Source organism: Arcobacter suis CECT 7833, from assembly GCF_003544815.1.
Taxonomy (GTDB): Bacteria; Campylobacterota; Campylobacteria; order Campylobacterales; family Arcobacteraceae; genus Aliarcobacter; species Aliarcobacter suis.
Window position 1 is genome coordinate 1 of record NZ_CP032100.1, and the last position, 57,671, is coordinate 57,671.

Consider the following 57,671-nt stretch of genomic DNA (forward strand, 5'->3'; position numbering starts at 1 on the left):
ATGACAACCAAAGATTTTCAAACAATAATTCAAAAAGAAGCTTCAAAAACAGATTTTGAAAGATACTTAAAACAATTAGTTTATAAAAAAGTATCTTCTGACGAAAAAATCGCTATTTTTGAAGTAAATAACAAGTACATTGCCTCTTGGATAAAGAGTAAATTTACTGGTTTAATTCAACACTGCTTTGAAATTTTTGATGGTTCAAAACCTTCTATTGAAATAAAACTTGCTGGTGAAAAAAAATCTAAAAAAGAGATTTTAAAAGAGCAAGTTCAAAATGAAACTGCCGAAAGTACCATATTAAATCCGTCATATACATTTGATTCTTTTGTTGTTGGACCTTCTAATCAAATGGCATACAATGCTTCACTTGCCGTTTCAAATAAACCTGGAATTCAATATAATCCTTTGTTTATTTATGGAGGAACTGGACTTGGAAAAACTCACCTTTTACAAGCAGTTGGAAATTATGCTATTGAAAAGGGAAATACTGTTATTTATGTAACTATTGAACAGTTTATGAACGATTTTACTTTCTCTTTAAAAAATAAAAGCATGGAACATTTTAGAAATAAATATAGAAAATGTGATGTACTTTTAATTGATGATATTCAGTTTTTAAGTGGAAAAGAGCAAACTCAAGAAGAGTTTTTTCACACTTTCAACGAATTACACAATGCAAAAAAACAAATAGTAATGACATCAGATAGACTTCCTTCACAAATTGCCGGTCTTGTTGATAGATTAAAATCAAGATTTGAATGGGGTTTAACAGCAGATGTTCAAATTCCAGGACTTGAGACAAAAATAGCAATTATTGAAAAGAAATCAGATTTAAATGGAATTTCTCTAAGTAGAGAAATCATTAATTTCATTGCAACTACGCTTGATAACTCAATTAGAGAGATTGAGGGTGTTTTAATTAGAATTAATGCGAGTGCATCTTTACTAAATCAAGAAATCACTCTTCCAATGGTTCAAAATTTATTAAAAGATCAAATAAAAGAGACAAAAGAGAATATCAAACTTCCTGATGTTATAAATATTGTTGCAAATCAATTAAATATTAAGCCAAGTGATATAAAATCTAAAAAAAGAACTGCAACTGTTGCAAATGCTAGAAGAATAGTAATTTATCTAACAAGAGAATTAACTCATAACTCTATGCCAGATATTGCAAAGTTTTTAGGAATGAAAGATCACAGTTCAATTTCGCACAATATTAAAAAAGCAAATGAGTTAATTGAAAAAGATGAAAACTTTAAATTAATTATTGAAAATTTAAAGAATAAAATCATCAACAAGGAGTGGTAAAACTTTAGAACAAAATAAGTTTTAAAGACTTATGTGAAAAGATGTGAATACAAAGACAATTTTAATCACTGGGGTAAAGTTCGTCTCAGCAGTGTTTTAAAAGGTATTTTCATCTTTTCACATGAACTACTACTTCCACTAAATTAAATAAAAATATAGGAGATAAAATGAGATTTGTAATTACAAAGAATATTCTTGAAAATGTAATAGCTTCAATGCAACCTTTTTTAGAAAAAAAAGATTCTAGTGCAATCACATCACATATATATTTAGAAATAAATAATGCGAAATTAATTATAAAAGCAACAGACTATGAAATTGGTTTAGAATCATACATTGATAATATTACTGATACAGTAGATGGAAAAGCAACAGTTAATGGTTCTAATCTTTTAGGAATTATAAAAAGATTAAAAAATGAAGAAATTACTGTAGAAGTTACAAATAATAATCTAGTAATAAGACAGAATAAATCAACTTTTAAATTACCAACTTATGATGCTGATGAATTTCCATCATTAAATAAATCAGAAAATTTAAAAGAATTATCAATTTCAACTATAAATTTTATAAATTCAATCAGAAAAATAACACCTGCAATTGATAACAACAATCCAAAATTTGAATTAAATGGTGCATTATTAGATATAAAAAGTCAAAAAATAAATTTTGTATCAACTGATACAAGAAGACTAGCAGTTTCATATTTACAAAATATTACAAATCAAGAAGCACAATTTATTATTCCTAAAAAAGCAATTATTGAAATTCAAAAACTATTTTTAGATGAAGCAAAAATTTCTTATGATGATACATATTTAGTAATTTCAAATGATAATACTAAATTCTCTACAAAACTAATAAATGGAAAATTTCCTGATTATGAAAGAATTATTCCAAATACTTTAAAATATAATTTTCCATTACCAAAAAGTATGTTAGTTGAATCTATAAAACTTGTAACTTCATTATTTTCAAATATTAAAATCACATTTAACTCAACATCAATTCTTTTTGAATCACTTGATGAAGATAGTGAATCAAAAACTCAAATTGATATTGATTTAAATATTGAAAAAGAGTTTTATTTAGCTGTTAATGCCAAATATTTATTAGATTTTTTAAGTATGTCGCATAATGAAAAAATCAAAATAGGCTTTAATGAATCAAATTTACCATTTTATTTAGAAGATGATAAATTTTTTACTATTGTAATGCCAATAGTTTTAGAAAAATAAAAAATTAAACAAAAATAAGGAAATCTATAATGAGTCAACAAGAATACGGCGCTAGTAACATTAAAGTTTTAAAAGGTCTTGAAGCTGTAAGAAAAAGACCAGGTATGTATATTGGTGATACAAATACAAATGGTCTTCATCACTTAGTATATGAAGTAGTAGATAACTCTATTGATGAAGCAATGGCTGGTTATTGTAAAAATATTAAAGTTACTATGACAAAAGATCATTGGATTAAAGTTGAAGATGATGGAAGAGGAATTCCTACAGCTATTCATGAAGGTGAAGGTATAAGTGCAGCAACTGTTGTTTTAACTGTACTACATGCTGGTGGAAAATTTGATAAAGATACTTATAAAGTTTCTGGTGGACTTCATGGAGTTGGGGTTTCTGTTGTAAATGCATTATCAAAACATTTAAAAATGACTATTTATAGAGAAGGGAAAATCCATTATCAAGAATTCAAATGTGGTATTCCGCAAGGAGTTTTAGAAGTTATTGGTGAAAGTCCAAGAAAAACTGGAACTACTATTGAGTTTTTAGCAGATGATTCTATTTTTGAAGTAAGTAAATATGAATTTGCAATTTTGGCAAAAAGATTTAGAGAAGTTGCATATTTAAATTCATTTATATCAATTACTTTAGATAATGAAATTACAAAAACAAAAGAAGTTTATCATTTTGAAGGTGGTCTAAAACAATTTGTTGAAGATATGAATAAAGATACTGCGGTTTGTGATGCTGTTGCTTTTAATGACAATATTGAAGGTGTTGAAGTTGATATTGCTGTTATGTATAACGATACTTATGTTGAAAAAACTTTATCATTTGTAAATAATATTAGAACAATTGATGGTGGAACTCATGAAGCTGGTTTTAAAGCAGGACTTACAAGAAGTATTGTTAAATATTTAAATGAAAATGCAGCAGCTAGGGAAAAAGATACAAAAATTACTGGTGATGATGTAAGAGAAGGTTTAATTGCTGTTATTTCTGTAAAAGTTCCAGAACCACAATTCGAGGGACAAACAAAAAGTAAATTGGGTTCATCTTATGTAAAAGCAATTACACAAAAATTAACTGGTGATGCGTTAGATAAATACTTTGAAGAAAATCCACAACAAGCAAAAGCTATTATGGAAAAATCTTTAATGGCAGCTCGTGGTAGAGAAGCAGCTAAAAAAGCAAGAGATTTAACTAGAAAAAAAGATGCAATGACAGTTGGAACACTTCCAGGTAAACTAGCTGAATGTCAATCAAAAGATCCAGCAATTAGAGAATTATATCTAGTAGAAGGGGATTCTGCTGGAGGTTCTGCAAAACAAGGAAGAGATAGAGTTTTCCAAGCGATTTTACCACTAAAAGGTAAGATTTTAAATGTTGAAAAATCAAGACTTGATAAAATTTTAAAATCAGATGAGATTAGAAATATCATCACTGCACTTGGTTGTGGAATTGGTGAAGATTTTGATGGTGAAAAAGTTAGATATCATAAAATCATCATTATGACCGATGCCGATGTTGATGGAAGCCATATTCAAACGCTTTTATTAACTTTCTTCTTTAGATTTTTAAGACCAGTTATTGAAAGAGGTTATTTATATATTGCTCAACCACCACTTTATAGATATAAAAAAGGTAAAAATGAAATATATCTAAAAGATGATTCAGCATTATCTGCATTTTTAATTGAAAATGGTTTAGAATCATTTAGTTTTGAAGGTTTAGGATACAACGATTTATTAGATTTATTTAAAATAGTTTCAAGATATAGAAGTATGTTAGGACAACTAGGGAAAAGATATTCTTTACTTGAAGTGTTAAAATATATAATCGAAAACAGTGATTTTGTAAATCTTGATTTTACATCTTTATATGAAAAAATAAAAGATTTTTTAGATGCTAAAGGTTATAACATTCTTTCTAAAAGTGTTACGGATAATAAAATTCAATTATTTGTTCAAACAAATGAAGGTTTAGAAGAGTTAATTATTGATGAAGAATTATTTGCATCACCATATTTTAGTGAAGCAACATATATTTATAATAAACTTGTTGAAAGAGATTTAACAGTATTTGAAGGAAGAGATTTATTAGATATTTTAGATGATATTGAAACTCTAGCTAAAAAAGGTGCTTATATTCAAAGATATAAAGGTCTTGGAGAGATGAATCCTGAGCAATTATGGGAAACTACTATGATTCCTGATAATAGAAGGCTTTTAAGGGTTAAAATAGAAGATGCAGAGGTTGCAAGTGATACATTTACTCTATTTATGGGTGATGAAGTTGAACCTAGAAGAAATTATATTGAAGAACATGCAAGAGATGTTGAACATCTTGATGTTTAAAAACTAATCATTGAAAGATAACAATAATAATTTACTATTGTTATCTTTTATACAACTTCTCCTCAAATTAAATATAAAATTTAGCTATAATAACAATATAAATTATAGCTTTGGAGGAAAAATGAATTTATTAATTAAAAACATTAGTGAACTTTTAGATATTGCTTTAAAAACTACTTCTTTTGATGAAATGTTACTCTTAAAAAATCATTCATCAATGGCTATTAGAAGAAATTTAGCTAGAAACTCAAATTTAAATCAAGAAATCATTGATTCTTTATTATATGATCCTGTACAAAATGTTTCTTATATTGCTTCTATAAATCCTAATAACAAAAATTTTGAACGAACTTTTGGAAAGTTAAGACCTTGTGTTTTATGTAATAAGAATCAAAGTGATTGTAATTTTTGTCAGGAAACAATTAGCCATAGTTTTTAAATTGTAACTCTTATAAGTCTTTTTTGGGTAAAATAGGCAAAAATTATATTTATAAAAGGGTACAAAAATTATGGAAATGAAATATGGTGAAAGAGAAATATTAGAATTTGATATTAATAAAGAAGAAAATTTTTGGCCAAATATACATGAAAAGAATTATATTATAGATATTGAATTACCTGAATTTATGGCAAAATGTCCACGAAGTGGATACCCAGATTTTGCAACTATAAAAATACAATACTCTCCAAATAAAAGAGTTATTGAGTTAAAAGCATTAAAAATTTATATTAATTCATTTATGTTTAGAGAAGTTTCTCATGAGAATTCAATAAATGAAATTTTTGATACTTTATATGCTAAATTAGAACCTAAATGGATGAAAGTAATTGGTGATTTTAAACCAAGAGGAAATGTACATACAGTTATTGAAATAGATAGCTCAAAGTTTTAGGACTTAAATCTTGGAAAGATTAGTTACAACTTCACAAGCAGCTGAAATATTGGGCTTGTCTTTACAAGGTATACATTATCGAATTAAAAAAGATCAATTAAAATCTATAAAAAAAGATGGTAAAACTTTTGTTTATATACCTAATGAAACAAAAGTCGATACTGCTCAAAATAAACCTAAAGTTGAATCTTCTAGTAAAACATCTAATTTTGACTCTATAAAAGCTGTTATTGATGTTAAAAATGAACAAATTGAGCTTTTAAAAAAATCAATGAAATGGATGAAAAAACAATATATTTCAGAAATTTTTAGATTAGAAAAAAACCAAAAAAGAATTATAGAAGTTTTTAATTCAGAAATAAAACTTTTACAAAGTGCTTTTAATGAAATGCGTTCTATTTATAAACCACAATTAGAGTCTAATTTAAAAAATAAAATAGATGAAAATAAAGCTGATTTTATTAGTGTAAAAGATTTTTTTGTTTTAATGAAAAGATATAATAAAACAGAACAAGAAATAAAATCAATGATTTTTAATGGAATAAAAATAGGTGATAAAAGATTTATTTATAATAAAGTAGAAAAAAAGTTGTTGATTTTGAATTCAGATTTTTTGGATTTGATATAAAAAAAGAGTACAAAAGTACTCTTCTCCAGATACCCAAACACACCATTAAATAAAGTGCCTTGCTATGTTCCCATCCTGGGGCTTTGCCTTAAATAACAATTGTAAGGGTCTAAAGAAGAGCATTCAAAATATTTTAAATATTCTCAATGTTCTTCTTTTAAAGATGGGAATTATATCTTAAATATCTTTATATTTTGCTTTGAAAGGTAAACATGGTTTATTTTATACTTTTTATAACAGCACTTATTTCAGCAACGTTATTTCCTCTTGGAAGTGAAGCTTTACTTGTTTATGATATTAAACAAGGATACAACATATATTTTTTACTTTTATTTGCAACTTTAGGAAATAGTTTGGGCTCAGTTATAAACTATTTTTTAGGTTTAAAAGGAGAAGAATATCTTCTAAAAAAATCTTTATTAAAAGAAGAATATATAATTAAAAGTAAGAATTATTTTGATAAATATGGTGCTTTTTCTATTCTTTTTTCTTGGTTACCAATAGTTGGTGATCCAATCACTTTTGTAGCGGGTATTTTAAAATATGATTTTAAGAAATTCCTAATTTTAGTTATTGTGGCAAAATTTTCTAGATATTTATTTTTGGTTTTAATAATTTAAGAAGAGGTAAATACACAAAAGTATATTTACCTAGGAGAGTGTTAAAAATCAGATACGTTAGCGTGAGCTTCTCTAACGCTCATTGATATATCAGATCTAAATTTTTGTTCTTTAACTTCAGGAAGCATTAATCCCTTAGCTTTATGTTCTCTTATTTTATAAGTTCCATCTTCATGTCCAGATAAATAATATGAACTAAAATCAACCGTATAAGGCATATCCCAAACAATTGCACCAGCTGTTGGACAGGCTTCTGCACATCTTGGTGCATCAGCGTGATCAACACACTCAACACATGATTCAGGTTTTACATATAAAATCCCATCTTGTGGATTTTTTTCATTTCCGTCTGGTAATATTGCTGCAACTGGACATTCTGATGCACATGCTTCGCAACTTATACATTCTTCAGTAATTTTAACTGCCATTTTCTATCCTTTTTTATAAAAATATAAAAAGTAGATGCAAATATTATTCCACTATGAGTTTTAATTAGCTAATTTTCTAAATAAAATCTCTTTTGTTGGTTCTTGGGTTGAATTTTCATTATATTTTAATTCAACATCTTCTTCTTTATCAATGTATTTTCTTGTTATTCTACATTTTTCAAGATTGTTTTCTGATGGAATTATGTATTGTAAAGGAAGCATTATATTTTCAATAATTCCTCTTAATCCCCTTGCTCCAACATCTTTTTCAACTGCTATTTCTGCAATTCTTTCTAATGCTTCATCTGTAAATTCTAATTCAACTCCATCAAGTTCAAACAAAATTTCATATTGTTTGATAATTGCATTTTTAGGCTCTTTTAGAACTCTAATTAAATCTTCTTTTGAAAGTTTATTTAGTTCAGCAATTACTGGAATTCTTCCTATAAATTCTGGAATTAACCCAAAAGAAATAAGTTCTTTTGCTTCAATAGGTTTTCTTTCAGATAATTCATCTTCTTTTTTTAAGAATCCCATTTTAGGAGCTTTTTTACTTTTTTTAACGCTATCATCTTCTCTTAATCCAACAAATGCTCCACCACAAATAAATAAAACATGTGTTGTATCAAAAAGAATTGTTTCAGCAGATGAGTTTTTTCTACTTCCTTTTACAGGAACGTAAACTTCTGCACCCTCAAGAATTTTTAATAGTCCTTGTTGAACACCCTCTCCACTTACATCTCTTCCACTTGTTGAGCTTTCGCTTTTATTTGCAATTTTGTCGATTTCGTCAATATAAACGATTCCTCTTTTTGCTTTTTCTAAATCATAATCTGCACTTGCTAATAATCTTGAAAGAATTGATTCAACATCTTCTCCAACATAACCAGCTTCAGTTAATGCAGTGGCATCAGCAACCGCAAATGGAACATCCATGATTCTAGCAAGGGATTTTGCAAGAAGAGTTTTACCACTTCCTGTAGGACCAATAAGCATAATGTTTGATTTTTCTATTTCAACATTTTTAACCACTGGTTTATCAATTCTTTTATAGTGATTATATAAAGCAACTGCTAAAACTTTTTTAGCTTCAACTTGACCAATTACATAATCATCTAAATGTTCTTTTATTTTAATAGGAACACTAAGTCCCTTTTGGAACTCTTTTTTGCTATCTTTGATAAGTTCTTTTTCAAGAACTTTTGAACACATTGTCACACATTCATCACAAATGTGTGAAACTTCACTTGAGAATATTTTTTTTACTTCTGTAATCTCTTTACCACAGAAATCGCAATTAAATTTTTCACTCATGGCTTTTTATAAATTCATTAATACTCACATCTAAATTAGTTAAATTGTGAGTTTTAATAAATTTATCCTCTTTTTTTGTTAATTCTTTTTTGTCAAGTACAGTTGTACCACCTTTTAAATCAACAGTTATTTCATTAGCAACCATTCTAAAAGTGTCTTTTGAGAAATCAACACCTATAAATAAATATTCTTTATTTTTTCTGTGTTCTTTTAAAATAGGAGGTATTGCATAACCACCCATAGCTTCAGTTAACCAATCAACAAAATCAGCATCTGATATAATAAAATTCATTTCAGGTTTAGTTGAACCCATTGGTTTAAATAAAATTGGTAAGTCTAAAGTTAAATTTTCTTTTTCGATTCGAGTGTAAGTTTTAGTAGTTACATCAAAAGAATAAATTAAATATCTATCCCAATCAGCTGTAATTCTTGAAACACCTGTAATTAAAAAGTGTTTACAGTCACTGTAGATTTTTTGTAAGCTATCATCCATATTTGTATCGATGATATATTTGGGTTTAATTGTTTGTAACCATTTATAAACAGCAGGAAGTTCATACTCTTTTGAAGAGAAAATATGATTTGTCATTTGAATAATGAACTCTCTACCTTTTCTTTGTTCTAAACTCATTGCAGCTCTTGAGTATTCATACATAAGTCTTGGACTCATAGCTCTTCCATTATTAAGGCTTAAAATCATTGAATCACTATCAAATGGAAGTTGAGCTCCATCGCTATTTTTTGTATCTTTAAATATACCCATTCCTAAAAAGGGTATAAGTTCTCCATCTTGTATTTTCTTTAGTATATTATCATCCATGACATCCAGCTCCTGTGTATGACTGATATACCTTGTTTAACTCTACTCTAATTCGATCTAAATTTAGTGGAGAATCTAAGTTACTTGGCATATCAATATGATAGATGGCACCGTCTTTACCGATTAAAAAAAGTGCTTTTGTCAATCTATTTTCTAAGCTACCACTTACAATTTTTGTTCCGTACATATTTGCAAACTCTTCATTCACATCAAATACAGGAATAATTTTCTTAAATTCGTATGGAAACACAATGTTCTCATTAAAGATAATATATGTGAATATATCGACCTTTGCATCATTTATAAACTCATCAAAAGCTATAATTTCTTCGCTAAAATCATCAAAATTTGGAAATGACAAAAATACTTGAATATTTCTATTTGGGCTTGCTTTTTTGATGTTTACTTCTTCATTATTTAGATTAATTACATCAAAATTTTCTGCCATATAACCAATATCTATAAAATCATCTGTTAGTTGCATTTCTTCATTTTTGTATAGTATTTTAGATTTCATATTTTTTTATTTTATACCCCATTTGTCTAAGAGTTATTCCTAACTCTGATGCTGCATTTGACTGATTGTAATCGTTATTTTCAAGTGCTTCAATAATCGCTTCTTTTTCTAGTTCTTCTAAAGTTAAAATCTTTTTAGAAATAGGTTTATAATCGCTTTTTAGTTTTTGATCATTAAGTGCTGGCAGTAGTAGTAACATATCATATTTATTAATTCCATCTTCATTTCCCATTAGTACAATTCTTTCAATTGTATTTTCTAACTCTCTTACGTTGCCCGGCCACGGGTAACTACAGAGTGCATCCATTGCTTCATCTGTAATGGTTACTCTTTTTTTATGATTTTTTATTGATCTTTCAAGGAAGAAATTAACTAATTGTTTAATATCCTCACCTCGTTCTCTAAGTGGTGGTAAATCAATAGGGATTACATTTAATCTATAATATAAATCTTCTCTAAATTTGCCATCTTTTACCATTTGTTCAAGGTTTCTATTGGTAGCAGCCACAAGTCTTACATTTACTTTTATTGTTTTACTTCCACCAACTCTTTCAAATTCTCTTTCTTGTAGAACTCTAAGAAGTTTTACTTGTGCAGATGAGCTAATATCGCCTATTTCATCTAAAAACAGAGTTCCCCCATCAGCTAGTTCAAATCTTCCTTTTCTTGTCTCTCTTGCATCTGTAAAGGCACCTTTTTCATGACCAAAAAGTTCACTTTCAAGTAAAGTATCTGTAATTGCAGCACAGTTTAATTTGATAAATGGTTCATCTTTTCTATTACTTCTTTTATGAATAGCAGCAGCAACAAGCTCTTTTCCAGTTCCTGTTTCACCTCGAACTAATACTGTAACATCAGATTGGGCAATTCGTTGGATAACTTTGAAAACTTGCTCCATTTTTGGGCTATCTCCAATGATATCGCCAAAATTATGAACTTTAGAATCCCACTCCATTTTGTAATAAAGTTTTAGTTCTTGAAGTCTTTCTTTTTCTTTTTGATTTAATTGGAAAGAGTGTATAGTTTGAGCAAAAATAGAACTTACAATACTTAGAATTCTAACTGTATCATCAAGTTGTATTTCAGCAGTTTTTGTAATTACTGCACCTAAAACACCAATAGCAACATTATCAATTATCATCGGAACTGCAACATAAGATTTACCATTAAAATCTCTTTTTCCTGATTTATTTAGAAAAAGTGAATTGTTATGAATATTTTCAACAACAACAGGTTCTTTTGATTCTGCTACCATTCCAGTAACTCCCTCACCTACTTTATAAGATGCAAGAGTTTTTTGAAATTTTGATAACTCAATAGATGCAAAAACATTTAAGACATCATCTTCTAAAATATGTACTACGCAATTCTCAAGATTTAATGAATTTTTTAATATTTTCATTGACTTTTCTAGTGAAGTTTGTAGGTCATAATGATTAGAAATTACTGAAGATATCTCATAAAGAGTTGTTAATTCTCTTATTGTAAGACAGCTCATACAAGCAGATTTATCAAACATTTTTGCCTCCTATTTTTTTGAATACTTTTATTATAACGATTTTATAAATCATAATGAATATCCATTTATATAAAAAACATACAGTATTCTAATCTGCAATTTTTTTACATACTTCTTCTTTAGGAAGTTTTTTAATACCAGGTTGTATCCACCAAATTTCACCATTTGAAAGTGTTGCATTTCCACCCCATTTTTCTTCTGTATCAAACTCTATTTCTTCAATAGTTTCTTCCATATCTTTTTTTGCAAAATAAAATGATACAACACCATCAACTTCTCTTAACATAACTTTTGCCATTTATTACTCCTTGTTTATAAATAAATTTCTGAATTTTCTTAATAACTCATTTTCTTTAAATGAGATTCTAAAGAAACCTTTTTTTAACTCTTTAACTACAAAACTTCTATCAAAATGTTTAGAAATAAAAGGGAAATCTTCCCTAAAATGAGCTCCTCTACTTTCATCTCTTTTTTGTGCACATAATATTATTGCTTCTGATATTTCAAGGGCATTTCTCAGTTCTAAAATTGCAGATAACTCTACATTGTTATTTTTTTCTTTGTTTATACAATGTAAGCTATAAGATATTTGTCTTAAATATTTTACATAATCAAAAGCTTCTGTTAGGCTTTTTTCATTTTTGATAATCCCAACTTTTTCAAATAAACATTTTCCTAAACTTATTCTAATTGCATTAAAGTTTTTAGTTGTATCTCCTTGAAAAATGTATTCAATCATTTCAATATCTTTTACAACAGTGTTATAATTTATTGGTGAAAATTCATTTGTATTTGCATACTCTTTTGCGGTAATTCCTGCAAGATTTCCAAAAACACAACCTTCAAGTAAAGAGTTTCCTCCTAGTCTATTTGCTCCATGAACTCCATTTGAAGCCATTTCTCCACAAACATAAAGACCTTTTATATCACAGCTAGTCATATTTACATCAACTCCACCCATTGTGTAGTGGGCAACTGGTTTTATTTCTAATAACTCTTCCGCAATATTTATTCCACTTTGATTTAGTGCAGCATTATAAAGAGAAGGAAGTTTTTGTTGGATTTTTTCAATTCCAAGATGTCTTAAATCAATAAAAACTTTTTTACCTTCTAGTTGTTCTTTTAAAATCGCTCGTGCTACTTCATCTCTGGTTCCCAATTCATTTATAAATCTTAAACCTTCACTATTTACCAAGTAACCACCCTCTCCTCGTGCTGCTTCTGTTACTAAATAGTTTGTTTTTACAAAACCAGTTGGATGAAACTGAACAAATTCCATATCTTTTAAATCAAGCCCAGCTCTTAATGCAACCGCTAATAAATCTCCTGTATAATCAGGTGCATTTGTAGAATAACCTCTATAAATTCCAGCATATCCACCACCTGCAAGAACTACAGCTTTTGAGGCATATATTGTTACTTGCGAGTTCTCTTTATTTAAAGCGATTACTCCACTTACTCTATCTTGATATTTTGCAAGATTTAAAATAAAAGTGTTTGGTAAAAATGTAATTCCTTTACTTTTTGCTTTTTTAATAAGTGCCATTGTAATTGCACTTCCTGTTTTATCTCCAACATAACAAGTTCTATTTGAATTTCCACCACCAAATGGTCGTTGTAGAATCTTTTTATTTTCATCTCTATCAAACTCAACACCATAATCGACTAATTTATCAATAATCGATGAAGCTTGTTTACACATATAAGTAATTGCTTTTTTATTTCCAATACCTTTTGCAGAATTAAAAGTATCGTTAATATGTTGATTTATCTCTTTTGAATTATTTATGTCAAGAACAGCATTTATTCCGCCACTTGCCATTGATGAATTTGATTTAAATAGATTTCCCTTTGTGATAAGTGCAACTCTATTTTGTTCATCTTTTGCTTCAATTGCTGCCATTAAACCAGCAATTCCACCACCAACTACAATTACATCATAAATCATTTATACTCGATACATTAAATCGTATTTAGCTCTTGAAGTTGCAGCTACTTTTGTGATTTCTAGATTTTTTTTGATATGAATAGGAACTTTTGAAGCAAAAAGTGATGAAATTAACCCAGGAGTTGAACGAACAAATTGAAGTGCAAGTTGAATATCATTTTCCAATACCATTTTTGAATCAAGTAAATAACCAGTTTCTGGTTTAAATGATTTTTTAAATAGATTCATTTGAAGAAGTGATGAACTAGAAATTACTCCAATTTTTAATCTGTGAGCAGCTTGCAGTAAAGTACAATCTTCTCCTTTTACTTTTTGAGTAGGCATTGTATATATAGATGTTTTTCCCATATTAAATGGAGTTTGGATATATTTGAAATTGTGATTATCTCCACCTACTTTGATGGCAATATCTACTAAATCTTCTAAATTTATATGTTCGTTTGTGCTTTCATCAATAAAACCATTCCAAACGGCAATTCCGTAATATTTTATCATTCCCATTTCTACCATTTTTTCAAATCTTCTAAAAATAGTTTCGATTTTTTTTAGGAATTTTTTATACCCTAGTTTTGAAACTTGAATTTCTGGATTATGTAAAAAATAAATATCAATAGTTTTTACACCCAAATTTTCAAGGGATTTTTTACATGACCATTCCAAATAATCAGGAGTCATACAGTGTTGGTCTAGTTCTATATCATCTTTTGTAGCTAATGAATTATTAATTATATTCTCTTCAATCCATTTATAAGGATTCTCTGGAAATGGATATTCTAACTGAATAAACCCACCCTTTGAACATATAATTAATTCTTCTCTTTTTGTAACACCTTCTTCAAATAACTCTTCTAAAGCAATACCAATCTCTTTTTCACTTTGTCCATATCTGTAGTTACTTGCTGTATCTATTAGATTAATTCCACTTTTTACAGCTTCTTTAACGCCTTCGATATAATGAAACAGATAATTTTCTTCTTTATATGGTTCTTTGTTGAATGTACCTAACCCTAATTTTGAAAATATTAAATCGTTGTGTTTGATATAAAAATCTTTGTAATGTGAGAATTTTTTTGCAAAATTGTAAGTGTCATCAAATGTTGCTATCATGATTTTTTTCTTCTTTTTCTAAAATTACATAATAACAAGGGAATAAACGAGGTTTATCCCCTTATCAATATTTAAAGGTGTACTTAACACTATGCAAGAAGTGTTCCATAAATCAGATTTTTCTCTTTTAATCTTTTTGACTTAATAATTATTATAAAGCAATAAGTTTAGAAAAATAATTTTTTAGACTTTTGAAATATTTCTTGTGTGAACAAAAATAAATAAATTATATTTTCACTCTCTTTGTTTTTAGAATACCGATGTATATGTATTTATATAGAGAACGGTATATAATTTTTATACAGCAAATTCAAAAATATAACCTTAAAATTAAGCTTAATTTTATAATCACAAGCCTATGATTCTTTAATAAAATAACTAAAAATAAAAAGGACAAATTATGAAAACAAGTGCAAGAAATGAATTAACTGGGAAAATCACAAACATTATTGATGGAGCTGTGATGAGTGAAGTAAAAATTACAGTTTCTTCTGAGGTAACTATTAGTGCAACAGTTACAAAAGAGGGAATTCACTCTTTAGGAGCTAAATTAAATGATAATGTTACTGCAATCATTAAAGCTTCTTCTATTATTATTACAAAAGATGCAGTAAAAACAACTGCTAGAAATGTATTAAAAGGAAAAGTTGTTGAAGTTATAAAAGGTGCTATTAATAGTGAAGTAAAACTTTCTTTAGGAAATAGCATAATTTCTGCAGTTGTAACAAATGATGCTATCGAAGATTTATCAATCAAAGCTTCTGAAGATGCTTATGCAATATTCAAAGCTTCAAGTGTAATTTTAATCGCTTAATAATATAGGGTTTTCCCTATATTTATATAATCTTTAATCTACTACTAATATTTGCCATTCCGCAGTTATAAACAGAACTTGTAACCACTCCATCAATTTTATATGAAGCGTATTTTTCTATATTTGTTAGGTTTATTCCACCTGCTACTAAGATTTTTACATTTGGGAAGTTTTCATTTTTGAAGGTGATGATTTTTTCTAACTCTTCAAAATCTATTTTATCAAGTTGAATTACATCAACTCCAACTTTCATTAGATTTATGCTATCTTTTAAACTTTCACTTTCTACATTTAGTTTTTTTTCTGGGATTTTTGTTTTTATTCTTTTTAAATCTTCGTAAAACTCTTCGTTGTTTTTATACAATATTCTATGTCCTTCAAAATATAGAACAGTTTCTGAAAGGTTCAGTCTATGAGGCATTGCTCCACCACAAAAGGCTGCTTTTATACAAAATCTTTTTGAAAAGGGAAAGGTTTTTCTAGTTGTTAGAAGTTCACAAAAAGGATTGATTTTTTCTATTTTTTCTTTCATTTGGTAGGCATAAGTGCTTATTTTACAACTATATTCTAAAAGTATTTGGGTTAATCTCCAAGCTTTGTGAATATCTTCATAAAGACCTGAAAATCTCAAAATTGTGCCATCTTTTTCTATTTTGTTTTTACTTTTTTCAAAAAAATCAACTTTACAATTTAGAAGTTCAGCTATTTTTGAAGCTTCTTCACTACAAGAAACGATAATATCTTCCCTTGTGTAAACTTCAATTTGAGCAATTGCATTGTTACAATTTTGTAAACTTGTTGTCAAATCAAAATATGGTAAATCATCTTGGATATATTTTTCTAACTCAGAAGTTGTTAAATTAAACATTTTTTCTCTTTTCCCAAGAAATAAACGCCCAATTTAGATAATCTGGAGTTTCTTTATATTTATAGGTATTATTGAAATACTCTTTTAATGTATTCTTTTCTTCATTTGAGAGCTGACCTAAACTCCAGCTGATTTTTTCTATAAATTCTTCAGCTGTACTACTTCCAAATTTTGTATTTTCACTTAAAATAAAATCTACTTTGGCATAAATTCCCATACTATGAAGTATATTTAATAAATAGATGTAATCAGGTCTTGGAAAAACTTTCCTTGAAAGTTGGTTTAATATTTCAGCATCTATAAAAGTTCCACCAACTTTTGTTGTTAAATAAACTCTTTTATTCGCTTTTGAATTTAGTTTTAAAATGGCATCTTTAACATCTTTTACTTCCATTGAGCGAGAAGCCACAACAATATCAGCATTTGGAACTTCATCCCAGTTATCTTCCCATGATTTATGAATAGTGTTGACATGGTTTAGATTTTTTTCTTTACAATTGTTTTTTACACAATCTAACATTCCTAAAGAGTAATCAAGGGCATAAACTTTTTGAATTTTAGAAGCAATCGCTAAACAAATAGTTCCAGGACCACAACCTACATCCAAAAGTGAAGAAGCATCAGTAAAATCAATTTTGTCTATAAAATCTTTTGTGTAGATACTTTTTTGAACATTTGTATTCATACTATTTGCTCGTTTGTCCCAATCTTGACTACTTTTACCTTTAAAAGTTGAGCTTTTCATTTGCTCTTTAAAAAGTTTTGCAAAATCTAAATTGTCTAAATTTGTTTGAATTAATCCCATAATTTATAATCCTTGAATTGTAGGACTGAATGCTTTTGTACTAAGGCTTACTTTTTGTCCAATTTTAAGATTTTTTACTTCTTCTTTACTTACAACAACTTCAACTAATTGTTGACCAATTGATACAATTGCAATGTGAATTACATCGACTTTTACTATGTCTAAAAGTTCTCCCTCAAATGAGAATTTCTGACTACCTTTTGTTTTTAACAAAATATCTTTTGGTGTACCATCGTTTATAATTTTCCCAAAATTTAGAATAACAACGCGATTTGCTAGACGATAAATTTCACTTGGGTCATGGCTTACCATAATAGTTGTTGTATTAAATTCTTTATGTAAAGTAAGAATTTCATTTTGAAGTTTAGTTCTCATGTTTGAGTCAAGTGCTGATAAAGGTTCATCCATAAGTAGGATTTTTGGTCTATTCATCAGCGCTCTACATAAACTTACTCTTTGTTTTTGACCGCCACTTAATGTTTGTGGGAATCGGTTTTTTAGTTCTTCTAATTCTGTCATTTTTAGCAAATAGTTTGCTAATTCTTTATCTTTATTTACATATAAAAGGTTATCTAAAACTGAAAAATTGGGAAATAAAGCATAATCTTGAAATACAAAACCTATTTCTCTTTTTTGGCTAGCTAAACAAAACTTTTCATTTAGCCAAATATTATTATCAATTTCAAGGGTTCCTTTTGCATCTTCAAGACCTGCTAGAATTCGCAAAAGTGTAGTTTTCCCACTTCCACTAAGACCTGCAAGAGCTACAAAATCACCTTGTTTTATTTCTAGATTTATATTTAAATCCATTTCTCCATTTGCACCATGAAGTTTTTTTGATATATCAATTTTTATCATTTATTTCTTTCCTAGTAACATATTTTTTTGTTTTCCATTAAATATGTAAACACCTAAAAGTGTAAGAAAACTAAGAGTTATCATAATTGCACTATAAATATGTGCATTAGTATAATCCATAATTTCAGTAAATTCATAAATAGCAATTGAGGCTACTTTTGTTTCACCAGGAATACTTCCACCAATCATTAAAACAACGCCAAACTCTCCAACAGTATGGGAAAATGTAATTATGATTGCTGTAATTAAAGCAGGTTTTATATTTGGTATGGCAACTCTAAAAAGAGTTTCAAATTTACTTTTTCCACTTATATAACTAGCTTCAAGCATATTTTTATTTAGGCTTTCTAAACCTCCTTGTAAAGGTTGAACCATAAAAGGTAAAGAATAAAAACAACTAGCAATAATTAAACCTGTAAAATTAAATACCAATTTTATGCCAAAATATTCTTGAAAAAAAGCTCCAATTGGAGAATTAAATGATAAAGACCAAAGTATATAAAATCCTAAAACAGAAGGTGGTAAAACTATAGGTAAAGCAGTAATTGCTTCTAATATAGGTTTAAATCTTGATTTAGTTTGTGATAAGTACCACGCGATTGGTAAACTAATAAAAAATAGAATTAGCGTTGTAATTCCCGCAAGTTTGAAAGATAATAAAAAAGGTTCAAACTCTATATTTTTTAAAATCTCAATCATTTAACACTTCTCCAATAGATAAATTACTTGCTTTTATCAAAATTGTAACAACTTCTCCAATTTGTAAATTCATTCTTTTCGATGAATCTACGGTTATAATACTTTCAAGAAGAGTGTCATTTATTTTTAAAATAACACTAGTTAATAATTGTCCATTTTCTAAACTTTGAATTGTTGCAACAATTTGGTTTGATAAACTTATTTCACCTATTAAATTTTTAGCAATTGAGATGTTAGAAGGTTTTACAGATAATTCTACTTTTTTACCTATTTTCACATCATCATTTAAATCTAAACTCATCATTTTTAAAGTTAATCCATTAAAATCAAACTCTACAATATTTAAATTATCAACAGAATTTATTTTTTTTATTGTTGCAACTAATTGACTCATTTTACTAAATAACCAAAATCTTCAAATATTTTTTTTGCTTCTTTTCCTAAGATAAAGTCATAAAAAGCTTTTATTTCTTCATTTTTCATTTTATCACTTATTATTCCAACAAGACTATTTGAATGGTCTATTATTACAATTCCTTGATCAATTGGAGTGTAAAGTTTTGGATCAACACTTACCCAATTAACATTTTCTTTATATTGAACCATTTTTTCATCGTACATTGATGATTTTGCAATAAATCCTATATCTGCTGCTGTCGTTGCATAAGTTACAGCTTGAGAAATTGATTCAGCATATACAAATTTATCTTTTGTAGCTTCTTCTAATCCGGCATTCTTAATAGCTTCCATAGCAGCAGTTCCATAAGGTGCAGTTTTTGGGTTTGCAACAGCTATTTTAGATATTGATGAATCTTTAATTACATTGATTCCTTTAGAAAAATCAAGTTTTTTAGAACTTAACATTGCAAGGCTTCCTTGAGCATAAATAACTGGTACATTTTTAGCTAACCTTTTTTCATATAATGATTGAGGAAACTTCATATCTGCTGACATAAAGATATCAAATGGCGCTCCATTTTCAATTTGAGTAACAAATTTTCCACTGCTTCCAAGAGTTACTTGAATTTTTGTATCAGGGTTTGTTTTATTAAACTCTTTTACTAATTCATCTATTGCATAACTAACATTTGCAGCAACTGCAATATTTACTTGACCTGCAAATATTGTTGAACATAAAACCATTAATCCAAAAATTATCTTTTTCATTTTTTATTCCTTATTTTCCAATTATTACGTCAGAGGCTTTTATAATAGCACTCACCTGTGTACCTTTTTCTATTTTTAACCTTTCAAATGAACTTGATGTTATTACTGAGGCAATTTTGTCATTATTACCAATATCAATTACCAATTCTGTATTAATTTCATCTTGATTTATAGAATCAACAGTTCCTTGAAATTTATTTCTAGCACTAATATTTAGTGTAATATCAGTTGTTATTAATACAGTACTTGATTTAAAAATAGCAACAACTTCATCGCCTATTTCTAAATTCAGATTATTTGCTGCTGTATTTGTAATAACTGAAACAAGTGTGTAACCACTTTTTAGTTTAATAAATATTTCTGCATTTATTTTTCCATGTTCAATTAATTCAACAGTTCCGCTTATCTGATTTCTTGCACTTATTTGCATTGATAATCTCCTTATAGTTTTTAATGTCCCAGTATTTATATCTGTTATTTGACTTAAATTTTTAAGAAATTTTTTTTGCTCATTTCTTAAAATTTCAAAGGTTTCTATAAGATTTTCCCCATAAGGTGTAAGTGTCGTTCCTCCGCCCCCAACTCCGCCTGTCTCTCTTTGTACAATTGGTGTTGTTGACAGATTATTCATCGATTCAATAGCTTCCCAAGCAGCCTTATAACTCATAGGAACTTCTTTAGCCGCTTTACTAATAGAACCTGTTCTTTTAACTGCAATTAATAACTCAATTCTTTTTTCTAATAAAAATGGTTGGTTAAAAATCTCTAAAGTTAAATTTGATAATATCTCCACATAAATCCTTTTTGTTATATCATATAGTATATAACGATAAATAAAAAAATATTATCATTATGTAGCTTAATACATAACGATAATTTAAAAAAAACTAGAAGAAAATCTTCTAGTTTTTTAATTATCTTACTGCATCAAAGAAATAATCTGTTTGTGCAATTTGTTTTGTTTCTTCATCTAATTGATCTAAGATAGAATTTGTAATCCAAGTTAATAGATTTAATCCACCTTCATAACCACTAATAGAATATCTATGTAAGTGATGTCTATCAAAAATTGGGAAACCAATTCTAATTAAAGGTATTTTTGTATCTCTATATAATTCTTTTCCGTAAACATTTCCAATCATGAAATCAACTGGTTCTGTGAATAATAAACTTCTTAAATGCCATAAATCTTTTCCACCCCAAATATTACATTCAGCAGCTCTAGAAGATTTAGCTAAGATAGCTTTCATATCATCTTCCCAACCTTTTCTTGGTGCATTGTTACACACAATATGAGTTGGAATTGAACCCATTTCAACTAAGAATGAAACCATTCCTAATAAGAAGTCAGGATCTCCCCAGATTGCAATTTTTTTACCATGCATATATGGATATGAATCTTGCATTGCATCAACAAATCTAGCTCTTTGTTGTTTCAATTCTTCTGGAACTTCTTTTCCTGTTAATTCTGCTAATTTCATTACAAACGCATCTGTTCCACTTAAACCAATTGGATTACAAGCTTCATAAGTTTGTTTCCATTTGTTTTTAATAGTTTTAGCTGTAAGAATAGTAGAATATTTTTGTAAACTTATAGTCGCTTTTGCGTTAATTGCTGTTTTTGCATCAGCTATTTTTGTTCCACCAGCATATAATTTATATTCACCAGCTCCTGTGTCCCATTGCTCTTCATGGTCACCAATCATGATGATTTTATCACCAAACATTTTAGAGATTTTTTTAATTTCTTTTAATGATCCCAAATATGGTTCAAATCCAGGAATTATATTGATTCTTTCTTCGTCAACTTCTCTTGCAACACCTTCTGATAATTGCTCTAAAGTTGATTTCATCATATTGTCATAACCCGTAATATGAGATCCAACAAATGAAGGAGTATGTGCATGAGTAATTAGAGTATTATCAAGTTCACCCTCAGCATCATCTCTAGCACCAATTACGAATGCATTTAAGTCATCACCGATAACTTCTGCCATACAAGTTGTACTTACAGAAATCATTTCTGGTTTATAAAGTGCATTACAATTTCTTAAACCATCTTTCATATTTGCAAGTCCCCCAAATACCGCTGCTGATTCTGACATTGAATCAGAAACACAAGGAGTTGGTTCTTTAAAGTGTCTTGTAAAGTATGATCTAAAGTATGCAACACAACCATGTGAACCATGTACATATGGCATTGTGTTTTCAAAACCTAAACCAACCATAATAGCACCCAATGGTTGACAAGCTTTTGCAGGGTTAACTGTAATAGCTTCTCTTGCTAGATTTTTTTCTCTATAATCCCAAGATTTTGTCCACTCAGCAATTTCTGCAACTTTTTCAGGTGCAACAGCACCAGCAGCACTTTCGAATTCTTTTTTATTTTTTAAAACTTCTTGGTATTCAGGCTTTAAAAAAAGTTTTTGTCCGTTTACTATATTATCTAAATCTTGCATAGCCTTCTCCTTACGCTTCTTTTTCCCATGGAGCTTTTGTGTGGTTCCATACTGGTGAGTTAATCGCTAAATCCATATCTTTTGCGAAAATTGCAAAAGCGTCATATCCATGATAAGGACCACTGTAATCCCAAGAGTGCATTTGTCTAAATGGTAATCCCATTTTTTGGAATACATACTTCTCTTTTACCCCAGCTGCAACTAAGTCTGGTCTTAATTTTTTAACGAAAGCTTCTAATTCATACTCATTTGCATCATCGTAAATAAGTGTTGATCTTTCGATTTCGTCTTTAGTTCTTTTATAGTCATCTCCGTGTCCGAACTCATATCCAGTTCCGATTACTTCCATTCCTAAATCTTCATAAGCTCCAATAACGTGTCTTGGTCTTAATCCACCAACATAAAGCATAACTTTTTTACCCTCTAACATTGGTCTATATTTAGCAATTACAGCGTCAGTCATTGCAGTATATTTTGCAATTACAGCTTCAGTTTTTGCTTGAATTGTTTCATCAAAGAATGAAGCAATTTTTCTTAAAGACTCAGTTGTTTTTGTAGGTCCAAAGAAGTTATATTCCATCCAAGGTACATTGAACTCTTGTTCCATGTGTCTAGCAATATAGTTCATAGATCTATAGCAATGTAATAAGTTTAATTTTGATTGAGGAGCAATAGCTAACTCTTTATAAGAAGCATCTCCCGACCATTGAGCAATAACTCTTAAACCCATTTCTTCTAAAATTAATCTTGTTGACCAAGCATCTCCACCGATGTTGTAATCCCCAATAATTGATACATCATAAGGAGTTGATTCGAAATCTTTTCTATAAGAAGTATCTGGCATGATATAATCTCTAATCATGTCGTTCGCAATGTGGTGACCAAGTGATTGAGAAACCCCTCTAAAACCTTCACATGAAACAGCTATTGTTTGATGTCCAGTCTCTTTTTTATGCATTTTAGCAACTGCATGAATATCATCTCCAATTAATCCAATTGGACATTCTGATTGAACAGAAATTCCATTATTTAATGGGAATAATTCATCAATTTCTTGAAGTGCTTTTTTAAGTTTTTTATCTCCACCAAATACAATATCTTTCTCATTAAAATCAGTAGAAAAGTTCATAGTAACAAAAGAGTCAATACCAGTTGTTCCTATATAATAATTTCTTCTTCCACCTCTTGAATATTGTCCACATCCAATTGGTCCATGAGAGATATGAATCATATCTTTAATTGGTCCCCAAACAACCCCTTTTGAACCTGCATATGCACATCCTCTTTGAGACATTACACCTGGTACTGTTTGTTTGTTACTTCTTGTTGTATCACAAGAACCTTTTCCTGTTTCAGGCGAATCTACACCTAAGTGTTTAGCTCTACTTTTTTTAGCCTTGTCTGGATATGCTTCTAGTACTTCAGCTATCGCTTCTTTTTGAAGACTTTCTAATGTTTCTGGTCCCATAATTTCTCCTTTTAAAGAAAAAGTAGCTTACGCTACTTTAACTCTGTATAGATTCATGTCATCTAATTTTCTACAAACTGCTTTAGTTGCATCACCATCTACGCTTTTTGAAATTTCAGAAATTTGGTATTTATTTGTGTAATAAACCATTTTAAAACCATCAATTTCTTTACATTCAGTATTTGTATAATAATCTACAAGTGCAGTGTGTAAAAAAGAACCCTCAGGAACAGAAATAGTTTCTAATTTAGCGCCTTCTCTTGTTTCACTTGTTAAAGTTACAGTTTTCCCTGAAGCATCAATACCTTCCTGTACTTTTTCAATAACTTTCTCAAAACTTACATTATTTCCTTCACTCGCTGGGAAGTGGTATCCACATACAAACATAATTTTCTCCTTACTACTATTTTTATTTTAATTTTTTGTTTTTTTAAGCTTAATTATTAAGCTTCTTCTGCTTTTTTACCAACATTTTCTAAGTCAGCTTCTTCTTCTAATCCAAATTCCATTAATAGGTTTTCTAAATCATCCATTTCTAATGGAGTTGGAATAACTTTTAAATCATTTGCAATGATTTTTCTTGCTAATTCTTTATATTCCATAGCTTGATCATGATTTGGTGAATATTCAACAACTGTCATTCTTCTTAACTCAGCTCTTTGAACGTGGTTAGATCTTGGAACGAAGTGAATTAATTGAGTACCAATTTGCATTGCTAAGTGTTTTGATAAGTCATATTCTTTATCAGTCATTCTCGCGTTACAAATAAGACCTGCAAGTCTAACTCCACCAGTATTTGCATATTTTAGAATACCTTTTGAAATGTTATTAGCAGCATACATTGCCATCATTTCTCCAGACATTACGATATAAATTTCTTGAGCTTTACCTTCTCTAATAGGCATAGCAAATCCACCACAAACAACATCTCCAAGAACGTCATAAGAAACGAAATCTAAATCGTCATCATAAGCACCTTCTTCTTCTAAGAAGTTGATAGCTGTAATAACTCCTCTACCTGCACAACCAACACCTGGCTCAGGACCACCAGACTCAGTACAATTGATATAACCTTCAGTTATTTCATTGTTATCGTAGTGGAATTCTCCAGCACCTGGTTTACATACATCTTCTAATTCTAAATCTTCAACAGTTCCCGCTTCAGAAGCTAATTGCATAATTGTTGATTGAGCTTTTTCATGTAAAATTAATCTTGTTGAATCCGCTTTTGGATCACAACCTACGATTAATATTTTTTGACCATAATAGTGACACATTGCAGCCAATGTATTTTGAGATGTAGTAGATTTACCAATCCCACCTTTTCCGTAAAACGCGATTTGTCTTAATGCTGACATTTTAACTCCTTTGATATATATGTTTACGAAATAGATAATTGCACTTTGTGTTCCACAGAAAAGATTTTTTATAAATTTTTATAATTTCTTTTAGAAAACCCTAAAATAGGAGATTAGATGCTAAGAAAAAATTAAAAATTTATTTTTAGGACATTTATTATCCGATTTTATTAGTGTAAATTATTTATATTATGTAGGTTTAAAATGAAAAAAAGAGTACAAAAAAGAGTTATATGATTTACAAGTTTGTATTATTTTTGAAGGTTGAAATTCAGCTGGTAAAGATGGTATTATAAAAAGATTCTTTTTTTACTTCCACTTTTAATATGGAAGTTGCTAAAACAATTTTGTTACCATTTTTGTTTTTCATTGTCTTAATGGGAATTATCAATTATATTTATTATAAAAAAGCATCAAAAGTTATAGGTTTGAGCTAGAAGATTCAAAATAGGAACAGCAGTTACCTTTTTTAACAGGTAAATATACAATCGAATCTGCAATTATCATATCAGCAGGAAGTAGCAATATATTAAAATCTATTTATACTTTTAGTATATGGTGTTTTACAATCTTAGTAAGATTTTTTCTTTAAGTTTTCTTACTAAAATGTGATACTTACACTTAACCCTTTATAATTCTTATTTTCAAATATAGTTTGACAATTATCAAAAGATAATAAGTATTTATGCATTTCAACAATAGTTTTATATGTGTTAGTTAGTCCTAATCCTGTACCTTGACTTTGATGTTTTGTTGTGAAATATGGCTCAAATATTTTAGGAAGTATTTTTTCGTCAATTCCTCCTGCATTATCTTGGATTTTTAGGTTAAGATGATTATTTGTATTAACTATTTTTATAATTATGACCCTATTCTCAACATTAGTTTCAATAAATGCTTCAATTGAATTATTTAGAATATTTTTAATTGCTTCAGAAAACTTAAATTTATCTATATAAATTTTATTATCAACTTTATAGTCAGTTATAATTTTTATATGATTTTTGTTTATAACTTTTTTCATATCATGTAAGATATCACTCATTATTTGACAAATACTATAAGATTTTTCAAGATTCTCAAAAGCAATATCATCAAAATTATTAATTATATTTGATAAATAATTTGTAATTTCTACAATTTTGCTCATATCATTATCTAAATTTGAAATATCATATAAATTTAGTTCTTTTTGTAGTTTAATTCCACTTGCAATAATAGAAATTGTACTTAATGGTTGTTTCCATTGATGTGATATATTTTGAATTAATTCATTTAGTGATTTAAACTTTTTTTCTAATTCTATGAGTTTTAAAAGAGTAAAATTTTTAATAATTAATAAAATCTCTTTTTGATTTGGCATCAAATTCATTGTAATATAAATAATCATTAATTTTTCATTTTTGGTAATAAAAGTAGTTTCAAAATTTTCTATATATTTTTCTTTAATTATAAGGTCCATTAACTCTTGGATTTTTTCTTTATTTTCCTTAGTAAATAAATCAAAAACAGAAATGTTAATAAGTTCATTGTAACTATATTCACTTAATTGTTTAAAAGAGTCATTAAATTTTATAAAATTTCCATCTAAATTTATTGTTGCAATTCCATCTTTTGAACTATAAAATATTGTTTCAAACTCTTGTTCTATTTTTTGTTCTTTTCCTAAATTAATAATTGTTATGTATAAAAGAGGAGAATCAGGTATTAGTTCAATTCTTTTACTTTTTATTAAAACATCTAAGGCTTTCGCATCTTTTGTTTTATGTTTTGTTGTAAATTTATCCCAACCTTTCTCTAAAATATTTTTTTGTCTTTTTTTCATCTCCTCATCTGTTATAAATTCTAAAGTCAAATCTTTGGGAGTAATTTGTCTCATTTCTTCTTCTGTGTAGTTATATAATTCTAAAGCTTTTTGATTGAATAAGATAAATTTTTGTGTTTTTAAATCAAGAATTAAGATAGCATCGAGTGATTCGTCAAATAAAGTAGATAATAGATTGATTTGTTGAGTATTCATAGAAATCCTTTCTATATAATTGTAATTATATAAAAATAAGATATTAATTATCTTATTAATCTCTTATTTTCTTATAAATTTCTATATTTTAATCATTTTATTCTATTTAAAAAAGGAAAGTTTTAAACTTTCCTTTTTATTTAATCTTTATATTTTTAGCTTTAACTTCGTTTTTACCAATAAACTCTTTTTCATTTGCATTTGAAACTATAAGTTTTGCTATTGTATCTGTATTCATGGCAACATCATGCGTTTGTGATGCAACAGCTGCATTTTGTTGAGTTTGTTGATCTAACTGATTTACAGCATCATTAATTTGTTCTATTCCTGTAAGTTGTTCTTTACTTGACATCTCTATATCTTGAATTAGATTTATAGTATTTGTTATATTTTGATTTAACTCTTTATATCCACTTATCATATGATTTGCTATTTCTTTACCTTGATTGGCCTTAGAAGTTGCATTTCCTACTATGTTTTTTATCTCTTTTGCTGCTTCTGCACTTCTACTTGCAAGATTTCTAACTTCTGCTGCAACAACTGCAAATCCTTTCCCTGCTTCACCAGCAGTTGCTGCTTCAACAGCTGCATTTAGTGAAAGAATATTTGTTTGAAATGCTATTTGGTCAATTACTGTTATTGCTTCATTTATTGAATTTACTTGAACATTTATCTCTTCCATAGCAACTGTTGTTTGGTTTGCTAAATTCTCTCCATCTTTTGCAGATTTTGTAACACTACTTGAATATGTAGCCATTTTTTGGATATTTTGCGTATTATTTCTGATATTTGATGTTATCTCTTCTAATGCTGCTGCTGTTTCTTCTAGGCTTGCTGCTGCTTCATTTGAACTGATATTTAATTTATCAACATTTACAAGAAGGATATTTGAGCTTTCATCTAATGTTAATCCATTTGATTTATTCTCAACTAACATATCATTTACAACATTTGCAAGACTATTTAATCCAACAGATACTTCTCCTAAATTATTTCCTGTAATTCTGTGTCTAAAGTCTAATTTCTGAAAAGCTATTAAAGCATCTGATATTTTATTTAAATCCCCATCAACTTTTGCAGATACAATTTCAAATAAGTCATTAACACCATTTTTAAGTTCTTCTATGCCTTCATTTTTAGTTGATTCAGTTATAGTTTGTTTCATAATTCCTATTTTTGCTAACTCAATAGCTTTTTTTACAGCATCAATTACTTTTTTAGCTTCAGTAATATCTTGAGCAAATTTAACAACTCTTGTTACTTTTCCACTTTTATTTTTTACAGGAGTATATGAAGCTTGAATCCAAACAGAGCTACCATTTTTATGAATTCTTTCAAACTCATTTATTTGAGATATTCCTTTATCTAAATTATTCCAAAATTCTGTATATTCTGTTGTAGTTGTATATGTTTTATTACAGAACATTCGGTGATGATTACCTACCACTTCATTTAATTTATAACCAAGAACATTTAAAAAATTATCATTTGCATGTATTATTGTCCCATCTGGTTTAAATGAAATAATTGCAAAATTTTCATCCATTGCAATTAATCGTCCTTTTTCTTCTTCTGTTTTTCCAATGTTTAGCATTATAATCTCCTTAAATTATTTTTATTAAAATGAAATGTTATCTTAATGATAATGTTATTTTAAAATAATAGTAATAAAGTGTATTAAAATAGTATCATTTTTTATTTTTTAGTAAAAAAATAATTTAGGATTTTATATTTTAATAAAAATATTATTTCTAAGAGTATTTTAGCGCATATTGAGTGAAGAATTTATAGATTTTCTACCTTGTAGAGTTTTTTTCTCTCTTTTGAAGAGGGAATATCTAATATTTTTCTATATTTTGTAATAGTTCTTCTAACCATTTTAAGACCAAACTTTGTTTCTATAAATTCTAAAATAGCTTCATCTGTTAAAGGAATCTCTTTATCTTCATAATCAACTAAACTTTTAATATAACTTTTTATTTGTGATGATGATAAATCTTTATCAACAGCATTTGTAAAAAAGAATTTTAATGGAAAAATTCCCAAATTACACTCTATATATTTATTTGATACAGCTCTACTTATTGTTGATTCTGCAAATCCTAATTCAGCTGCAATCTCTTGCATAGAAAAAGGTCGTAATTCTCCTCCAACAAAAAAAGATATTTGTTTTTCTACAATTATTAAAACAATTTTGTAAAGTGTTGATTTTCGTAAGTTTAGTAAATTTACTAAATCTTTTGCTTCTTTTAGTTTTTCTTTTATATTTTCATTTTTTGTAATAAATGGATTTTTAACTTTTATATCTGGGTAATAAGCATTGTTTATTTTTATCTCTATATCTTCATTGATTTCAACAAAGAAATCAGGGATAACTTGCACATTGTCATTTATATAATCAATGGCAGGAGGATTATTGAAATATTTTATAATATCTTTTGCATCATTAAATCTATGATGTGCTGCATATTTGTCAACATGAGCTATATCTTTTATGATTTTTTTAGTGAAATTATATAATTCATCGTCAATTTTTCTATCAATAGAATCTAACTGAAACAAAAATGATTCTTGCAAATCTAATGCCCCAACTCCACTTGGTTCTAGTCTTGCAAATCTTTGTCTTATTGATTCAACATACTCTTTATATACATTACAAGTAGTTGCTATTTTTTCCATATCTCCATCAAAGTATCCATTTTCATCTATATCACACAAAATTTCAAGTGCAACTTTTTTTGAATTTGGTGTTGGAAAAAGTGATTCATTTTCTATTTGATCGCTTAGTTTATCATTCAAAGAGTTTGAATAAAAAGCTAATGACTCAACAAATTCTCCACTTGTACCATTTGAAGTAAAGTTACTATAAAAATCTTTTGATTTTGTTACTTCCAAAAAAGGGTTTTCGTAAGACAAGTTTGTTAGGTACGATTCTAAATCTTGGATAGATGTTTGAAGCATTGGTAGCCACAACTTTAATGATAGGTTTAAGTTCTGCTTTTGCGCAGTTGATATTGAAAGTGAATTTGCCATAGAGTTATTTTGCCCAAATTCAAAAAGAATTTGGACGTCCTTTAGTATATTTTTTAATACTTTATTCTAATTACACCGTTTGGTTTAACTATTTTCATTTGGCACGATAATCTTGATTTCTCAGTATTTGTACCAGCACCAGCTTCTGCAATTACTTTTTTCTCTTTTTCATTGATTTCAGAGATAAATTCCATACCTTGCTCAATTGAAACTAAACATGTTCCACACTCACCGTCTCTACAACCAAATGGTAAAGCTGAACCAGATGCTTCAACTACATCTTGAATTGTACTTCCTGGTTTTACATTAATTGCTAAAAAGTCGTTTACGATTTCTACTCTTGTTGTCATTTTTTTTCCCTTATTTTAATTTGAATGGTTTTACTAAAATATCACCTTTAACTAACATCATTGGTGCTATTCTGATTTTTGGACTAATTGTAAATTGTTGACATTGTTCAGCTTCACTTGCAGTAATTGCTCCAAGTTTAACTAAAATATCTAACTCCTCATCTTCCATATAACTTGTTGGTTCTTCATCACTTAAGTTTTCAACCGAAATTAAACACTTAGAATAATCACCATTAGCCGCAAATGGAATTGGTACATTTTTTTCTTTAGCTAACCTAACAATAGGTTCACCAATTTTTGCATCATATACCCCATCAGTTACCGTGTCAAAATGCATAAAAATCACTTTTGCCATACTTTTCCTCCTTACTACTATTTAATAGACTTGTTTACTAAAATAAGATCACCAAGCCAAGTAAAAAAGTTTTCTTAAGCTCTTTTACTTGGCTTGAGCAAAAATTATTTTGAGTAATGTTTTTCCCTATGTTGTCTCATAAACTCAAGTTCTTCCTCAACTTCATCTCTATAATTTTCCATTGCTAGTAGTTCGTGTTCCCTACAACCTACTACTTCAATCAAAGCATTTAAATCTAAGAAATGAACTTCATAAACTCTGATTACTTGTAAAAATTCCCCTATTGATTTTATATATCCAATTGCACCTGCTTGAACCATAATTGTTCCAATAGGAGCATGTGGATATGTTCCATCATTTTTTATATCTTCAAGAAGTTTTACTTTTTGACCTATTCCAAATTTTGGTTTATCTTCATCTCTACCTGATCTTGATGCAGTTACGCTATCGTGTAAAATAGTATTTGCATCAACTATTTCTTTATGATTAACACCCACAACTTCCTCCTTGAGTTCCTGTTGTTCCAGTTCCACAAGATGAACAACCATCTAGTTTTCCTGTTTCATACATATTCCAAACATCAGCGGCACTTGGAGCATGACCAGTTTTGTAATCACCATAAACTCTAAGTAGTGAGAATTTTAAAAATTCCAATAGTTTGTTTTCATCTGCAATTGAATCAAGACCTTTTTTTATTAAAGTCCCGTACTCTTTCATCATATGAAATCTTTTAATATTAATTAGTTTTTGGTCAAACTCTAAACCAAAAAAATTAAAAAAATCTTCAGTATCTCTTAGTTTATAAAAATCATTTACAGTTTGCATTTTATATCCTTTATTACAAGTCTAATTCGTCTTTTAAAGTTTCAATCCAATCTTTGATTCTAGCTTTTGTTAAACTTTTTTCATTGTGGTTATCAATAGCTAAACCACAAAGTTTATCATCTATTTGAGCTAGTGAAAATTCAAATTTATATCCCTCAACAGGAACAAATCCAACAACAGTAGCACCTGCTTTTGTAAATGTTTTATGAAGTTTCCCTAACGCTGAACAGAAATGTTCACCATGTTTTACACAATCCCCTGCTCCAAAAAATGCAACAGTTTTTCCTGAGAAATCAATATTATCAGACTCTATTTCTAAAATCGGATCAACCCAAGAGTGGTGAACATCACCTTGTCCCCAAGTAGAACTTCCTAAAAATAAAATGTCATATTCAAGAAGTTGATCTACATTATCGAAGTCTTCTTCCATATTTATGATTTCATCAACATCAAACTCTTTTGCTAATGCTTTTGCAATAGCCATTGATGTACCACCAGCTGTTCCACAAAAAATTCCAATGTTTGCCATGTCTAATCCTTAAATGTTTTTATATTTATCATAAGTTTCTTGCGCATTTAAAAGAAACTTTTCACCCTCTTCTTCTAGTTTTTCATATTCTCTAAAAGAGTATCTATGGGCATCTTTGAAAAATTTTTCACAAAGAACAATTTTCCCTGCGAAAACTACAACTCTTCCAAATCCTTCATGACTCATTTCCATTACAACAGAAGCCATAACCCCAGTCATTTTTTCAAATGCAAGTGCAACTGCTTGGAAAATAAGTCTTATATCTTTAATTTGCATTTCGTCAATATCAGCGATAATAGGAATATTTTTTAAATCTTCTTTTGTTCTGATATATTTTTCAACTATTAGTTCTTCATTGCTTTTACCAGTCCAAGTTCCAAACTGGTCTAAAGCTCTTACTTGTCCAACTAAAGTTTCAATAAATAGTTTTTTAGCATCCATATTAGGCAGCCTTTTTTTCAATAATTTTTTTAATAAATGGAGGTGGATTTGTATTTAACATTGTTGTTAATTTTTTGATTTCTTCTTCGATAGAAACTACTTCTTTATATTTAATTGGAAATATTCCATTGTTTATGATTTTAGCAGCAGCAATTGCTCCAATATTTGTAAAATAAACAATATCTATACCTTTTAATAATTCAACAGTTTTATCTGTATCTTTATCTTCAATTTTTATGATTTCACAAACAGTTGTTGACTCTTTTCCTACTTCATAAACGGCAAATTGCTTTGCGCTTCCAAAATGAGAGTCTATATTTTCTAAATCACTTGTAGCAAAAGCGATTCTAACAGTTCCACTTGTTGGTTCGTTTGTTTGTATTTTTATACTTTTCATCTTACTATCCTAAAAGTTTGTATCTTGTGAAATATATGCAATTAGTGTTCCACAACTTAAATTTATTTACCTATGGCAAAAAGATAAAAAATATTGTTTTTTGTATTCAAAAATTCTTTACTAATATCATCAAAATAAGCTCCTATTCCACTGCAAGACAAGTTTAGAGAAGTACTTCTTAGATATAAAATTTGAGCAATAAATCCTGTTAAAATATAAGAATAAAAGTAATTGTGTCCTGCTTTACATGTAAAAAATATAGTAAATGCACTTTGTCCAGAAAGTTTTTGATTAAGAGCTAAAGTTGTCAATTTCTCAGTAAAATCAGCTTCATTTTCTAAGTTGGCATTTTTGTATAAACCTTTTTTTATTCCCTCAATATGATTATTTACAAAATAAATTTCTATACCAAAAGTATTTGCAAATTCAAAAATATCTTTTGTAATAAATAAAAAATCATCTTTTGAAATAGTTTCATTATTAAAAGCTCGAATTGAGCGTCTATTATTTATGGCATTTTGGAGATTTTCTTTTGATAAATCATTTAATAAATCAATTGCGAATATTCTTTCTAGTTCATCTTTTTGGCAATCATGATAAAAATCTTCTACAAATTTTTCTTTTAATTGATAATCACAAGCACAAACATTTATTATTGGAGTTCGTAACTTTTTTGGTTCAATAGTTTTTTGTGATTTAACAGTAATACTTGTATAAAATGATTCAAAATTATCAAAAGAAAACTCTTCATTTAAAGCACTTTTATCAAAATTAAAATCAATTTCACATTCGATATTTTTAAGTTTTAAAGCTGAAAATATTGAACCTAAAAAATGTCCAGTATCAAGTAAAAGATACCTAATTGCTCTTTTTTCATATTTCCAAACAGTCCTAAAATAGGCATTTGAGATTAAAAACATAAATTTCTTTTGTTCTTTTTCTTTAAAATAAAACTCAACTCCGTCATTACTTAATTCATGGATTAAAGTAAGATTATTTTCAAGTGGTTCATAATGATAAATTCCACTAATAAATCCTTTAATTGCACGAATTTGAATATATAATTCACAAGGATACAATCCACCAGCACTAGGATTTGCTCTTAAATCAACTTTTTCTTTCCCGTAAGTTTTTGTAGCTGTGATTTTTCCAATATTTTTTATAAATTTTAACTCCTCATAATCATCAAGATTAAATCTTTGATAAAAATGAGGATATTTTTTATAAGCTCTTGGTTGAGTTCTATAATCTATAAAATTAGCTTGATTAAAATATTTTTTATAATTTATATCAGTTTGATCATGATATATTTGCATTTTTCAGTAGTTTTACAATTTTTGGAGTTACTGCTAAATCGATTGCTTTGAATCCATCTAAGCTTTCAAAATCAGTACGTGCATTATGTTTTAAAAGTAATTCTACAAAATCTTCTTTTCCTGCACTTGCACAATACATTAGTGAAGTTACATTATTTACATTTTGTGAATTTATATCAATTCCAGCTTTTACTAAAGCTTCAAAACACTCATAAGAGTTCCCAAAACAGGCATTCCACAAAGCAGAATTTCCATCTATATTTTTAATATTTAAATCAGCATTCAATGATAATAATTCATCTACAACAATTATATTAGCTTCTCTACATGCTTTCATAAGTGCAGAATTTCCATATTTCCCAACAGTATTTAAATCTTCCTGAGAATATTCATTTTTAATTAACCACTCTTTTAATAAAGTAGTCATTTTAAACACCCATCCAATTTTCGTGAGTATGACCTTTTGGTTTGAAGTTTACAACTTCATTTAAAGTAATAGAAAAATCTTCAATTTTAAAATCTTCTTCTAAATCAGTCGGAATCTCTTTATATTTTATAACTCCCTCTTTATCAATTATAAAAATAGAATTTGCAATCATAGAATCATCAATATTAACTCCAAATTTAAGTGAAAAATCTTTAAAGTCATTTGAAATAAATCCTTTATCTAAAGCAAATTTTTCTGCAATATCTTCAACTTGTTCTTGTTCACTTGGAGTTATTAAATAAGCATAAACTTTTCTTTTTGTTGAGTTTATTACTTCATGTATTTCACTTGTGTATTTATTTATGTCATTTAAACTAATCATAACTTGAACAGATGGTGCCATTAAACCAATTACTTTTGTTTCATCATTTGCCATTTTTACTCTTACTGCTGGTGCTTCACCCTCAATCTTTCTATCTTTTTTACCTAAAGTGTAGGCTTTGTTTTTGTATGTAACTTCCATTTATAAAATTTCCTTGTGTATTATTTGACAATCTTTATTTATCATTATTAATGATTTTATTAATTTATTTTCTTTATCATCTAGATTAAATGTTTTTGCAATTGATCTAAAATCATTTGACATTATTGATTCATTTAAATCAAACTCTTTTATGATATTTTCTATCTCATTTTTTGAACTAGTTGTTATGATAAAACACTCAATTTCATTTTTTGAGCAATGAATACTATTTTTTAGTTGTTCATTAAATTCATTTATATTTGGTAATGTAATAATAATTTGTGCATTTAGTTTAGGCATTCCTATTAATTTTATAGTTTCATTTAACATTTTCACACTTGTAAATGGAACTAATTGCATATTTGGATTAATGCTCATGTCCTACTCCTAATTTATGATGATTTATTAAATTTGCTAATTCAAAAAGTAAATATGAACTTCCCTCATATAAAACATCATTTTTAAGTTGGTTTCCTAAACTTTCAAAATCAGGAAAACCTCGAACTAATAAAGCTTTTTTATGTTTTATAGCAAGTCTTTCTGCATGGAAATTTGATATTACTAAGTCACCCTCTTGCAAAAATGATTCCACATCTTCAAAATCCCCAATTAAAAGGTTTTCACATGGAATTTCATCTAATAAATCATTTCTATGTGTGGTTACTATGGCTTTTATATGAGCTCCTGCTTCAATAATTGTATTTGCAACACTCAAAGCTTGGTCAGGCTCAAGGGCAATTATTACTTTAGAACTTCCAATAACAAAATGTGTATCTAAAAGTGCATCTTGATGTCTTTTTCTCCATCTTACAATTGAAGGGTGTGGTTGAGAGATATTTTTTACTTTACACAAAACTTTAAAGAATTTATCACTTGCTTCTAGTCCACCTAAAGAATCAAAATGAAAGACTTTAATATTTGGATTTTTTTCAAGAATTTTACTTCCACATTTTTCTACACTTTGTCCTATTGTAAAAACAAGTGAAGAATTTGCAAGTTTTTTAATATCTTCTACAGATATTCCACCACTTGTTAATGCCCCTTGTTTTAATCCTAGGTGACCATCAAGTGATTCACTCAAATCTGGAAGTGAAAAAACTTCATAACCAAATAAAGAGATAGTGTCTTTGATTTTTTCTACTTCTATTGGTTTTAAATTTACATTTGGGATTATTAAGGCTTTGTTTGTATCTATTTCAGTTGTAGATTGAACTAATTGTTGAATTATTGCTTCAATTGATTTTGAAAATCCACTTTCGAGTGAACCCTCAAAATCAGGAGTATTTACATAAACCATTTGTTGAATATCTTCAACTAATTTACTAGCTCCTTTTATATCATCACCTTTTGTTTCAGTAAGCCCTGTTGTAAAAAGTCCTACTAAATCAGGTTTTACTTTTTTTGTGATGTTTTTAATACTTTCACTTATTGCATAATCTCCACCATCAATAACAGCTGTAATATCATTTACAGCAGTTGTTTGAACTGCAATTGGATCATTAAAATGTCTTGTGAAAAATACTTTTGAGAAAGATGCACAGCCTTGCGCTCCATGCATTAAAGGCATACAGTTTTTAATACCTAAAAAGCATAACATTGCGCCCATAGGTTGTGATAATTTTATTGGATTTAATTGTAAAGGTTTGGCTGATATTGCTTCCATAATAATTCCTTATAAGGATAATTATGGAAATAATGCAAGAACTATTCCTAAGTTTAGATAAGTTTTTTTATTTTTACATCATCTCGTCCCATAAATTGTTTTGTATTTACGCTTTGAACAATTAGTTTTGAAATTTTATCTGTAATAAGTGCCACATTGTGAGATTCAGCAGCCACATTTGCATTTAATTGAGTTTGTCTATCTAATAGATTTATTGCATCATTTATTTGTACAATACCATCTAATTGTTCTTTTGAAGCTAGTTGAATATCATTAATAATATTTGTTGTATGTGAGATATTTTCACTTAAGCTTTTGTATCCTTCAATCATTGTATTTGCAATCTTTTTCCCATCATTAGCTTTTATTGTTGCATTTTCAACTATTATTTTTATCTCTTTTGCAGCTTCTGCACTTTTATTTGCTAGATTTCTTACCTCAGCTGCTACAACCGCAAATCCTCGTCCTGCTTCACCTGCGGTTGCTGCTTCTACGGCTGCATTTAAAGAAAGAATATTTGTTTGAAAAGCTATTTGGTCAATTATACTTATGGCACAATTAATTGAATTTACTTGTGAGTTTATCTCTTCCATAGCAATTGTTGTTTGATTTGCTAAAATTTCACCATTATTAGTTGCAATAATTAATTCATTTGATAAATTTGCCATTTTAGAAATGTTTTCTGTATTATTTCTAATATTGCTGGTCATTTGTTCTAAAGATGCTGCTGATTCTTCTAAACTAACAGCCGCCGAATTGGAACTTAGATTTAATTTATCTACATTTATCAACAAAATATCTGATGTTTTATCTAGTGTTAAACCATTTTCTTTATTTTCAATCAGCATTGAAGTTATAGTTTCTCTAAGAGTATTAACTCCATCAACTAACATTTTAAATTCACCTTGAATAGTTGGAATCTCAACTTTTTTTATATAATCATGTTTTGAATAACTATCTAATACATCTAAAATAGAAGTTATTGTAAATTTTAGATTATCAACTAAAGAGTTAAATGTATTGGCAATGTAATTTAATTTTTCATTTGAAGTATTTGTATGATAAATCTTATCATTAATATTTCCATCTGCTAATTTTTCAGAAACTAACATTATTTCACCATAAACTTGAAGTTCTTCTTCATTTTTTATTTTTAAAGATAAAGATATTTTTTCTAACTTCTCTTTTAACTTTTTGTTAAAACCACTACTTGAAATATTTATATCTGGAATTTTATTTATTTTATTATTTATAAACGAATCAATATCATCTAAAGCTTTTAAAATAGCTTCATCACTTTTATTTGAAAATAACATTATAAAATCCCTTATTTCATAGTTGTATAAAGTATTTTAGCTTGTTCAATTTCTTGATTTGTAGGACAGACTCTAATTGAAATGTATCGTAACTTCCCATCTTTTGTTTTTGATGGATAAGCTGTTGCATTCACCCAATAGAAATTACCATTTTTTGTTTTATTTTTAACAATTCCATTCCAAATTCTACCATTTTGAATAGTTTTCCATAAATCTTCAAAAGCAGCTTTTGGCATATCTTCATGTCTAACCATACTATGCGCTTTACCTATAAGTTCGTTTTTTGAAAAACCAGCAATATCGCAAAAATCATTATTTGCATATACAATTACACCTTTTTCATCAGTCTCTGAAACTATCATTGTGTTTTTATGTAGCTTTATTTCTTTATTCATTTTACTTATGTTCTTCTATTATATTTAATTATTTTTCTTGAAAAATTAAAATTATTGTAAGTTTATAAACTTAATAAAAGGTTAAATTAATAAATATGATATTTATATGATAAATTTAATAATTAATTAATGAAAATATTAATTTGCTATTTAATGGTCTTATTATAAGTTTAAATTAAAATTAATAGAAACATTAATATAAAAATAATGTTTCTATGGGAGTAGAATAATCTATTATTTAGTTTATATTTCTTTTATAATAAAAACATTATTATTTATTCTTCCCAAGGAGCTTTTGTACCTACAACTTTAAATACTCTATTATTAACTGCATTTGCTACATCAATTGCTAAATTTATAAGTCCAGAATAAGCTCCATAAGATACTTTTTTCTCTTGGTTTACATCTACAAAGGCTACTTTTTTCTTAATAGCTGTATATAAACTTCTTCCACCTGCAAGTAAAATATCAATTTTATGTTCATCTATTAATTGAGCTTGTTGTGTTCCTGGGTCTGTTATTAGAATTTTTACATATTGAGCGCAAATTTCTTTATCTTCTAAAGTTGCTTTTTGAACACTTGTTGCCACAACATCAATTCCTATATCTTGTAAAGCACTTGCTATTGACCAAGTTTTATTTCCACCTGTATTTAAAATAGCTTTTTTGCCTTCAAGTATTTTTTTATATGGAATTAATGCCTCTTCAAGTTTTGCTTCTTCTTCTGCTATTAAAGCTTCAGCTTTTGCAGTTAAGGCTTCATCTCCAAAGGCATTTACAATACTTCTTATTGCATTTGATGTATCTCTTTTCCCATAAAATGAGATAGAAATATATGGAATTTGATATTGCTCTTGCATTTTTCTTGTTAATGAAATTAAAGATTTTGCACAAACAATTACATTTAATTTTGCAGTGTGAGCCATTTGAATATTTTCAATTCTTCCATCACCTGCTAGTGTTGAGATTACTTTTATCCCTATTTTTTCTAAAAGTGGTGTGTATTGCCACATATCACCTGTTACATTGTATTCACCAATTAAATTTATTCCAAAAGGATGAATAACTTCAGGTTCTCGTGTACCAATCAGTTGATGTAAAACTGATTCTCCACCAAGTCTTGAACCCAGATTTTTACCACCAACAAATCCCGGAGAGTGAATAACAACAATTGGAATGCCATGTTTTTTTTCCATTCTTCCACAAACATTGTCCATATCATCACCAATCATTGCTGTTACACATGTTTCATATACAAAAATACCTTTTGGATTTTTATGTTCAACTATGTAGTTTATAGATTCTTCAAGTTTTTTATCCCCACCAAAAATAATATCATTTGTATTAACATCAGTTGTGTAACCCATAACTGTATTATTAACCCCCTCATGAGAAGTTAGAGTCTGTCTAGTTTCCCAAGAAGCTCCAATACAAGTAGCTGGTGAATGAACTAAATGAATTACATCTGCAAATGGGAAAAGTGAAATTTGAGCTCCCTCAAATGCACAACCACCACTTGTTGCCCCTGGTTTTGGTTTATCACATGAAGATTTTTTTGTTTTATTATGTGAGCAATCACTTTCACTTAAAAGTTCTCTAATTAATTTTTTATTTACCATAACAGACTCTTTGTATTGGATTTTATTTATATTATCCTTGCAAATCTTATTCCCTATGATAATGGAATACAACTTGCATAGATAAACATATCAAATAAAAGGAGTTAATATGATTGCAATACCACTAGATAAAAAAGAATCAACAACGATTTCTAAACTTTATGGGAATACACCATATTTTGCTTTTTTAAATGAAGAGACAGGAACTTTTAAAGTTGTTGAAAATACAGCCTGTGGAGATGGTATGAATACCGCAGAGTTTATCTCTAAACAAAATATTAATAGTACTATTTTTTATTATATGGGCGAAAAAGTTTTTGATAATCTAAAAGAAAAAGGCTTAAAAGTTTATAGTTGCTTACAAACTCACTTAAGCATAGATGAGATTTATCAAAGTTTACTTACTAATAACTGTAAAGAAGTAACAAAAGAGAATAGTTCAACACTTTTAGATTCTGGAAATAGTGCTTGTACTTGCAAAGCAAAATAAAAAATAGGTTTTAATAAATGAAAAAAGATTTGGATTATTATCTTAGTTTAGATTACCCTATTGAGAGTTATTTTGGGGAAAATGAAATTGGTGATGCTTATTTGGTTCAATATATTGATTTTGATATAAAGGCTTCAAGTGAAGATTATGATGAAGCAATATTATTGGCAAAAGAGTATCTAAAAATACATCTAGAAAGAGAATTAAAATTAAATAATCCAATCCCAAATCCAAATGAAGGAACAAGATTTATGGAACATAGAGTTGCACTTGAGGCATATAAAAATAAAGATTTTCAAAAAGCACATGATATTTGGGTAGAAGAAGCCAAGTTAAAAAATGACCAAGCAATGACAAATTTAGGGCTAATGTATTTAAAAGGTGAAGGTGTTGAAAAAGATTATGCAAAAGCAAAAGGATGGTTTGAACAAGCTAGTGCTTATGATAATGATTCTGCTAATTTTAATTTAGCACTAATGTACCAAACAAAGATTGGTGTTGAAGAAGATATTCCAAAAGCTGCTGATTATTTCAGACGAGCAGTTGCTAAAAATCATGTACAAGCTGCATTTAGACTGGCTTTAATTCAATTAAAAGATAGAACAAATTTAAGTGGAATAAAAGAAGGTTTTGATTGTATGCTTAAAGCTGCAAAGGCTGGTCATGTAATGGCAACAGTTCAATTAACAGGTGTTGATAAACCTTTAGAAGATGGGGAATTAAATAGAAATTTTAGAGGTAAAAGTTTAGAAGACCAACTTGAAATTTTAAATGATGCCCTAGAGAGATTTATTAGACCAATTTTGAAAAAAGATGGTGGAAATATAATTCTAATCGATTATTTAAATGAGCCAGAAATAGAGTTAAGACTGGCATATCAAGGGGCTTGTGTTGGCTGTTCAATTGCTTCAACTGGAACTTATGAGATGATAAAAAGTACAATAGAGCAAGTAATAGATAAAAGAGTAAGGATTTATGTATTATGAAAATCGCATTTGCATCAACGAATAATATTCATGTTAACCAACATTTTGGTTGGTGCAAAGAGTTTTATATATATGAAATTCTAGAAGATAGTTTCAATTTTATAAAAAGCATAGATTCCTCTATTGAAATTTCAGATGAAATAGAAAAGCTAACTTACAAAATAGAGTGTTTGGAAGATAGTGACATTTTATATGTACAACAAATTGGACCAAAAGCTTCACGAATGGTTCAATCTTGTAAGATTTTCCCTATGCAATCTGCTAAGGAAAATGAAAAAATAGAAGATATTCTAAATTTACTTATAAAAATGAGATCTAATCCTCCAATATGGATGAGAAGGTTAATTGAAAATGAATCATAATAAACCAATAGAAATAGCAAATAATATTTATTTTATCGGGGCTTTTGACCCTGATATTAGAACCTTTGACATTATCATGAAAACTGCAAATGGTTCTTCATATAATGCTTATTTGATAAAAACAAGTGAAGGTGTTATTATTGTTGATACTGTAAAGTTGGGATTTGAAAAAGAGTTTTTTTCAAAAATAGAACAACTTTGCTCTTATGATGAAATAAAATATGTGATTTGTCATCATTTAGAACCAGACCATGCAGGAGCAATTCCTGAATTAATCAAAAGAGTTCCAAATGCAAAGGTTTTAATTTCACCACAAGCAACACCAATGTTAAAAGCAATCACAAACAATGAAAATATTAATTTTGAAACAGTTTGGACAAATAAAAGTTTAACTCTAGGTGATAAAACAATAAATTTTTTAACAACACCTTATTTACATTGGCCAGAGACAATGAGTTCTTATGTTGTTGAAGACTCTTTACTTTTTAGTGGAGATGTTTTTGGAAGTCACTACTATGATAAAAGATTATTTGATGATTTGGTTGGAGATTTTTCTTACGCCTTTAAATATTATTATGATCATATAATGAGACCTTTTAAATCTTATGTTTTAAGCGCTTTAAAGTTATATGATAAATTAGATATTAAAATGATTGCCACTTTACACGGTCCAATTATTAGAGAAAAACCATATAAATATATAGAATTATATAGAAAATGGAGTTTAAATAGACCTGAAAATATCAATGAAAGCAATAAAATTATCTCTATTTTTTATCTAACAAGTTATAAAAATACAAGAGATATGGCAGATGCTATTTTTGATGGAGCTGAAAGTGTTAAAACTATTCGAGCAAGTTTATATGATTTAGCTTCAATTGAAGAGCAAAATATGATTGATATTCTTGAAGAAAGCGATGGAATATTAATAGGAACTCCCACAATAAATGCAGATGCTCCAAAACCAGTTTGGGATTTACTTTCATGTATGATGTATTTGGAAAAAAGAGGAAAAACTGGAATGGCATTTGGCTCTTATGGTTGGAGTGGAGAAGCTGTGAATATGATTCTTGATAGAATGAAATCTTTACATTTTAGAGTTCCTCCAATTGAACCTATGAAAATAAAACTAATTCCAACAAAAGAGGAATTGGAAAACTGTTTTGAATTTGGTAGAGAGTTTGCCCAAATTGTTAATGGTAAAATGATTGAAATAGATATGAACTAAATCAAGATGAATAACCGATGAGTATAAAACTTTACAGGGGTTTAACTAAAACATGTACTCATCGCTTATTTATCTTAGGCTAAATCACTCAAATTTGAAACTTTATAAATCACATCTTTTAATTCATTTAATTTTTTTATAACAGCATCATTACACGGTTTATCAAGATTGTATCTTAAACTAATAAAGTCGTAAATATTATCAACATTTCCATAGATTTCTTTTAGTAGTTCTTTTTTTATCTCTTCTTGTACTCTCATTTTAAATCCTTTTTTTATATGAAATTTATTATGCATTTTTTATTCCTATATTTTGTAAGGAACAATATGTGCATTATATTTCTAAATTAAATAAGGAGTTATCTATGAGTTGTTCGTGTACTTCAAGTAGTTCTCAAGAATCAATCCAAGAAGAGGTAATGGCAAAGATTAATAATCATCCATGTTATAGTGAAGGTGCTCACCAACACTATGCAAGGATTCATGTTGCCGTTGCACCTGCTTGTAATATTCAATGTAATTACTGTAATAGAAAATATGATTGTTCAAATGAAAGCAGACCAGGTGTTACAAGTGGTAAATTATCACCAGAAGAAGCAGTTAAAAAGATTTTATATGTTGGTGGAGAAATCCAACAACTTTCAGTTGTAGGAATAGCAGGACCAGGTGATGCTTTAGCAAATCCTGAAAAAACTTTTAAAACTTTTAAAATGCTATATGAAAAAGCACCAGATTTAAAAATGTGTTTATCTACAAACGGACTTATGCTTCCAGAGTATATTGACCAAATTGTGAAATACAACGTTGATCACGTAACAGTTACAATCAACTCTGTTGATGAAACTGGTGAAGTTGGGTCAAAAATTTATCCTTGGATTTTATGGAATCATAAAAAAGTATTTGGAAAAGAAGCAGCAAAAATCCTTTTACAAAGACAACTTGAGGGTATCAAGATGTTAACAGATAGAGGAATTCTTGTAAAAGCAAACTCTGTGTTAATTCCAGGTGTTAATGAACATGAATTACCAAATGTTGCTAAAAAATTAAAAGAGTTAGGTGTATTTTTACACAACATTATGCCTTTATTATCAAAACCTGAATTTGGTACATATTATGGATTAAATGGTCAAGAAAGCGCAACTGATCAAGAAGTTATGGCAGCTCAAGAAGCTTGTGGAATGGACATGAAACTTATGTCACATTGTAGACAGTGTAGAGCTGATGCAGTTGGATTAATTGGTGAAGATAGAGGTGATGAATTTACAAAAGACACTTTTATGAATATGGAATGGGAAGATTTAACTAAAAAATATGATATTTCAGCTCGAGCACAAAAACACCAAGTTATTGAAAATTGGAGAGCGGCTCTTGACGTTGCAAATGAAAAAGTAAAAATTGCACAAGCTAGCAAAGAGCAATTAAGTTCAACGGGTGTTACTAAACTTGTAGCTGTTACAACTGCTGGTGAGGGAACTATTAACCTACACTTTGGAAATGCAAAAGAGTTCTTAATCTATGAAGCTGGTGATAAAGCAATCAAATTTGTAATGCATAGAAAAGTAGAAAATCCATATTGTAAAGGACCTGAAGATTGTGATGGTTCTTATCCAATTGAAGATATTAAAAATACTTTAAAAGATGTAGATTTATTATTAACTGAAAAAATCGGTGGATGCCCAATGGATGAATTAAAATCAATAAACTTGATTTGTGATGACTCTTATGCGCTTCAACCAATTGAGAAATCAGTTTTCGCAGCTGTACAAAAATATTTTTATTCAGAAAATTCAAAATCTGAACATGAGTTAGGGTAATCCCTAACTTATGAAAACTAAACCTACAGTAATACTTCTAAAAGGTAATGGCCCAATTTCTATAAATAATGAACTAATGGAGCTAATTACAATCACAACTTCCCACGGTTTTATTGGTTTTCCACTAAAACAACTTCGTGCACAAAAAGTTGTGACACTAACTGATTATGATAGATTTTTAATTATTGAAAAAGAAATCACAGAAAAACCATGCTGTTTTGTTTTTTCTTATGACATATTAGAAAATAAAGATTTAGAGCTTATTAAAGCTGAAGAGTTAGAAATTTTGGAATGATTTCTAACTCTTTTTTACTTTGATTTATTGTTTAAGTAATTTGTTTTTTAATTTAGCAATTATAAAATTATCAAGCCCACATTTAACATTTTCAAAATCGCCATCTAGATATTTAATTTGATTTTTATAGATAATTGCCCATTTATTATCTTCATCTTTAAATATAGCAGCATTCTCATCTTTGTAACAAACTTCTATTGAACTTAAATCTTTTGAATTTAATTTTCTAAATTGATAATCATATATAGAGTCTTCCTGCCGATTTGAAACAGTTATATATTTATCTTTAAAATTAACTCTTCCTTCTACTTCTAAAAGTTCATGTTCATCACCGATTTTATATATGGTACTCTCTCCTTTTATGAATACTGCATATAAATCACCCTTAATATCAGTTATGTTCTCATATTTTGCTTCTACAACAATTTGTAAATCTATATCCATAATTCCATATAAACCATTTTTTCTAAAGATTGCATATTTAGCATCTTTATTTATCTTCCAAATATAATCAGCTTTAAATAATGGCTCACTATTTCCTTCTTTAAAAATATAATATCCAGAAGGTTCTCCTGCAGAATTGTTTTTAATTATTTCTCCTAGGATATATTTTTTATCTTCGTTAAAATTATCTAATTCTTTAAATTTTGCAGGTAGAATTAAATCTCCATTTGTATTATATAAAGAATTATTGTAATAATTTATTGTTGCTTTGAAATATATAATATCTCCATTTTTATTGTATTTTGGAGTTATATCTTTATATTTAAGAGGAATAATAATTTTTGAATCTTTATCTATTAGACCTTTCATTATATTAAAATTATTTACTTGTGATGAAACTATAAAATAAGTTTTATCATATAATGAAGTATAAGGGAAGATAGTATCATATGATTGTGAAAATAGTATTCCTCCATTTGAATCTAAAATTATATTTTGCCCTTTTCCGATATCTAAGATATTATAATTATTTATTACTGAGTTTCTATATGTTATTGCCCCTGTAAATTTTTTAGTATCAAGATTCATAAATTCATATAACTTTTTTTTCTCATTGTATATAGGCACAAATTTTTTAGAAGAATATTCTCCAATATCATCGAGAGGAGAATTAATAACATTAGTATTAAATTTATTTATAATGAACCAATGATTATTTAATTTTACAGGTTGAATACCATCTATGAAATAACCTTTATATGGAATGTTTTTAATGTTATCATATTGGGCAGGGATAATAACATTAAAATTTGAATCAAAGAAACCATATTTATTATCTTTTTTAAAAGGTATCATATCATTGTCATATTGATCTGTCTCTATCCATTGATATATTGTAGGTACATTTAATTTTTTTGTTTGTGCATCTAGAATTCCATATTTATCATTCTTTTTTACTACAATGTATCTATTATTAATTATTTTTATATCTTCAAAAATATCCGTTGATAAGGGTTCACTTTCAAATGAATAAATTTTAAAACTGTCAAGTACTCTTAAATCTATAGTCTCTTTAATTTTGTTATTTTCAGTTTTTATGAAAAAACTATTTTGTATCTCACCATTTGCATTTTTATTAAATGCTCCACTCCATGATATACTTTTATTCCCGCCATAGATACGTACTTTTTTTTCGTCATTTGTGAAAAGTTTTTCTTCTTCTTTCGTTGTACTTTTAGATAATATATCTAATTCTTTAATTGCTTCTAAATCATTTTCAGTAGAATATTTCACTGTATTCCATTTATTCTTATCTTTTTCAAACTTTAGATAAATAACATCTGAACCGCTAATTTGTTTGTAAACTCCATCATATCTTAACGGTTTTACATCCTTATTTGCAATACAACCACTAAATCCCAATATCAATGCTATAATCGATATTACATAAATTAATTTTCTCAAATTTATCCTTATTTTATAACTAATAATATAATAATATAATATCTAATCTTATATATTAAACATATTTAATTATTCTTAATTTTCTTCTTAAGTATTAAAGTAGAAGAATTGGAAATTTAAAATAATTTCAAATTCTTTTTACTAATTCTTTTTACTAATTCTTTTTACTAATTCTTTTTACTAATTCTTTTTACTAATTCTTTTTACTAATTCTTTTTACTAATTCTTTTTACTAATTCTTTTTACTAATTCTTTTTACTAATTCTTTTTACTAATTCTCACTTCGGAACACTATTTGCATAAATATTTATATCGAAATTAAAGGTTAGTATAATGCCAATTATTAATGACACTACTTTAAGAGATGGTGAACAAACACCATACGTAGCTTTCAATACTAAAGAGAAGTTACAAATAGCAAGGCTTTTATATGAAGCAGGTGCTGATGAACTAGAAGTAGGAATTCCAGCAATGGGAAAAAAAGAACAAGATGATTTAAAAGAGATTCTTGCACTTAATTTACCTATTCAAATCATGAGCTGGAATAGAGCTACGATGGGCGATTTAGAAGCCTCTTTAAAGTGTGGATTAAAAGCAGTTGATTTATCTATACCTGTTTCAGATATTTTGATTGATATTAAATTTGGTGGAGATAAAGTAAGACTACTAAAACAGCTTGAAGAAGTAATTTTACAAGCCAAAAAAGAAAATTTATTTGTTTGTATCGGTGGAGAAGATTCAAGTCGCGCGAATAACTCTTTTTTAAAAGAGATTATGACATTAGGAAAAGAACTGGGTGCAAATAGATTTAGATATTGTGACACGGTGGGTATTTTAACGCCCTATAAAACTTATGAAAATATCAAAGATTTAAGTTCTTCAAATCTTTTAGATATTGAAATGCACACTCACAATGATTTTGGAATGGCAACTGCAAATGCAGTTGCTGGTTATGAAGCAGGAGCTGTAAGTTCTAATACAACTGTTATTGGAATTGGTGAGAGAGCTGGAAATGCCTGTTTTGAGCAAGTATTAATGTCTTTGAGATTACTTGGAAAAGAAGTTCATATAAATTCAAAAGCTCTAAAAGCTCTTATAAAAACTGTAAGTAATGCTTCAAACAGAAGAATAGATACAAATTTACCAATTATTGGTAAAAACATATTTTCACATGAATCTGGTATTCATGTAAATGGAATGATGAAATCAAACCAAGCTTATGAGCCTTTTACACCTGATGAAGTTGGTTTAAAACGAACTTTTCCTATTGGAAAACATTCTGGAAGTTCTACATTGATTTATCATTTAAAAATGGTTGGAATAGATCCAAATATAAATATCGTACAAAAAATTCTTCCAAAAGTTCGAGAAATAGTAACTAATAGGAAAAAAGTTTTAAGTGCAAATGAATTAAAAGAGTTATACCTATGTTCATTGGATATCTAAAAAATGGCTTTGAAGATTGTTTAGAGGATTTAATAAATAAAAATCCTTTATTTGATTTGGAGTTATTAAAACAAACATATTCTGTTTATCCGCAATATTGTTTTGCAGCTTATAAAGATTCAAAAATTATAGGTGTTTTAAGTGCTTATACTTTTGAAAATTATTTATATATAAATGTAATAGAAGTGATAGAAAAGTATGAAGATATTTTAAAAAGATTAGTTTCTTTGTTATTAAGAAATTTTCCAAATGAAAATATTTTAGTTTTAATCGAAAATGAAAAAAGTCAAGAATTAGAAAACTTAGGATTTAAAATTTATAGTGATTTTGTAAGATTTATGCATTCGGGAGAAGCTGTTGCTTTTAATTTTTCAAATTCAACTGCAAAACAAGTAAGTGGTGAACACTATGATGAAGTTGCAAGAAGAGTAGATAAAAAAGCATTTAATTTAAGAAGAGATGAGTATTTAAAAACAGATTGTGTTTTTTCAAACTCTTTAAAACTTTCAACAGGATATGGATATTTACACTCTTATGTTGTAAATAAAAGATTTATAAAAATATCTCCGTGGATTATGGATAATGAAGCTTTTTTAGATGCTGAAAAGCTTTTAAGAGGAGTTTTGTATTACCGTGGATTAAAGAAAATTTATGGATATGCCCCAAAAAATGTAAAAGAAATAATCGACTTATATCAAAGTTATAAGTTTAAAATCGATGAGGATTTTAAACTTATGTATTTGAAAGAAAAACCAAACATCGTATTAGATAATTTATACGCAATTTAAGGAGTAATTATGGAATTAACATCTGATCAAAAAGAGTTAAAAAAAGAGTTGGCTAAATATAAAAGAAAAGTTGTTGAGTTAGCTGGTGAAGTTCATGACATCGTTGAAGATACTATCTGGACTGATTATGTAAGATTACCAAAATTAAGCGAAGATATAAAAAATGCAATGAAAGAAGTTATTGAGTTTCAAGAACAACATCCCTACTTAAAGTAGTTTACAATGGAAAATTTAAAAGAAAAACAGATTTGCGAATGTGGTGAAATGAGTGTAATTCAAGCTCAAAAGATATTTGAAGAGACTGATTTACCATATAAAAAAGCAAAAAAACTTGTTACTGGCTGTAGTAAAACTTGTTGTAGAAGACCTTTAATGGCTCTATTTAACATGGTTGAGTTTGGTGAAGTTGATTATGAAGAGATTGCATTTTTAATTGATGCAAAAAACGATAGATTAAAGGATGAGTTATGAGTTATGATATCGAACACTTTGTCAAATGGATTAGAGCAAACGATTTAACACCTATACTTTCTGTTCATAGTGATGATTTAGAATTATTAACTCACTTGGATTTATCAAAAAGAAATTTAAAAGATTTACCTGAATCTATAGGAATTTTGAAAAATTTAAGTGTACTAAAATTATCAAATAACAAAATTAGAAAACTTCCAAAAGCAATTGGTGAATTAAAAAATTTAAGAAACCTACAATGTGAGAATAACTTAATTGAAGAGTTACCTTCAAGTATTGGTAATCTTGCAAACCTTATGATATTAAATCTCAATGTAAATAGATTAAAATCTTTACCAAAAGGCTTTTACGACCTTAAATCACTTACAAGACTTACTCTTGCAGCAAATAGAATTGAACATTTAGACGATGATTTTAAAAAATTATCAAAACTTTTGTATCTCTCTTTAGAAACAAATGAATTAGAAGATATTCCTGATATATTTGGGCAAATGCAACAATTATATTATTTAGATTTATCATTTAATCATTTAACTACTTTACCCTCTTCTTTGTCAAAAATAAAAGAGTTAGAAACTCTTATTCTAGAAGGTAATAGTTTGAAAAAATTACCATCTTTAGAATCTCACGATATGCTTATAAAACTTGATTTGAGTGGAAATGATTTAAAGTCTTTAGATTTTGATGTTAGTAAACTTGAAGATTTAAAAATATTGATTTTGGATAATAATTCTTTGAAAAAATTACCAAATGAAATTTGTGACTTAAAGAATTTGACAATTTTATCGGTTAGTTCAAATGAATTAGAAGAGTTGCCAGAGTTAATTGGGAATTTAGAAAATCTACAAGAATTAGATGTTGAAGATAATGAATTAAACTCTATTCCTGATACAATTAATAACTTAGTTAATTTAAAAAATCTTTTTATTGACAACAATAAAGGATTAAAAAAACCACAGTCATTAGAACTAGACTTTTGTGATGTAAAATAGGAGTATTCCATGAGTAATTTAGTATATATGGGAATGGAAAGTGAAATTTTAAAACTACTTCAAACCCACGCAAATGATGAACATGCAAAAAATGAACTTGCACCTTGGATTGCTAAAACTTCATTACAAATGGGACATTTATATTCAGATTTAGGTTTAGAAAGCAGAAAAGAAATGGGAGAATTTATGTGTAAAAATTTCACCTCATTGGCAAAATTAAAACCAGAAGATAAAAGATGGAAAAAATATTTATACGATTGTATTGGTAAAACAGCACCTGCTTGTGCTGCTTGTGAAGATATAAGTAATTGTTTTAACTGTTCGTTAAATCAATAAATGAAGGCTTTTTATGAAGAATAAAACTAAGTTAGAAGAAAAAAACTTTAATAAAAAAGATTTAGCTATTTTAGTTTCATTTGAAATAACAATAGTTCTTGTTTCTTTATTCTTTACAATGGATTAATTTAAAAATTCATTGTAAAGATCTTTATTTTTAGAGAAGATTTTGTAAGTCACATCTTTAAAAGTAAATTCTAAATAATTTGCATGAAGCCATAATCTATTTGATTTTGTAACTGTAAATCTATCTTCTAGACTTAAAGTTTTATTTAGGTAGTTTTCAGCATTTTCATCATCAATTCCATAAATTGGATCACCTAAAATTGTATGTCCAATAGAATATAAGTGAACTCTTATTTGATGTTGTCTACCAGTTAATGGTAAAGCTTCAATAAGTGTTAAATCTTTTTCTTTATTATATTTTAGAGGTTTTATAATAGTTACGGATTCTTTTCCATCATCACATACTTTCATTCTAACACCAATTGCAAGACCTTCTCTATCTAAACCTTTATCTATTCGGATTTCTTCTTTTATTTCACCTTGAGCAATTGCTAGATATGATTTATGATATTTTTTTTCTTGAAACATCTCTTTTAAAGCTATTTCACTTTTTTTATTTTTTCCCACAATTACTAACCCAGAAGTTTCAGCATCAATTCTATGTATTAAATTTGCATCTTCTCCAAAATGAAATCTAATTTCATCAAGTAAAGAATACGGAGTGTTTTTTGAAATTGGATGAACCATTAAATTTGTTGGTTTATCAAATATTGCAAAATCGTTAAACTCAATTAAAGGTTTTAAACCTCTTGAAATACCCTCAAAAACAGCGATATATATATAATCTGTTGGAATAGTTTCACCTGTGTTTATAGTATTCATATTTTCATCAAAGATTCTTCCTTTTGATGTTAGCCTTTGACCTATTTTAGGGTCTAAACCTAATTCATGAATTAAAAAAATTTGTATTTTTTTACCTATAATTGCTTTATGTTTTTTGAGTGTAAATGGCAAATTTTCATCCTATTCTTTTTTAGAAATCTGCTATTTTTTAACAGATTTTTTATTTTAGATTTTGTCTTTTTAGATACAATATCATACTAAAATAATCAAAAATACTTTATAAAAACGAAAACAAGGGACTATTAAATGGTAGAAAGATACGCAAGAGTTGAAATGAGTTCTAAATGGACACAAGAAGCAAGATATGCAGCATGGCTTGAAGTTGAAAAAGCAGCTGTAAAAGCTTGGAATAAACTAGGACTCATTCCAGATGAAGATTGTGAAAAGATAGTAAAAAACGCTACTTTTTCAGTTGAAAGAATTGAAGAAATCGAAGCTATCACAAAACACGATTTAATTGCATTTAACACAAGTGTATCTGAATCTTTAGGTGAAGAATCAAGATGGTTCCACTATGGAATGACTTCATCAGATGCTGTTGATACAGGTGTTGCAATTCAAATGAGAGATTCTTTAAAAATAATTATTGATGATGTAAAAATGTTAATGGAATCTATTGAAAAAAGAGCTCAAGAGCATAAATTTACTTTAATGGTAGGAAGAAGCCATGGAATTCATGGTGAGCCAATAACTTTTGGTTTAACATTAGCTGTTTGGTATGATGAAGTTGCACGACATCTTTTAAATCTTGAACAAACAATGGAAGTTATTGCTGTTGGACAAATCTCAGGAGCAATGGGTAACTTTGCCCACGCACCACTTGAGCTTGAAGAATATGCAATGGCAGAGCTTGGACTTAAACCAGAGCCTTGTTCAAACCAAGTAATTCATAGAGACAGATATGCAAGACTTGCAACTGCTTTAGCACTACTTGCATCTAGCGTTGAAAAATTTGCTGTTCAAGTAAGACACTTACAAAGAACAGAAGTTTATGAATGTGAAGAATATTTTGCAGTTGGTCAAAAAGGTTCTTCTGCAATGCCACACAAAAGAAATCCAATTTTAACTGAAAATATCACAGGACTTGCTAGAATGATTAGATCATATGCAATTCCAGCTATGGAAAATGTTGCTTTATGGCATGAAAGAGACATTTCTCACTCTTCGACTGAAAGATTTTGGTTACCAGATGCATTTATCACAACAGATTTTATGTTACATAGAATGAACAGTGTAATTGCAAACTTAACTGTAATGCCTGAAAATATGATGAAAAATTTAAACTTAACAGGTGGATTAGTATTTTCACAAAGAGTTTTATTAGAACTACCACTACAAGGTGTAAGTAGAGAAGACGCATATAGAATTATCCAAAGAAATGCTATGAAAGTTTGGGAAGAGATACAACAAGGAAAATCAACTACAAATGAAAAATGTGAATCTTTATATCTTCAATATCTGTTAGCAGATGAAGAATTAAGAAATTCATTAAGTGAAGAGCAAATAAGAGAGTGCTTTAATTTTGAATACTATACAAAAAATGTGGATAAAATTTTCAACAGAGTATTCAAAAAATAATATAAAATATAAATCGCAAGGTAATAACATGGGAATTATGATAAAAAAAAGAAATGGTCGGAAAGAAGTTTTAGATATTACTAAAATCCAAAAAATGACTATAGAGTCAACTTTTGATTTAGAAGGTGTTTCTCAAAGTGAACTAGAACTTGATGCACAAATAAAATTTGTTGATGGGATGAGTTCATCTGATATTCAAGATGCACTTATTAAAACAGCAGTAGAAAAGATTGATATTGATGTTCCAAATTGGACATTTGTTGCTGCTCGTCTTTTTGTTTTTGATTTATACCACAGAGTTGGAAAAGCAACTCATGGAATCAAAGGTGAGCCATATTGTCATTTAAAAGATTATTTAAAATATGGAAAAGATGCAGGAAGATTAATTCCTAATCTTGGAGAAGGTTACGATTTAGATGATTTGAATAATTATATAGATTCTTCAAGAGATTTTTTATTCAACTATTTAGGAATTAAAACTTTATATGATAGATATTTAATCAAAAATAACAAAGGTGAACCAATCGAATTACCACAGCATATGTTTATGGCAATTGCGATGTTCTTAGCTCAAGACGAAGTTAATAAACAACAGTGTGCAAAAGAGTTTTATGATGTAGTTTCTAAATTTGAAGTTATGTTAGCAACTCCAACTTTATCAAATGCAAGAACAAATAGACACCAATTATCTTCTTGTTATATTGGAAGTTCTCCTGATAATATCGAGGGAATTTTTGATGGTTATAAAGAAATGGCGTTATTGTCAAAATTTGGTGGTGGAATTGGTTGGGATTGGAACCAAATCAGAGCTTTAGGTGGTGTTATTGATGACCATAAAAGTGCTGCTGGTGGAACAGTTCCATTTTTAAAAATCACAAATGATATTGCTATTGCTGTTGATCAATTAGGTACAAGAAAAGGTGCAATTGCTGTTTATATGGAACCTTGGCATATGGATATTGTTGATTTTGTAGATTTAAAGAAAAACTCTGGAGAAGAAAGAAGAAGAGCTCACGATTTATTCCCAGCTTTATGGATAACTGACTTATTTATGGAAAGAGTTTTAGAAGATTCACATTGGACTTTATTTGACCCTTATGAAGTAAAAGATTTATCTGAACTTTATGGTGATGAGTTCAAAAAAAGATATACAGAATATGAGAATGATGAATCAATCACAAAAAACATAATGAAAGCAAAAGATTTATGGAAAAAAGTTTTAACTTCATATTTTGAAGTTGGAAGTCCTTTTTTATGTTTCAAAGATACAGCAAATAGAGCAAATCCAAACTCACATGTTGGACATATTAGAAGTTCAAACCTTTGTACAGAGATTTTCCAAAATACAAATCCAAACCACTACAAAATCAAACTTGAATTTGTAGATGGAACAATTTCTACTTTTGAAGAAGAAGATTTAATTGTTGTTGATGGTGGAATCACTAAAAAAGCAAATAAAGTTTCTGCACTTGATAGTATAAATGGTAAAAAAGTATTCATAGTTGAAAAAGAAAGAATTGATGGAGATACAGCTGTTTGTAACTTAGCATCTGTAAATCTTTCAAGAATTAATACAAAAGAAGATATTGAAAGAGTTGTTCCAATAGCTGTTAGAATGCTTGATAATGTTATTGATTTAAACTTTTATCCATTAAGAAAAGTAAAAGCTACAAACTTAAAATCAAGAAGTATTGGTCTTGGTGTTATGGGTGAAGCCGAAATGTTAGCTGATTATAAACTTGTTTGGGGTTCAAATGAACACTTCAAAAAAATTGACCAAATCATGGAAGCAATTTCATATAATGTTATTAAATCAAGTTCAGATTTAGCAACACAAAAAGGTATCTATCCAACTTTTGCAGGTTCAAAATGGTCACAAGGAATTATGCCACATGACCACGCTCCTCAAGCTGTAAATGCTCTTGTTGATAAAGATTTATTCGATGCTTCTTATGATTGGGATGTTTTAAGAGAAAAAGTAAAAAAAGATGGAATGAGAAATGGTTACTTAATGGCAGTAGCTCCTACTTCATCTATTTCAATTCTTGTAGGAACTACTCAAGCAATAGAGCCAGTTTATAAAAGAAAATGGTTTGAAGAAAACTTATCTGGATTAATTCCAGTGGTTGTTCCAAAACTAAGTCCTGAAACTTGGAATTATTACACACCTGCATTTGAAATTGACCAATTACAAGTTATTAAAGCAGCTGCAATTAGACAAAAATGGATAGACCAAGGTCAATCTACAAATATTTTTATGAGCTTAGATAAAGCAAGTGGAAAACATCTACATGAAATCTATACATTAGCTTGGAAATTAGGGCTTAAATCAACATATTATTTAAGAAGCCAATCACCTGAAGCAAAAAATGATGTAGAAGATAGAAGTATGGAGTGTAGTGGTTGTCAATAAGACGATCTTACATTTCATAACTACGAATAATTATATAAATAGAATAAAATCTTAGAAAAAATAGAGGATTCCCAATGGAAAGAAAAACTAGTTATAACCCTGATTCTAAAGAGAGTTTAAATGATAGAAGAGTTTTTGGTGGAAATAGCGATGGTATGATTAATTTCACAAAAATGAAATATCAGTGGGCATTAAATCTTTGGGATACAATGGAAGCTAATACTTGGTTTCCAAGAGAAGTTCAAATGACAGGTGATGCAAAAGATTATAAATTTTTGACTGAACCTGAAAAAAGAATGTATGATTTAGTTTTATCTCAACTTATTTTTATGGATTCTTTACAAACAAATAATCTAATGGATAATATAAATCCATATATCACAGCTCCTGAAATAAATGCTTGTTTAGCAAGACAATCTTATGAAGAAGCAAATCATAGTAAATCTTATGCAGTTATGGTTGAATCTATTTCTGATAATACAGACCAAATCTATGATATGTGGAAAAATGATACTAAACTAAGAGAAAAAAACAACTATATTGCAGCTGTTTATAAAAACCTTTCAGGTGAAATTACAGATCAAGGAATTGTTTTAGCACTTTTCGCAAATCAGATTTTAGAGGGATTATATTTTTATGCAGGATTTGCAGCTATGTATGCCCTTGGAAAATCAGGAAAAATGCTAGGAAGTTCACAAATGATTAGATTCATCCAAAGAGATGAAGTAACTCACCTTTTACTTTTCCAAAACATGATTAATTCAGTTAGAAAAGAAAGACCAGAACTTTTCACTGCTGAACTTGAAGAGATTGTAAGAGGAATGTTCAGAAAAGCAGTAGAACTAGAATCAGCTTGGGGTTCATATATCACTCAAGGACAAATCCTAGGTTTCACAGATGGAATTATCAAACAATATATTCAATACCTAGCGGATAAAAGATTAGATGCAGTTGGATATAAACCAGAATATGGAGTGAAACACCCTATTCCATGGGTTGATGGATATGCGAGTTTCAACGACCAAAGAACTAATTTCTTTGAAGGAAATGTTGTAAATTATTCAAAAGGTTCTATTGATTTTGATGATTTTTAGAATCTGAGATATGACCGAAATGTCATTAAACTAAACTTTTATGAAAGGACTTAATATGATAGATATAAGAATTAAGGTAGTAATTAAAAAGAAGTAGTATCTCTAAAAGGTTTTTGAAGTTCTTCTTGAGATACTAATTCAGCCTCGGAAACTGAAT

Annotated in this window: 63 protein-coding genes and 1 other RNA gene; 23 read left to right on the forward strand and 41 right to left on the reverse strand. The window is 28.2% G+C overall.

Annotated elements, in window-relative coordinates:
• The 6 genes from dnaA to ASUIS_RS00030 all read left to right on the forward strand — a co-directional run bounded on the left by dnaA (position 1) and on the right by ASUIS_RS00030 (position 6,427).
• Complete coding sequence (gene dnaA, locus ASUIS_RS00005; RefSeq protein WP_118885106.1) at positions 1–1,317, forward strand: chromosomal replication initiator protein DnaA; 1,317 nt, start codon at positions 1–3, stop codon at positions 1,315–1,317.
• 167 nt (positions 1,318–1,484) lie between these two features.
• Positions 1,485–2,555, forward strand: a complete 1,071-nt coding sequence (dnaN, locus tag ASUIS_RS00010) for a DNA polymerase III subunit beta (RefSeq protein WP_118885107.1) — start codon at positions 1,485–1,487, stop codon at positions 2,553–2,555.
• A gap of 29 nt (positions 2,556–2,584) precedes the next feature.
• A complete protein-coding gene (gene gyrB / locus ASUIS_RS00015) occupies positions 2,585–4,906 on the forward strand; it encodes a DNA topoisomerase (ATP-hydrolyzing) subunit B (RefSeq protein WP_118885108.1) in 2,322 nt (773 codons plus the stop codon).
• Positions 4,907–5,027: 121 nt separating this feature from the next.
• On the forward strand, positions 5,028–5,345 hold the full coding sequence (locus ASUIS_RS00020) for a hypothetical protein (protein ID WP_118885109.1): 318 nt from the start codon (positions 5,028–5,030) through the stop codon (positions 5,343–5,345).
• Between the two features lie 76 nt (positions 5,346–5,421).
• On the forward strand, positions 5,422–5,799 hold the full coding sequence (gene queF / locus ASUIS_RS00025) for a preQ(1) synthase (RefSeq protein WP_192894409.1): 378 nt from the start codon (positions 5,422–5,424) through the stop codon (positions 5,797–5,799).
• A gap of 10 nt (positions 5,800–5,809) precedes the next feature.
• Entirely contained in the window at positions 5,810–6,427 is a 618-nt protein-coding gene (locus ASUIS_RS00030; protein ID WP_118885111.1) for a DNA-binding protein, read from the forward strand.
• Between the two features lie 19 nt (positions 6,428–6,446).
• On the opposite strand, the gene ffs is transcribed toward ASUIS_RS00030, so the two are convergent.
• Positions 6,447–6,543: signal recognition particle sRNA small type (ffs, locus tag ASUIS_RS14020), an RNA gene on the reverse strand.
• 96 nt (positions 6,544–6,639) lie between these two features.
• On the opposite strand from ffs, the gene ASUIS_RS00035 reads away from it, so the two are divergent.
• Positions 6,640–7,047 (forward strand): YqaA family protein, encoded by a 408-nt coding sequence (locus ASUIS_RS00035; RefSeq protein WP_118885112.1) that lies wholly within the window; start codon positions 6,640–6,642, stop codon positions 7,045–7,047.
• Between the two features lie 41 nt (positions 7,048–7,088).
• On the opposite strand, the gene ASUIS_RS00040 is transcribed toward ASUIS_RS00035, so the two are convergent.
• The 8 genes from ASUIS_RS00040 to ASUIS_RS00075 all read right to left on the reverse strand — a co-directional run bounded on the left by ASUIS_RS00040 (position 7,089) and on the right by ASUIS_RS00075 (position 14,700).
• Positions 7,089–7,475: a 4Fe-4S dicluster domain-containing protein gene (locus tag ASUIS_RS00040; RefSeq protein WP_118885113.1), complete on the reverse strand. Its 387-nt coding sequence runs from the start codon at positions 7,473–7,475 to the stop codon at positions 7,089–7,091.
• A 60-nt stretch (positions 7,476–7,535) separates the two neighbouring features.
• The gene (gene clpX / locus ASUIS_RS00045; protein WP_118885114.1) at positions 7,536–8,789 is read right to left on the reverse strand and encodes an ATP-dependent Clp protease ATP-binding subunit ClpX; all 1,254 of its coding nucleotides are present in this window, start codon (positions 8,787–8,789) and stop codon (positions 7,536–7,538) included.
• On the reverse strand, positions 8,782–9,609 hold the full coding sequence (locus ASUIS_RS00050; protein ID WP_118885115.1) for an SIR2 family protein: 828 nt from the start codon (positions 9,607–9,609) through the stop codon (positions 8,782–8,784). The genes clpX and ASUIS_RS00050 overlap by 8 nt, the downstream gene beginning before the upstream one ends.
• Positions 9,602–10,126 (reverse strand): hypothetical protein, encoded by a 525-nt coding sequence (locus ASUIS_RS00055; RefSeq protein ID WP_118885116.1) that lies wholly within the window; start codon positions 10,124–10,126, stop codon positions 9,602–9,604. The genes ASUIS_RS00050 and ASUIS_RS00055 overlap by 8 nt, the downstream gene beginning before the upstream one ends.
• Positions 10,116–11,645 (reverse strand): sigma-54 interaction domain-containing protein, encoded by a 1,530-nt coding sequence (locus tag ASUIS_RS00060; protein ID WP_118885117.1) that lies wholly within the window; start codon positions 11,643–11,645, stop codon positions 10,116–10,118. Before ASUIS_RS00060 ends, ASUIS_RS00055 begins: the two co-directional genes overlap by 11 nt.
• An 88-nt stretch (positions 11,646–11,733) precedes the next feature.
• Positions 11,734–11,943 (reverse strand): putative nitrogen fixation protein NifT, encoded by a 210-nt coding sequence (gene nifT, locus ASUIS_RS00065; protein ID WP_118885118.1) that lies wholly within the window; start codon positions 11,941–11,943, stop codon positions 11,734–11,736.
• 3 nt (positions 11,944–11,946) lie between these two features.
• Complete coding sequence (locus ASUIS_RS00070; protein ID WP_118885119.1) at positions 11,947–13,593, reverse strand: L-aspartate oxidase; 1,647 nt, start codon at positions 13,591–13,593, stop codon at positions 11,947–11,949.
• Positions 13,594–14,700 carry an aldo/keto reductase gene (locus tag ASUIS_RS00075; RefSeq protein ID WP_118885120.1) on the reverse strand — a complete coding sequence of 369 codons (1,107 nt, stop codon included), beginning with the start codon at positions 14,698–14,700 and terminating at the stop codon, positions 13,594–13,596.
• 400 nt (positions 14,701–15,100) lie between these two features.
• Here ASUIS_RS00075 and ASUIS_RS00080 point away from each other — a divergent pair, with 400 nt between their 5' ends.
• Positions 15,101–15,514: a TOBE domain-containing protein gene (locus ASUIS_RS00080; protein ID WP_118885121.1), complete on the forward strand. Its 414-nt coding sequence runs from the start codon at positions 15,101–15,103 to the stop codon at positions 15,512–15,514.
• Positions 15,515–15,536: 22 nt separating this feature from the next.
• Here ASUIS_RS00080 and ASUIS_RS00085 read toward each other — a convergent pair whose 3' ends face one another.
• The 29 genes from ASUIS_RS00085 to ASUIS_RS00225 form a co-directional block, all read right to left on the reverse strand.
• Positions 15,537–16,382, reverse strand: a complete 846-nt coding sequence (locus ASUIS_RS00085; RefSeq protein WP_118885122.1) for a beta/alpha barrel domain-containing protein — start codon at positions 16,380–16,382, stop codon at positions 15,537–15,539.
• A complete protein-coding gene (locus ASUIS_RS00090) occupies positions 16,375–17,187 on the reverse strand; it encodes a class I SAM-dependent methyltransferase (RefSeq protein WP_118885123.1) in 813 nt (270 codons plus the stop codon). Before ASUIS_RS00090 ends, ASUIS_RS00085 begins: the two co-directional genes overlap by 8 nt.
• A 3-nt stretch (positions 17,188–17,190) precedes the next feature.
• A complete protein-coding gene (locus ASUIS_RS00095) occupies positions 17,191–18,045 on the reverse strand; it encodes an ABC transporter ATP-binding protein (protein ID WP_118885124.1) in 855 nt (284 codons plus the stop codon).
• Positions 18,046–18,744, reverse strand: coding sequence for a molybdate ABC transporter permease subunit (gene modB, locus ASUIS_RS00100; RefSeq protein WP_118885125.1), 699 nt, complete (start codon positions 18,742–18,744; stop codon positions 18,046–18,048).
• Positions 18,737–19,138 (reverse strand): TOBE domain-containing protein, encoded by a 402-nt coding sequence (locus ASUIS_RS00105; RefSeq protein ID WP_118885126.1) that lies wholly within the window; start codon positions 19,136–19,138, stop codon positions 18,737–18,739. Before ASUIS_RS00105 ends, modB begins: the two co-directional genes overlap by 8 nt.
• Positions 19,135–19,911: a molybdate ABC transporter substrate-binding protein gene (gene modA, locus ASUIS_RS00110; protein WP_118885127.1), complete on the reverse strand. Its 777-nt coding sequence runs from the start codon at positions 19,909–19,911 to the stop codon at positions 19,135–19,137. Before modA ends, ASUIS_RS00105 begins: the two co-directional genes overlap by 4 nt.
• Before the next feature lie 10 nt (positions 19,912–19,921).
• Entirely contained in the window at positions 19,922–20,704 is a 783-nt protein-coding gene (locus ASUIS_RS00115) for a TOBE domain-containing protein (RefSeq protein ID WP_118885128.1), read from the reverse strand.
• Positions 20,705–20,825: 121 nt separating this feature from the next.
• The gene (gene nifK, locus ASUIS_RS00120) at positions 20,826–22,370 is read right to left on the reverse strand and encodes a nitrogenase molybdenum-iron protein subunit beta (RefSeq protein WP_118885129.1); all 1,545 of its coding nucleotides are present in this window, start codon (positions 22,368–22,370) and stop codon (positions 20,826–20,828) included.
• Positions 22,371–22,380: 10 nt separating this feature from the next.
• Positions 22,381–23,838, reverse strand: coding sequence for a nitrogenase molybdenum-iron protein alpha chain (gene nifD, locus ASUIS_RS00125; protein ID WP_118885130.1), 1,458 nt, complete (start codon positions 23,836–23,838; stop codon positions 22,381–22,383).
• Positions 23,839–23,865: 27 nt separating this feature from the next.
• A complete protein-coding gene (locus ASUIS_RS00130; protein ID WP_118885131.1) occupies positions 23,866–24,225 on the reverse strand; it encodes a hypothetical protein in 360 nt (119 codons plus the stop codon).
• Between the two features lie 56 nt (positions 24,226–24,281).
• The gene (gene nifH, locus ASUIS_RS00135) at positions 24,282–25,196 is read right to left on the reverse strand and encodes a nitrogenase iron protein (protein WP_118885132.1); all 915 of its coding nucleotides are present in this window, start codon (positions 25,194–25,196) and stop codon (positions 24,282–24,284) included.
• Positions 25,197–25,797: 601 nt separating this feature from the next.
• Positions 25,798–27,216, reverse strand: a complete 1,419-nt coding sequence (locus ASUIS_RS00140; RefSeq protein WP_118885133.1) for a sensor histidine kinase — start codon at positions 27,214–27,216, stop codon at positions 25,798–25,800.
• A 136-nt stretch (positions 27,217–27,352) separates the two neighbouring features.
• On the reverse strand, positions 27,353–28,810 hold the full coding sequence (locus ASUIS_RS00145; RefSeq protein WP_118885134.1) for a methyl-accepting chemotaxis protein: 1,458 nt from the start codon (positions 28,808–28,810) through the stop codon (positions 27,353–27,355).
• 191 nt (positions 28,811–29,001) lie between these two features.
• Positions 29,002–30,249: an RNA polymerase factor sigma-54 gene (locus ASUIS_RS00150; RefSeq protein ID WP_118885135.1), complete on the reverse strand. Its 1,248-nt coding sequence runs from the start codon at positions 30,247–30,249 to the stop codon at positions 29,002–29,004.
• Between the two features lie 53 nt (positions 30,250–30,302).
• A complete protein-coding gene (locus tag ASUIS_RS00155; RefSeq protein ID WP_118885136.1) occupies positions 30,303–30,599 on the reverse strand; it encodes a 2Fe-2S iron-sulfur cluster-binding protein in 297 nt (98 codons plus the stop codon).
• Positions 30,600–30,609: 10 nt separating this feature from the next.
• On the reverse strand, positions 30,610–30,954 hold the full coding sequence (locus ASUIS_RS00160) for a hypothetical protein (protein WP_118885137.1): 345 nt from the start codon (positions 30,952–30,954) through the stop codon (positions 30,610–30,612).
• A 104-nt stretch (positions 30,955–31,058) separates the two neighbouring features.
• On the reverse strand, positions 31,059–31,451 hold the full coding sequence (locus ASUIS_RS00165; RefSeq protein WP_226799939.1) for a nitrogen fixation protein NifZ: 393 nt from the start codon (positions 31,449–31,451) through the stop codon (positions 31,059–31,061).
• Positions 31,441–31,779 carry a nitrogenase-stabilizing/protective protein NifW gene (locus tag ASUIS_RS00170; protein ID WP_118885139.1) on the reverse strand — a complete coding sequence of 113 codons (339 nt, stop codon included), beginning with the start codon at positions 31,777–31,779 and terminating at the stop codon, positions 31,441–31,443. The genes ASUIS_RS00165 and ASUIS_RS00170 overlap by 11 nt, the downstream gene beginning before the upstream one ends.
• 13 nt (positions 31,780–31,792) lie before the next feature.
• Positions 31,793–32,308, reverse strand: coding sequence for a flavodoxin (locus ASUIS_RS00175; protein WP_118885140.1), 516 nt, complete (start codon positions 32,306–32,308; stop codon positions 31,793–31,795).
• A 9-nt stretch (positions 32,309–32,317) separates the two neighbouring features.
• The gene (locus tag ASUIS_RS00180; protein ID WP_118885141.1) at positions 32,318–32,749 is read right to left on the reverse strand and encodes a NifX-associated nitrogen fixation protein; all 432 of its coding nucleotides are present in this window, start codon (positions 32,747–32,749) and stop codon (positions 32,318–32,320) included.
• Between the two features lies 1 nt (position 32,750).
• Complete coding sequence (nifX, locus tag ASUIS_RS00185; protein ID WP_118885142.1) at positions 32,751–33,146, reverse strand: nitrogen fixation protein NifX; 396 nt, start codon at positions 33,144–33,146, stop codon at positions 32,751–32,753.
• 62 nt (positions 33,147–33,208) lie between these two features.
• Entirely contained in the window at positions 33,209–34,462 is a 1,254-nt protein-coding gene (locus tag ASUIS_RS00190) for a SagB family peptide dehydrogenase (protein ID WP_118885143.1), read from the reverse strand.
• Positions 34,446–34,889, reverse strand: a complete 444-nt coding sequence (locus tag ASUIS_RS00195; RefSeq protein ID WP_118885144.1) for an ankyrin repeat domain-containing protein — start codon at positions 34,887–34,889, stop codon at positions 34,446–34,448. The genes ASUIS_RS00190 and ASUIS_RS00195 overlap by 17 nt, the downstream gene beginning before the upstream one ends.
• 1 nt (position 34,890) lies before the next feature.
• Positions 34,891–35,412 carry a thioredoxin domain-containing protein gene (locus ASUIS_RS00200; protein WP_118885145.1) on the reverse strand — a complete coding sequence of 174 codons (522 nt, stop codon included), beginning with the start codon at positions 35,410–35,412 and terminating at the stop codon, positions 34,891–34,893.
• Positions 35,413–35,790, reverse strand: a complete 378-nt coding sequence (locus ASUIS_RS00205; RefSeq protein WP_118885146.1) for a hypothetical protein — start codon at positions 35,788–35,790, stop codon at positions 35,413–35,415.
• Complete coding sequence (gene nifN / locus ASUIS_RS00210) at positions 35,780–37,075, reverse strand: nitrogenase iron-molybdenum cofactor biosynthesis protein NifN (RefSeq protein ID WP_118885147.1); 1,296 nt, start codon at positions 37,073–37,075, stop codon at positions 35,780–35,782. The genes ASUIS_RS00205 and nifN overlap by 11 nt, the downstream gene beginning before the upstream one ends.
• 53 nt (positions 37,076–37,128) lie before the next feature.
• Positions 37,129–38,391 (reverse strand): methyl-accepting chemotaxis protein, encoded by a 1,263-nt coding sequence (locus ASUIS_RS00215; protein ID WP_118885148.1) that lies wholly within the window; start codon positions 38,389–38,391, stop codon positions 37,129–37,131.
• 11 nt (positions 38,392–38,402) lie between these two features.
• Complete coding sequence (locus ASUIS_RS00220; RefSeq protein ID WP_118885149.1) at positions 38,403–38,786, reverse strand: PAS domain-containing protein; 384 nt, start codon at positions 38,784–38,786, stop codon at positions 38,403–38,405.
• Between the two features lie 275 nt (positions 38,787–39,061).
• A complete protein-coding gene (locus tag ASUIS_RS00225) occupies positions 39,062–40,405 on the reverse strand; it encodes a nitrogenase component 1 (protein ID WP_118885150.1) in 1,344 nt (447 codons plus the stop codon).
• A 109-nt stretch (positions 40,406–40,514) separates the two neighbouring features.
• Between ASUIS_RS00225 and ASUIS_RS00230 the strand changes: the two genes are divergently transcribed.
• Genes ASUIS_RS00230 through ASUIS_RS00245 form a run of 4 tightly spaced genes read left to right on the forward strand, consistent with a single transcriptional unit; the run spans position 40,515 to position 43,471 of the window.
• The gene (locus ASUIS_RS00230) at positions 40,515–40,895 is read left to right on the forward strand and encodes a NifB/NifX family molybdenum-iron cluster-binding protein (protein WP_118885151.1); all 381 of its coding nucleotides are present in this window, start codon (positions 40,515–40,517) and stop codon (positions 40,893–40,895) included.
• A gap of 17 nt (positions 40,896–40,912) precedes the next feature.
• On the forward strand, positions 40,913–41,881 hold the full coding sequence (locus ASUIS_RS00235) for a NifU family protein (protein WP_118885152.1): 969 nt from the start codon (positions 40,913–40,915) through the stop codon (positions 41,879–41,881).
• A complete protein-coding gene (locus ASUIS_RS00240) occupies positions 41,878–42,243 on the forward strand; it encodes a NifB/NifX family molybdenum-iron cluster-binding protein (RefSeq protein WP_118885153.1) in 366 nt (121 codons plus the stop codon). Before ASUIS_RS00235 ends, ASUIS_RS00240 begins: the two co-directional genes overlap by 4 nt.
• A complete protein-coding gene (locus tag ASUIS_RS00245) occupies positions 42,233–43,471 on the forward strand; it encodes an FprA family A-type flavoprotein (protein ID WP_118885154.1) in 1,239 nt (412 codons plus the stop codon). The genes ASUIS_RS00240 and ASUIS_RS00245 overlap by 11 nt, the downstream gene beginning before the upstream one ends.
• Before the next feature lie 74 nt (positions 43,472–43,545).
• Here ASUIS_RS00245 and ASUIS_RS00250 read toward each other — a convergent pair whose 3' ends face one another.
• Positions 43,546–43,731 (reverse strand): hypothetical protein, encoded by a 186-nt coding sequence (locus ASUIS_RS00250; RefSeq protein WP_128326709.1) that lies wholly within the window; start codon positions 43,729–43,731, stop codon positions 43,546–43,548.
• A 104-nt stretch (positions 43,732–43,835) separates the two neighbouring features.
• On the opposite strand from ASUIS_RS00250, the gene nifB reads away from it, so the two are divergent.
• Both nifB and ASUIS_RS00260 read left to right on the forward strand, forming a co-directional pair.
• Complete coding sequence (nifB, locus tag ASUIS_RS00255; RefSeq protein WP_118885156.1) at positions 43,836–45,284, forward strand: nitrogenase cofactor biosynthesis protein NifB; 1,449 nt, start codon at positions 43,836–43,838, stop codon at positions 45,282–45,284.
• A gap of 10 nt (positions 45,285–45,294) precedes the next feature.
• Positions 45,295–45,579: a hypothetical protein gene (locus ASUIS_RS00260; RefSeq protein ID WP_118885157.1), complete on the forward strand. Its 285-nt coding sequence runs from the start codon at positions 45,295–45,297 to the stop codon at positions 45,577–45,579.
• A gap of 24 nt (positions 45,580–45,603) precedes the next feature.
• On the opposite strand, the gene ASUIS_RS00265 is transcribed toward ASUIS_RS00260, so the two are convergent.
• Positions 45,604–47,487, reverse strand: coding sequence for a WG repeat-containing protein (locus ASUIS_RS00265; protein ID WP_118885158.1), 1,884 nt, complete (start codon positions 47,485–47,487; stop codon positions 45,604–45,606).
• Between the two features lie 333 nt (positions 47,488–47,820).
• Here ASUIS_RS00265 and nifV point away from each other — a divergent pair, with 333 nt between their 5' ends.
• From nifV to ASUIS_RS00295, 6 genes are read left to right on the forward strand one after another with little or no spacing between them, the layout of a single operon-like run.
• Complete coding sequence (gene nifV, locus ASUIS_RS00270; protein WP_118885159.1) at positions 47,821–48,933, forward strand: homocitrate synthase; 1,113 nt, start codon at positions 47,821–47,823, stop codon at positions 48,931–48,933.
• Positions 48,915–49,721, forward strand: a complete 807-nt coding sequence (locus ASUIS_RS00275) for a hypothetical protein (protein WP_118885160.1) — start codon at positions 48,915–48,917, stop codon at positions 49,719–49,721. The genes nifV and ASUIS_RS00275 overlap by 19 nt, the downstream gene beginning before the upstream one ends.
• A 9-nt stretch (positions 49,722–49,730) precedes the next feature.
• Positions 49,731–49,937 carry a CCE_0567 family metalloprotein gene (locus tag ASUIS_RS00280; protein WP_118885161.1) on the forward strand — a complete coding sequence of 69 codons (207 nt, stop codon included), beginning with the start codon at positions 49,731–49,733 and terminating at the stop codon, positions 49,935–49,937.
• A 6-nt stretch (positions 49,938–49,943) separates the two neighbouring features.
• On the forward strand, positions 49,944–50,192 hold the full coding sequence (locus ASUIS_RS00285) for a hypothetical protein (protein WP_118885162.1): 249 nt from the start codon (positions 49,944–49,946) through the stop codon (positions 50,190–50,192).
• The gene (locus tag ASUIS_RS00290) at positions 50,189–51,184 is read left to right on the forward strand and encodes a leucine-rich repeat domain-containing protein (protein ID WP_118885163.1); all 996 of its coding nucleotides are present in this window, start codon (positions 50,189–50,191) and stop codon (positions 51,182–51,184) included. The genes ASUIS_RS00285 and ASUIS_RS00290 overlap by 4 nt, the downstream gene beginning before the upstream one ends.
• 9 nt (positions 51,185–51,193) lie before the next feature.
• The gene (locus tag ASUIS_RS00295) at positions 51,194–51,520 is read left to right on the forward strand and encodes a nitrogen fixation protein NifQ (protein ID WP_226799941.1); all 327 of its coding nucleotides are present in this window, start codon (positions 51,194–51,196) and stop codon (positions 51,518–51,520) included.
• A gap of 123 nt (positions 51,521–51,643) precedes the next feature.
• On the opposite strand, the gene ASUIS_RS00300 is transcribed toward ASUIS_RS00295, so the two are convergent.
• Complete coding sequence (locus ASUIS_RS00300; protein WP_118885164.1) at positions 51,644–52,540, reverse strand: RluA family pseudouridine synthase; 897 nt, start codon at positions 52,538–52,540, stop codon at positions 51,644–51,646.
• A gap of 135 nt (positions 52,541–52,675) precedes the next feature.
• Here ASUIS_RS00300 and purB point away from each other — a divergent pair, with 135 nt between their 5' ends.
• The 3 genes from purB to ASUIS_RS00315 all read left to right on the forward strand — a co-directional run bounded on the left by purB (position 52,676) and on the right by ASUIS_RS00315 (position 57,514).
• Positions 52,676–54,007, forward strand: a complete 1,332-nt coding sequence (gene purB / locus ASUIS_RS00305; RefSeq protein ID WP_118885165.1) for an adenylosuccinate lyase — start codon at positions 52,676–52,678, stop codon at positions 54,005–54,007.
• Between the two features lie 28 nt (positions 54,008–54,035).
• Positions 54,036–56,420, forward strand: coding sequence for a ribonucleoside-diphosphate reductase subunit alpha (locus ASUIS_RS00310; RefSeq protein ID WP_118887601.1), 2,385 nt, complete (start codon positions 54,036–54,038; stop codon positions 56,418–56,420).
• A gap of 74 nt (positions 56,421–56,494) precedes the next feature.
• A complete protein-coding gene (locus tag ASUIS_RS00315; RefSeq protein WP_118885166.1) occupies positions 56,495–57,514 on the forward strand; it encodes a ribonucleotide-diphosphate reductase subunit beta in 1,020 nt (339 codons plus the stop codon).
• The last annotated feature ends 157 nt before the right edge of the window (positions 57,515–57,671 follow it).

What these genes read in the sequence shown, in the direction of transcription:
- dnaA (WP_118885106.1), top strand. Translation starts at nt 1, where the DNA reads ATGACAACCAAAGATTTTCAAACAATAATTCAAAAAGAAGCTTCAAAA.
- dnaN (WP_118885107.1), top strand. Translation starts at nt 1,485, where the DNA reads ATGAGATTTGTAATTACAAAGAATATTCTTGAAAATGTAATAGCTTCA.
- gyrB (WP_118885108.1), top strand. Translation starts at nt 2,585, where the DNA reads ATGAGTCAACAAGAATACGGCGCTAGTAACATTAAAGTTTTAAAAGGT.
- ASUIS_RS00020 (WP_118885109.1), top strand. Translation starts at nt 5,028, where the DNA reads ATGAATTTATTAATTAAAAACATTAGTGAACTTTTAGATATTGCTTTA.
- queF (WP_192894409.1), top strand. Translation starts at nt 5,422, where the DNA reads ATGAAATATGGTGAAAGAGAAATATTAGAATTTGATATTAATAAAGAA.
- ASUIS_RS00035 (WP_118885112.1), top strand. Translation starts at nt 6,640, where the DNA reads ATGGTTTATTTTATACTTTTTATAACAGCACTTATTTCAGCAACGTTA.
- ASUIS_RS00040 (WP_118885113.1), bottom strand. Translation starts at nt 7,475, where the DNA reads ATGGCAGTTAAAATTACTGAAGAATGTATAAGTTGCGAAGCATGTGCA.
- clpX (WP_118885114.1), bottom strand. Translation starts at nt 8,789, where the DNA reads ATGAGTGAAAAATTTAATTGCGATTTCTGTGGTAAAGAGATTACAGAA.
- ASUIS_RS00050 (WP_118885115.1), bottom strand. Translation starts at nt 9,609, where the DNA reads ATGGATGATAATATACTAAAGAAAATACAAGATGGAGAACTTATACCC.
- ASUIS_RS00055 (WP_118885116.1), bottom strand. Translation starts at nt 10,126, where the DNA reads ATGAAATCTAAAATACTATACAAAAATGAAGAAATGCAACTAACAGAT.
- ASUIS_RS00060 (WP_118885117.1), bottom strand. Translation starts at nt 11,645, where the DNA reads ATGTTTGATAAATCTGCTTGTATGAGCTGTCTTACAATAAGAGAATTA.
- nifT (WP_118885118.1), bottom strand. Translation starts at nt 11,943, where the DNA reads ATGGCAAAAGTTATGTTAAGAGAAGTTGATGGTGTTGTATCATTTTAT.
- ASUIS_RS00070 (WP_118885119.1), bottom strand. Translation starts at nt 13,593, where the DNA reads ATGATTTATGATGTAATTGTAGTTGGTGGTGGAATTGCTGGTTTAATG.
- ASUIS_RS00075 (WP_118885120.1), bottom strand. Translation starts at nt 14,700, where the DNA reads ATGATAGCAACATTTGATGACACTTACAATTTTGCAAAAAAATTCTCA.
- ASUIS_RS00080 (WP_118885121.1), top strand. Translation starts at nt 15,101, where the DNA reads ATGAAAACAAGTGCAAGAAATGAATTAACTGGGAAAATCACAAACATT.
- ASUIS_RS00085 (WP_118885122.1), bottom strand. Translation starts at nt 16,382, where the DNA reads ATGTTTAATTTAACAACTTCTGAGTTAGAAAAATATATCCAAGATGAT.
- ASUIS_RS00090 (WP_118885123.1), bottom strand. Translation starts at nt 17,187, where the DNA reads ATGGGATTAATTCAAACAAATTTAGACAATTTAGATTTTGCAAAACTT.
- ASUIS_RS00095 (WP_118885124.1), bottom strand. Translation starts at nt 18,045, where the DNA reads ATGATAAAAATTGATATATCAAAAAAACTTCATGGTGCAAATGGAGAA.
- modB (WP_118885125.1), bottom strand. Translation starts at nt 18,744, where the DNA reads ATGATTGAGATTTTAAAAAATATAGAGTTTGAACCTTTTTTATTATCT.
- ASUIS_RS00105 (WP_118885126.1), bottom strand. Translation starts at nt 19,138, where the DNA reads ATGAGTCAATTAGTTGCAACAATAAAAAAAATAAATTCTGTTGATAAT.
- modA (WP_118885127.1), bottom strand. Translation starts at nt 19,911, where the DNA reads ATGAAAAAGATAATTTTTGGATTAATGGTTTTATGTTCAACAATATTT.
- nifK (WP_118885129.1), bottom strand. Translation starts at nt 22,370, where the DNA reads ATGCAAGATTTAGATAATATAGTAAACGGACAAAAACTTTTTTTAAAG.
- nifD (WP_118885130.1), bottom strand. Translation starts at nt 23,838, where the DNA reads ATGGGACCAGAAACATTAGAAAGTCTTCAAAAAGAAGCGATAGCTGAA.
- ASUIS_RS00130 (WP_118885131.1), bottom strand. Translation starts at nt 24,225, where the DNA reads ATGTTTGTATGTGGATACCACTTCCCAGCGAGTGAAGGAAATAATGTA.
- nifH (WP_118885132.1), bottom strand. Translation starts at nt 25,196, where the DNA reads ATGTCAGCATTAAGACAAATCGCGTTTTACGGAAAAGGTGGGATTGGT.
- ASUIS_RS00140 (WP_118885133.1), bottom strand. Translation starts at nt 27,216, where the DNA reads ATGAATACTCAACAAATCAATCTATTATCTACTTTATTTGACGAATCA.
- ASUIS_RS00145 (WP_118885134.1), bottom strand. Translation starts at nt 28,810, where the DNA reads ATGCTAAACATTGGAAAAACAGAAGAAGAAAAAGGACGATTAATTGCA.
- ASUIS_RS00150 (WP_118885135.1), bottom strand. Translation starts at nt 30,249, where the DNA reads ATGGCAAATTCACTTTCAATATCAACTGCGCAAAAGCAGAACTTAAAC.
- ASUIS_RS00155 (WP_118885136.1), bottom strand. Translation starts at nt 30,599, where the DNA reads ATGACAACAAGAGTAGAAATCGTAAACGACTTTTTAGCAATTAATGTA.
- ASUIS_RS00160 (WP_118885137.1), bottom strand. Translation starts at nt 30,954, where the DNA reads ATGGCAAAAGTGATTTTTATGCATTTTGACACGGTAACTGATGGGGTA.
- ASUIS_RS00170 (WP_118885139.1), bottom strand. Translation starts at nt 31,779, where the DNA reads ATGCAAACTGTAAATGATTTTTATAAACTAAGAGATACTGAAGATTTT.
- ASUIS_RS00175 (WP_118885140.1), bottom strand. Translation starts at nt 32,308, where the DNA reads ATGGCAAACATTGGAATTTTTTGTGGAACAGCTGGTGGTACATCAATG.
- ASUIS_RS00180 (WP_118885141.1), bottom strand. Translation starts at nt 32,749, where the DNA reads ATGGATGCTAAAAAACTATTTATTGAAACTTTAGTTGGACAAGTAAGA.
- nifX (WP_118885142.1), bottom strand. Translation starts at nt 33,146, where the DNA reads ATGAAAAGTATAAAAATACAAACAAACGAACCAACAAGTGGAACTGTT.
- ASUIS_RS00190 (WP_118885143.1), bottom strand. Translation starts at nt 34,462, where the DNA reads ATGCAAATATATCATGATCAAACTGATATAAATTATAAAAAATATTTT.
- ASUIS_RS00195 (WP_118885144.1), bottom strand. Translation starts at nt 34,889, where the DNA reads ATGACTACTTTATTAAAAGAGTGGTTAATTAAAAATGAATATTCTCAG.
- ASUIS_RS00200 (WP_118885145.1), bottom strand. Translation starts at nt 35,412, where the DNA reads ATGGAAGTTACATACAAAAACAAAGCCTACACTTTAGGTAAAAAAGAT.
- ASUIS_RS00205 (WP_118885146.1), bottom strand. Translation starts at nt 35,790, where the DNA reads ATGAGCATTAATCCAAATATGCAATTAGTTCCATTTACAAGTGTGAAA.
- nifN (WP_118885147.1), bottom strand. Translation starts at nt 37,075, where the DNA reads ATGGAAGCAATATCAGCCAAACCTTTACAATTAAATCCAATAAAATTA.
- ASUIS_RS00215 (WP_118885148.1), bottom strand. Translation starts at nt 38,391, where the DNA reads ATGTTATTTTCAAATAAAAGTGATGAAGCTATTTTAAAAGCTTTAGAT.
- ASUIS_RS00220 (WP_118885149.1), bottom strand. Translation starts at nt 38,786, where the DNA reads ATGAATAAAGAAATAAAGCTACATAAAAACACAATGATAGTTTCAGAG.
- ASUIS_RS00225 (WP_118885150.1), bottom strand. Translation starts at nt 40,405, where the DNA reads ATGGTAAATAAAAAATTAATTAGAGAACTTTTAAGTGAAAGTGATTGC.
- ASUIS_RS00230 (WP_118885151.1), top strand. Translation starts at nt 40,515, where the DNA reads ATGATTGCAATACCACTAGATAAAAAAGAATCAACAACGATTTCTAAA.
- ASUIS_RS00235 (WP_118885152.1), top strand. Translation starts at nt 40,913, where the DNA reads ATGAAAAAAGATTTGGATTATTATCTTAGTTTAGATTACCCTATTGAG.
- ASUIS_RS00240 (WP_118885153.1), top strand. Translation starts at nt 41,878, where the DNA reads ATGAAAATCGCATTTGCATCAACGAATAATATTCATGTTAACCAACAT.
- ASUIS_RS00245 (WP_118885154.1), top strand. Translation starts at nt 42,233, where the DNA reads ATGAATCATAATAAACCAATAGAAATAGCAAATAATATTTATTTTATC.
- ASUIS_RS00250 (WP_128326709.1), bottom strand. Translation starts at nt 43,731, where the DNA reads ATGAGAGTACAAGAAGAGATAAAAAAAGAACTACTAAAAGAAATCTAT.
- nifB (WP_118885156.1), top strand. Translation starts at nt 43,836, where the DNA reads ATGAGTTGTTCGTGTACTTCAAGTAGTTCTCAAGAATCAATCCAAGAA.
- ASUIS_RS00260 (WP_118885157.1), top strand. Translation starts at nt 45,295, where the DNA reads ATGAAAACTAAACCTACAGTAATACTTCTAAAAGGTAATGGCCCAATT.
- nifV (WP_118885159.1), top strand. Translation starts at nt 47,821, where the DNA reads ATGCCAATTATTAATGACACTACTTTAAGAGATGGTGAACAAACACCA.
- ASUIS_RS00275 (WP_118885160.1), top strand. Translation starts at nt 48,915, where the DNA reads ATGTTCATTGGATATCTAAAAAATGGCTTTGAAGATTGTTTAGAGGAT.
- ASUIS_RS00280 (WP_118885161.1), top strand. Translation starts at nt 49,731, where the DNA reads ATGGAATTAACATCTGATCAAAAAGAGTTAAAAAAAGAGTTGGCTAAA.
- ASUIS_RS00285 (WP_118885162.1), top strand. Translation starts at nt 49,944, where the DNA reads ATGGAAAATTTAAAAGAAAAACAGATTTGCGAATGTGGTGAAATGAGT.
- ASUIS_RS00290 (WP_118885163.1), top strand. Translation starts at nt 50,189, where the DNA reads ATGAGTTATGATATCGAACACTTTGTCAAATGGATTAGAGCAAACGAT.
- ASUIS_RS00295 (WP_226799941.1), top strand. Translation starts at nt 51,194, where the DNA reads ATGAGTAATTTAGTATATATGGGAATGGAAAGTGAAATTTTAAAACTA.
- purB (WP_118885165.1), top strand. Translation starts at nt 52,676, where the DNA reads ATGGTAGAAAGATACGCAAGAGTTGAAATGAGTTCTAAATGGACACAA.
- ASUIS_RS00310 (WP_118887601.1), top strand. Translation starts at nt 54,036, where the DNA reads ATGGGAATTATGATAAAAAAAAGAAATGGTCGGAAAGAAGTTTTAGAT.
- ASUIS_RS00315 (WP_118885166.1), top strand. Translation starts at nt 56,495, where the DNA reads ATGGAAAGAAAAACTAGTTATAACCCTGATTCTAAAGAGAGTTTAAAT.